General features: G+C 59.2%; 60 protein-coding genes (1 of these 60 cut by a window edge). 36 read left to right on the forward strand and 24 right to left on the reverse strand.

Features of this window, described 5'->3' with window-relative positions:
• Nucleotides 1-46: 46 nt before the first annotated feature.
• Nucleotides 47-607 carry a histidine phosphatase family protein gene (locus tag OSJ75_RS01875; RefSeq protein WP_250013490.1) on the reverse strand — a complete coding sequence of 187 codons (561 nt, stop codon included), beginning with the start codon at nt 605-607 and terminating at the stop codon, nt 47-49.
• Nucleotides 608-710: 103 nt separating this feature from the next.
• Here OSJ75_RS01875 and OSJ75_RS01880 point away from each other — a divergent pair, with 103 nt between their 5' ends.
• From OSJ75_RS01880 to OSJ75_RS01890, 3 genes are all read left to right on the forward strand, one after another.
• Nucleotides 711-1,667: an AEC family transporter gene (locus tag OSJ75_RS01880; protein WP_267226533.1), complete on the forward strand. Its 957-nt coding sequence runs from the start codon at nt 711-713 to the stop codon at nt 1,665-1,667.
• 142 nt (nt 1,668-1,809) lie between these two features.
• Nucleotides 1,810-3,267, forward strand: a complete 1,458-nt coding sequence (locus OSJ75_RS01885) for an NAD-dependent succinate-semialdehyde dehydrogenase (RefSeq protein WP_267226535.1) — start codon at nt 1,810-1,812, stop codon at nt 3,265-3,267.
• Between the two features lie 16 nt (nt 3,268-3,283).
• Nucleotides 3,284-4,303, forward strand: coding sequence for an aldose epimerase family protein (locus tag OSJ75_RS01890; RefSeq protein WP_267227026.1), 1,020 nt, complete (start codon nt 3,284-3,286; stop codon nt 4,301-4,303).
• Here the strand turns inward: OSJ75_RS01890 and OSJ75_RS01895 are convergent.
• Nucleotides 4,290-5,234 carry a sugar kinase gene (locus OSJ75_RS01895; protein WP_267226537.1) on the reverse strand — a complete coding sequence of 315 codons (945 nt, stop codon included), beginning with the start codon at nt 5,232-5,234 and terminating at the stop codon, nt 4,290-4,292. The two genes, OSJ75_RS01890 and OSJ75_RS01895, sit on opposite strands and share 14 nt — an antisense overlap.
• 135 nt (nt 5,235-5,369) lie before the next feature.
• Between OSJ75_RS01895 and OSJ75_RS01900 the strand changes: the two genes are divergently transcribed.
• Nucleotides 5,370-5,984, forward strand: coding sequence for a pyridoxamine 5'-phosphate oxidase family protein (locus OSJ75_RS01900; protein WP_267226539.1), 615 nt, complete (start codon nt 5,370-5,372; stop codon nt 5,982-5,984).
• A gap of 6 nt (nt 5,985-5,990) precedes the next feature.
• On the opposite strand, the gene phnF is transcribed toward OSJ75_RS01900, so the two are convergent.
• Nucleotides 5,991-6,743, reverse strand: coding sequence for a phosphonate metabolism transcriptional regulator PhnF (phnF, locus tag OSJ75_RS01905; RefSeq protein ID WP_267226542.1), 753 nt, complete (start codon nt 6,741-6,743; stop codon nt 5,991-5,993).
• 81 nt (nt 6,744-6,824) lie between these two features.
• Here phnF and phnG point away from each other — a divergent pair, with 81 nt between their 5' ends.
• From phnG to dusA, 15 genes are all read left to right on the forward strand, one after another.
• The gene (phnG, locus tag OSJ75_RS01910; protein WP_267226544.1) at nt 6,825-7,301 is read left to right on the forward strand and encodes a phosphonate C-P lyase system protein PhnG; all 477 of its coding nucleotides are present in this window, start codon (nt 6,825-6,827) and stop codon (nt 7,299-7,301) included.
• Entirely contained in the window at nt 7,302-7,913 is a 612-nt protein-coding gene (phnH, locus tag OSJ75_RS01915) for a phosphonate C-P lyase system protein PhnH (protein WP_267226546.1), read from the forward strand.
• Between the two features lie 3 nt (nt 7,914-7,916).
• Nucleotides 7,917-9,026, forward strand: coding sequence for a carbon-phosphorus lyase complex subunit PhnI (locus OSJ75_RS01920; protein WP_250013507.1), 1,110 nt, complete (start codon nt 7,917-7,919; stop codon nt 9,024-9,026).
• On the forward strand, nt 9,023-9,901 hold the full coding sequence (locus tag OSJ75_RS01925) for an alpha-D-ribose 1-methylphosphonate 5-phosphate C-P-lyase PhnJ (RefSeq protein ID WP_267226551.1): 879 nt from the start codon (nt 9,023-9,025) through the stop codon (nt 9,899-9,901). The genes OSJ75_RS01920 and OSJ75_RS01925 overlap by 4 nt, the downstream gene beginning before the upstream one ends.
• A complete protein-coding gene (gene phnK, locus OSJ75_RS01930) occupies nt 9,898-10,674 on the forward strand; it encodes a phosphonate C-P lyase system protein PhnK (protein ID WP_267226553.1) in 777 nt (258 codons plus the stop codon). Before OSJ75_RS01925 ends, phnK begins: the two co-directional genes overlap by 4 nt.
• 9 nt (nt 10,675-10,683) lie before the next feature.
• Complete coding sequence (gene phnL, locus OSJ75_RS01935) at nt 10,684-11,397, forward strand: phosphonate C-P lyase system protein PhnL (RefSeq protein WP_267226555.1); 714 nt, start codon at nt 10,684-10,686, stop codon at nt 11,395-11,397.
• Nucleotides 11,394-12,008, forward strand: coding sequence for a DapH/DapD/GlmU-related protein (locus OSJ75_RS01940; RefSeq protein WP_267226558.1), 615 nt, complete (start codon nt 11,394-11,396; stop codon nt 12,006-12,008). The genes phnL and OSJ75_RS01940 overlap by 4 nt, the downstream gene beginning before the upstream one ends.
• Before the next feature lie 97 nt (nt 12,009-12,105).
• Complete coding sequence (gene phnC / locus OSJ75_RS01945) at nt 12,106-12,939, forward strand: phosphonate ABC transporter ATP-binding protein (protein WP_267226560.1); 834 nt, start codon at nt 12,106-12,108, stop codon at nt 12,937-12,939.
• 69 nt (nt 12,940-13,008) lie between these two features.
• Nucleotides 13,009-13,920, forward strand: coding sequence for a phosphonate ABC transporter substrate-binding protein (gene phnD / locus OSJ75_RS01950; RefSeq protein WP_250014380.1), 912 nt, complete (start codon nt 13,009-13,011; stop codon nt 13,918-13,920).
• A gap of 69 nt (nt 13,921-13,989) precedes the next feature.
• Nucleotides 13,990-14,958: a phosphonate ABC transporter, permease protein PhnE gene (phnE, locus tag OSJ75_RS01955; RefSeq protein WP_267226562.1), complete on the forward strand. Its 969-nt coding sequence runs from the start codon at nt 13,990-13,992 to the stop codon at nt 14,956-14,958.
• Nucleotides 14,955-16,292 carry a phosphonate ABC transporter, permease protein PhnE gene (gene phnE / locus OSJ75_RS01960; RefSeq protein ID WP_267226564.1) on the forward strand — a complete coding sequence of 446 codons (1,338 nt, stop codon included), beginning with the start codon at nt 14,955-14,957 and terminating at the stop codon, nt 16,290-16,292. The genes phnE (OSJ75_RS01955) and phnE (OSJ75_RS01960) overlap by 4 nt, the downstream gene beginning before the upstream one ends.
• 57 nt (nt 16,293-16,349) lie before the next feature.
• Complete coding sequence (locus OSJ75_RS01965) at nt 16,350-17,057, forward strand: DUF1045 domain-containing protein (RefSeq protein WP_250013521.1); 708 nt, start codon at nt 16,350-16,352, stop codon at nt 17,055-17,057.
• 1 nt (nt 17,058) lies between these two features.
• A complete protein-coding gene (locus OSJ75_RS01970; protein WP_267226566.1) occupies nt 17,059-18,195 on the forward strand; it encodes an alpha-D-ribose 1-methylphosphonate 5-triphosphate diphosphatase in 1,137 nt (378 codons plus the stop codon).
• Nucleotides 18,195-18,812, forward strand: coding sequence for a phosphonate metabolism protein/1,5-bisphosphokinase (PRPP-forming) PhnN (gene phnN, locus OSJ75_RS01975; protein ID WP_267226569.1), 618 nt, complete (start codon nt 18,195-18,197; stop codon nt 18,810-18,812). The genes OSJ75_RS01970 and phnN overlap by 1 nt, the downstream gene beginning before the upstream one ends.
• 230 nt (nt 18,813-19,042) lie before the next feature.
• Entirely contained in the window at nt 19,043-20,059 is a 1,017-nt protein-coding gene (gene dusA / locus OSJ75_RS01980; protein ID WP_267226571.1) for a tRNA dihydrouridine(20/20a) synthase DusA, read from the forward strand.
• 13 nt (nt 20,060-20,072) lie between these two features.
• Here the strand turns inward: dusA and OSJ75_RS01985 are convergent, their stop codons facing one another.
• From OSJ75_RS01985 to cobS, 3 genes are read right to left on the reverse strand one after another with little or no spacing between them, the layout of a single operon-like run.
• Nucleotides 20,073-20,777, reverse strand: coding sequence for a TIGR02281 family clan AA aspartic protease (locus tag OSJ75_RS01985; protein ID WP_267226573.1), 705 nt, complete (start codon nt 20,775-20,777; stop codon nt 20,073-20,075).
• A 2-nt stretch (nt 20,778-20,779) separates the two neighbouring features.
• Entirely contained in the window at nt 20,780-21,010 is a 231-nt protein-coding gene (locus OSJ75_RS01990) for a DUF1289 domain-containing protein (protein ID WP_250013529.1), read from the reverse strand.
• Between the two features lie 18 nt (nt 21,011-21,028).
• A complete protein-coding gene (cobS, locus tag OSJ75_RS01995; protein WP_267226576.1) occupies nt 21,029-21,802 on the reverse strand; it encodes an adenosylcobinamide-GDP ribazoletransferase in 774 nt (257 codons plus the stop codon).
• Nucleotides 21,803-21,914: 112 nt separating this feature from the next.
• On the opposite strand from cobS, the gene cobT reads away from it, so the two are divergent.
• On the forward strand, nt 21,915-22,934 hold the full coding sequence (cobT, locus tag OSJ75_RS02000; RefSeq protein ID WP_267227027.1) for a nicotinate-nucleotide--dimethylbenzimidazole phosphoribosyltransferase: 1,020 nt from the start codon (nt 21,915-21,917) through the stop codon (nt 22,932-22,934).
• A gap of 39 nt (nt 22,935-22,973) precedes the next feature.
• Here cobT and OSJ75_RS02005 read toward each other — a convergent pair whose 3' ends face one another.
• Nucleotides 22,974-23,420, reverse strand: coding sequence for a DoxX family protein (locus OSJ75_RS02005; protein ID WP_267226579.1), 447 nt, complete (start codon nt 23,418-23,420; stop codon nt 22,974-22,976).
• 192 nt (nt 23,421-23,612) lie between these two features.
• On the opposite strand from OSJ75_RS02005, the gene OSJ75_RS02010 reads away from it, so the two are divergent.
• From OSJ75_RS02010 to OSJ75_RS02025, 4 genes are all read left to right on the forward strand, one after another.
• Nucleotides 23,613-24,302, forward strand: coding sequence for a thermonuclease family protein (locus OSJ75_RS02010; RefSeq protein ID WP_267226581.1), 690 nt, complete (start codon nt 23,613-23,615; stop codon nt 24,300-24,302).
• Nucleotides 24,299-24,910, forward strand: coding sequence for a glutathione S-transferase family protein (locus OSJ75_RS02015; protein ID WP_267226584.1), 612 nt, complete (start codon nt 24,299-24,301; stop codon nt 24,908-24,910). Before OSJ75_RS02010 ends, OSJ75_RS02015 begins: the two co-directional genes overlap by 4 nt.
• Nucleotides 24,873-25,541, forward strand: coding sequence for a uracil-DNA glycosylase family protein (locus OSJ75_RS02020; protein WP_267226586.1), 669 nt, complete (start codon nt 24,873-24,875; stop codon nt 25,539-25,541). The genes OSJ75_RS02015 and OSJ75_RS02020 overlap by 38 nt, the downstream gene beginning before the upstream one ends.
• A gap of 190 nt (nt 25,542-25,731) precedes the next feature.
• Nucleotides 25,732-26,211, forward strand: coding sequence for an Lrp/AsnC family transcriptional regulator (locus OSJ75_RS02025; RefSeq protein ID WP_250013537.1), 480 nt, complete (start codon nt 25,732-25,734; stop codon nt 26,209-26,211).
• Between the two features lie 63 nt (nt 26,212-26,274).
• On the opposite strand, the gene OSJ75_RS02030 is transcribed toward OSJ75_RS02025, so the two are convergent.
• Nucleotides 26,275-27,144, reverse strand: a complete 870-nt coding sequence (locus tag OSJ75_RS02030; RefSeq protein ID WP_267226589.1) for an NAD(P)-dependent oxidoreductase — start codon at nt 27,142-27,144, stop codon at nt 26,275-26,277.
• 60 nt (nt 27,145-27,204) lie between these two features.
• On the opposite strand from OSJ75_RS02030, the gene OSJ75_RS02035 reads away from it, so the two are divergent.
• Nucleotides 27,205-29,664, forward strand: coding sequence for a penicillin acylase family protein (locus OSJ75_RS02035; RefSeq protein WP_267226590.1), 2,460 nt, complete (start codon nt 27,205-27,207; stop codon nt 29,662-29,664).
• A 17-nt stretch (nt 29,665-29,681) separates the two neighbouring features.
• Here OSJ75_RS02035 and OSJ75_RS02040 read toward each other — a convergent pair whose 3' ends face one another.
• From OSJ75_RS02040 to moaA, 8 genes are all read right to left on the reverse strand, one after another.
• Nucleotides 29,682-30,302, reverse strand: a complete 621-nt coding sequence (locus OSJ75_RS02040; protein ID WP_267226593.1) for a glutathione S-transferase family protein — start codon at nt 30,300-30,302, stop codon at nt 29,682-29,684.
• 16 nt (nt 30,303-30,318) lie between these two features.
• Nucleotides 30,319-31,149 (reverse strand): ABC transporter permease, encoded by an 831-nt coding sequence (locus OSJ75_RS02045; RefSeq protein WP_250013542.1) that lies wholly within the window; start codon nt 31,147-31,149, stop codon nt 30,319-30,321.
• Nucleotides 31,146-31,865: an ABC transporter permease gene (locus OSJ75_RS02050; protein ID WP_267226595.1), complete on the reverse strand. Its 720-nt coding sequence runs from the start codon at nt 31,863-31,865 to the stop codon at nt 31,146-31,148. The genes OSJ75_RS02045 and OSJ75_RS02050 overlap by 4 nt, the downstream gene beginning before the upstream one ends.
• Nucleotides 31,866-31,991: 126 nt before the next feature.
• Nucleotides 31,992-32,783, reverse strand: coding sequence for an ABC transporter substrate-binding protein (locus tag OSJ75_RS02055; protein ID WP_250013544.1), 792 nt, complete (start codon nt 32,781-32,783; stop codon nt 31,992-31,994).
• Nucleotides 32,784-32,975: 192 nt separating this feature from the next.
• The gene (gene mobB / locus OSJ75_RS02060; protein WP_267226597.1) at nt 32,976-33,491 is read right to left on the reverse strand and encodes a molybdopterin-guanine dinucleotide biosynthesis protein B; all 516 of its coding nucleotides are present in this window, start codon (nt 33,489-33,491) and stop codon (nt 32,976-32,978) included.
• Complete coding sequence (mobA, locus tag OSJ75_RS02065) at nt 33,484-34,119, reverse strand: molybdenum cofactor guanylyltransferase MobA (RefSeq protein ID WP_250013547.1); 636 nt, start codon at nt 34,117-34,119, stop codon at nt 33,484-33,486. Before mobA ends, mobB begins: the two co-directional genes overlap by 8 nt.
• Nucleotides 34,120-34,141: 22 nt before the next feature.
• Complete coding sequence (locus OSJ75_RS02070) at nt 34,142-35,059, reverse strand: DMT family transporter (protein ID WP_267226600.1); 918 nt, start codon at nt 35,057-35,059, stop codon at nt 34,142-34,144.
• 91 nt (nt 35,060-35,150) lie between these two features.
• Entirely contained in the window at nt 35,151-36,140 is a 990-nt protein-coding gene (gene moaA / locus OSJ75_RS02075) for a GTP 3',8-cyclase MoaA (protein ID WP_267227028.1), read from the reverse strand.
• 183 nt (nt 36,141-36,323) lie between these two features.
• Between moaA and OSJ75_RS02080 the strand changes: the two genes are divergently transcribed.
• Entirely contained in the window at nt 36,324-36,695 is a 372-nt protein-coding gene (locus OSJ75_RS02080; RefSeq protein ID WP_250013549.1) for a gamma-butyrobetaine hydroxylase-like domain-containing protein, read from the forward strand.
• A 37-nt stretch (nt 36,696-36,732) separates the two neighbouring features.
• On the opposite strand, the gene OSJ75_RS02085 is transcribed toward OSJ75_RS02080, so the two are convergent.
• A complete protein-coding gene (locus OSJ75_RS02085; protein ID WP_267226603.1) occupies nt 36,733-37,341 on the reverse strand; it encodes a L,D-transpeptidase in 609 nt (202 codons plus the stop codon).
• A 282-nt stretch (nt 37,342-37,623) separates the two neighbouring features.
• On the opposite strand from OSJ75_RS02085, the gene OSJ75_RS02090 reads away from it, so the two are divergent.
• A complete protein-coding gene (locus OSJ75_RS02090; RefSeq protein WP_267226604.1) occupies nt 37,624-39,543 on the forward strand; it encodes a L,D-transpeptidase family protein in 1,920 nt (639 codons plus the stop codon).
• An 18-nt stretch (nt 39,544-39,561) separates the two neighbouring features.
• On the opposite strand, the gene OSJ75_RS02095 is transcribed toward OSJ75_RS02090, so the two are convergent.
• The 6 genes from OSJ75_RS02095 to OSJ75_RS02120 all read right to left on the reverse strand — a co-directional run bounded on the left by OSJ75_RS02095 (nt 39,562) and on the right by OSJ75_RS02120 (nt 45,042).
• Nucleotides 39,562-40,293: a proteasome-type protease gene (locus OSJ75_RS02095; RefSeq protein WP_250013558.1), complete on the reverse strand. Its 732-nt coding sequence runs from the start codon at nt 40,291-40,293 to the stop codon at nt 39,562-39,564.
• Nucleotides 40,294-40,323: 30 nt separating this feature from the next.
• On the reverse strand, nt 40,324-41,121 hold the full coding sequence (locus OSJ75_RS02100; protein ID WP_267226607.1) for a transglutaminase family protein: 798 nt from the start codon (nt 41,119-41,121) through the stop codon (nt 40,324-40,326).
• Nucleotides 41,122-41,126: 5 nt separating this feature from the next.
• Nucleotides 41,127-42,068: an alpha-E domain-containing protein gene (locus OSJ75_RS02105; RefSeq protein WP_250013562.1), complete on the reverse strand. Its 942-nt coding sequence runs from the start codon at nt 42,066-42,068 to the stop codon at nt 41,127-41,129.
• Between the two features lie 66 nt (nt 42,069-42,134).
• Nucleotides 42,135-43,529, reverse strand: coding sequence for a circularly permuted type 2 ATP-grasp protein (locus OSJ75_RS02110; RefSeq protein ID WP_416362512.1), 1,395 nt, complete (start codon nt 43,527-43,529; stop codon nt 42,135-42,137).
• Nucleotides 43,530-43,757: 228 nt separating this feature from the next.
• Complete coding sequence (locus OSJ75_RS02115; RefSeq protein WP_267226613.1) at nt 43,758-44,255, reverse strand: BA14K family protein; 498 nt, start codon at nt 44,253-44,255, stop codon at nt 43,758-43,760.
• 103 nt (nt 44,256-44,358) lie between these two features.
• Complete coding sequence (locus OSJ75_RS02120; protein WP_267226615.1) at nt 44,359-45,042, reverse strand: HAD family hydrolase; 684 nt, start codon at nt 45,040-45,042, stop codon at nt 44,359-44,361.
• 121 nt (nt 45,043-45,163) lie between these two features.
• Between OSJ75_RS02120 and rpiA the strand changes: the two genes are divergently transcribed.
• The 3 genes from rpiA to gor all read left to right on the forward strand — a co-directional run bounded on the left by rpiA (nt 45,164) and on the right by gor (nt 47,926).
• Nucleotides 45,164-45,871, forward strand: a complete 708-nt coding sequence (gene rpiA / locus OSJ75_RS02125) for a ribose-5-phosphate isomerase RpiA (protein WP_267226617.1) — start codon at nt 45,164-45,166, stop codon at nt 45,869-45,871.
• A 3-nt stretch (nt 45,872-45,874) separates the two neighbouring features.
• Nucleotides 45,875-46,423 carry a DUF2059 domain-containing protein gene (locus OSJ75_RS02130; protein WP_250013574.1) on the forward strand — a complete coding sequence of 183 codons (549 nt, stop codon included), beginning with the start codon at nt 45,875-45,877 and terminating at the stop codon, nt 46,421-46,423.
• A gap of 111 nt (nt 46,424-46,534) precedes the next feature.
• Complete coding sequence (gor, locus tag OSJ75_RS02135; protein WP_267226619.1) at nt 46,535-47,926, forward strand: glutathione-disulfide reductase; 1,392 nt, start codon at nt 46,535-46,537, stop codon at nt 47,924-47,926.
• Between the two features lie 4 nt (nt 47,927-47,930).
• On the opposite strand, the gene OSJ75_RS02140 is transcribed toward gor, so the two are convergent.
• Complete coding sequence (locus OSJ75_RS02140; RefSeq protein ID WP_267226621.1) at nt 47,931-48,809, reverse strand: alpha/beta fold hydrolase; 879 nt, start codon at nt 48,807-48,809, stop codon at nt 47,931-47,933.
• A gap of 218 nt (nt 48,810-49,027) precedes the next feature.
• On the opposite strand from OSJ75_RS02140, the gene OSJ75_RS02145 reads away from it, so the two are divergent.
• From OSJ75_RS02145 to OSJ75_RS02170, 6 genes are all read left to right on the forward strand, one after another.
• Entirely contained in the window at nt 49,028-50,407 is a 1,380-nt protein-coding gene (locus OSJ75_RS02145) for a class II 3-deoxy-7-phosphoheptulonate synthase (protein ID WP_250013581.1), read from the forward strand.
• Nucleotides 50,408-50,532: 125 nt separating this feature from the next.
• Complete coding sequence (gene nhaA, locus OSJ75_RS02150) at nt 50,533-51,711, forward strand: Na+/H+ antiporter NhaA (protein WP_267226623.1); 1,179 nt, start codon at nt 50,533-50,535, stop codon at nt 51,709-51,711.
• Nucleotides 51,712-51,741: 30 nt separating this feature from the next.
• Nucleotides 51,742-52,167 (forward strand): GFA family protein, encoded by a 426-nt coding sequence (locus OSJ75_RS02155; RefSeq protein ID WP_267226625.1) that lies wholly within the window; start codon nt 51,742-51,744, stop codon nt 52,165-52,167.
• Nucleotides 52,168-52,219: 52 nt separating this feature from the next.
• A complete protein-coding gene (locus tag OSJ75_RS02160; protein ID WP_250013586.1) occupies nt 52,220-52,570 on the forward strand; it encodes a diacylglycerol kinase in 351 nt (116 codons plus the stop codon).
• A gap of 51 nt (nt 52,571-52,621) precedes the next feature.
• Complete coding sequence (locus tag OSJ75_RS02165; RefSeq protein ID WP_267226627.1) at nt 52,622-54,292, forward strand: NAD+ synthase; 1,671 nt, start codon at nt 52,622-52,624, stop codon at nt 54,290-54,292.
• Nucleotides 54,293-54,659: 367 nt separating this feature from the next.
• Nucleotides 54,660-55,459, forward strand: partial view of an ABC transporter ATP-binding protein gene (locus tag OSJ75_RS02170; protein WP_267226629.1) — the start only. It continues 1,015 nt past the right edge of the window; 800 of the gene's 1,815 nt are visible here — the first part of the coding sequence; its start codon is at nt 54,660-54,662; its stop codon lies beyond the right edge, outside the window.

Below are 55,459 nucleotides of genomic sequence, written 5' to 3' on the forward strand. Positions count from 1 at the left end.
TAGCTTTTTTCACGGCGCAGGGAAAGACCCATGCGCCTCGTGCAATTCAATCGAATATAATTCGTCCAGCGACATTTATCGTCTGTCCATCTTTGGCGGGCGCCACGACAACTGCTTCGGAAGGGCGCGGTGTGATGCCGGTCAGGGCCGCAATATGGTTGCGATCGGTCATGATTACCAGATTTCCCTTGCCTTGAAATGTGTTGATGGCGGCGCGAAGCGCCTCGGTCTGCTGCTGGTCCGCCCCCGTGTCGAGCGATGGCAGGACTTCGGCGGCGACGGAACCGAACGAAAGACGTGCTGTTTCACGGGCAGCGCAGGAGGAACTCGTCAACAGCTTCTCGATGCGTATCGAGCGGGCGGCAAAACGCGCGCCAAGCTTTTGCGCCAATTGGTGGCCACGGTCGGAGAGGACCCTTCCGCTGCACTCGTCATCGCCCGGCTGGGCAGCGGCTCTCGGCGTTTCTCCGGCTTGCAGCAATATCGTATAGCCGCCGCTCTGGATGCGCGCCCAGGCTGCCTCCGTGGCCACGGCGCTTGGAACCATGGAGGCGAGCAGCAGACACAGCAAGGCTGCGGTCGCCAGATAAGGGAATCTTGCAGGCATTGGTCCTCCTTACCAGTCGAAATGGGGATTTGCTCGCAAAAAGTGAAGGAGAACGGCCGTTCACCCTTGCGACCCGCGCCCGGCGGGCTTATTGCGGATGGCGATGGGCCTCGTTCAGACAATTCTCGTTGTGTTCGGTGTGATTGCCATCGCTTACGCCGCTGCACACTTCAAGTTGCTGGATGAGCGCGTGGGCGATGGGCTGTCCGAATTCGTGTTCATGATCGCTGCGCCATTGCTGCTCTTCCGCACGATGGTCACTGCCGATTTCCATGGCACTGCGCCATGGGGGCTGTGGATCGCCTATTTCAGCGGCGTCACGATTGCATGGGCTGCCTCGGATATTGCGATCAAACTCCTGTTCGGGCGCGACAATCGAGCCGGGGTGGTCGCGGGTGTTTCCGGCTCGTTCTCCAATCTCGTCTTTCTGGGCATGCCGCTCGTACTCGGCGTGTTCGGACAGCCGGGATTTGCAGTCCTGTCCCTGATCGTCGCCGTTCACATGCCCATCATGATGGCCGCATCGATCTGCCTGCATGAAGTCGCGCTGCGCCGCGACAAGGTGTTCGATGGAGAACATAGTTTCACCGCGGTAGTGCGATCCTTTTTTACGAGCCTGCTGCGTAATCCCTTCGTGCTGGGGATATTGGGCGGCTGGATCTGGCGATTCGCAGGTTTGCCCATGCCGCAGACCGTCGATGCGCTGATCGGCACGCTGGCCAGCGTGGCCGGTCCGGTTGCGCTCTTCGCCATGGGAATGGGCCTGAAGAAATTCGGTGTTTCGGGCAATATCGCCGCGGGCCTCGCCATGTCCGTGATCAAGCTGATGATCATGCCGGCAGCGGTGCTCGGCGCCGTGCTGCTGCTGGGGTTACCGGCGTTTACCGCGAAAATTGCGGTGGTATCGGCGGGCCTGCCAGCCGGCGTCAACTCATATCTCATCGCGACGCGATTCGGCACCGGCCAGGCGCTCGCTTCCAATTCCATGGTGATGGCCACGGGTCTTTCCGCAGCAAGCCTCTTGTTCTGGATATTCGTCGTCACCCATATCTACGGCTAGGACGGTTTGCCCCGTTGCAGCTTTCGCGGAAAAAGAGCAGGGTACCGATGGCCCCGACCAGGCGGCTTTGCTGACAGCAATTAAGGTTCATCCAGTACGGACGCTACCAGGACCATAACCCTCAGAATTCAGGGAGACTATGATGTTGCAGAAATCCAGCCAGTTCATGAAGCAGGCCAATCTCATCGACGGAGCGTGGGTCGCGGCAGATTCAGGCAAGACGATCGACGTCATCAATCCCGCGACCGGGCTGAAGATCGGCACGATTCCGAATTCGGGCAAGGCCGAGACGCAACGGGCTATCGATGCCGCCGCCGAGGCCTTCAAGTCCTGGCGCAAGACTTCGGTGCTGGAGCGATCCAAGCTCATGCGCAAGCTGCACGATCTCATCCTTGAGAATCAGGACGCACTTGCCGAGCTCCTGACCATGGAGCAGGGAAAATCCCTGGCAGAGTCCAAGGGCGAAGTCGGCATGTCCGCCGCCTATATTCTCTGGTACGCAGAGGAAGCCCGCCGGATGTATGGCGACGTCATTCCTTCACCATGGGCCGACCGGCGGATCATGATCACGAAGGAACCGGTCGGCGTCGTTGGCGCGATCACGCCATGGAATTTCCCGTCATCCATGCTGGCGCGCAAGATCGGCCCCGCCTTGGCCTCCGGATGCACGGTTGTGGTGAAGCCCGCCACGCAGACGCCCTATTCGGGACTTGCCTGGGGCGCGCTGTGCGAGGAGGCCGGTATCCCGAAAGGTGTCGTCAACATATTGACAGGTTCGGCAACCGAGATCGGCGGCGAGCTCACCAGCAATCCCCTGGTGCGGAAGATCACCTTCACCGGCTCCACGGAAATCGGCAAGATTCTCATCAAGCAGGCAGCTGATACGGTCAAGAAGGTTTCGATGGAGCTTGGCGGCAACGCTCCATTCATCGTCTTCGACGACGCGGATATCGACCGCGCGGTCGAAGGTGCGATCATGGCCAAGTTCCGCAACTCCGGCCAAACCTGCGTATGCACCAACCGGTTCCTGGTGCAGGCCGGCATCTATGACCGCTTTGTCGAGAAGTTCGCGGCTGCCACCGACAAGCTCAAGGTCGGTGACGGACTGGAATCCGGCACGCAGCAAGGGCCGCTGATCGATGAAAAGGCCGTTCAGAAGGTAGAAGAATTCATCGATGACGCGAAGAAGAAGGGCGCGAAGATCGTCACGGGTGGAAAGCGCCATGCGCTCGGCGGCAGCTTCTTTGAACCCACCGTCATTGGCGACGCCAAGGTCGACATGCTGTTCACCTCGGAAGAGATATTCGGCCCCGTCGCTCCGGTCTACAAGTTCGAGACGGAACAGGAAGCAATCGACCTCGCAAACAACACGCAGTTCGGTCTCGCCAGCTATTTCTATACACAGGATCTCGGCAGGGCGTTCCGTGTCTCCGAGGGATTGAAATACGGAATGGTCGGCATCAATGAGGGCCTGATCACGACGGTCGAAGCTCCGTTCGGCGGCGTGAAGGAATCAGGACTCGGCAAGGAAGGCGGTCATCAGGGCATCGAGGATTATCTCGATACCAAATATGTCTGCCTTGGCGGTCTCGGGCTCTGATCAAGAGATCGGCATGATGGAAACCGAAATATTCGGCCATGCGCCGTCTGGCGAGCCTGTCCACCGCATCACTATTTCCGGTGGTGGACTGACCGCCAGGGTCCTCACCTGGGGCGCAGTCATCCAGGACCTGCGTCTGAAAGGGCATGAACATCCCCTGGTGCTGGGCTATCGGAATTTCGAGGATTACCCGGCATATTCGCCCTATCTTGGTGCGACGATCGGGCGCTCGATCAATCGGATACGCAATGGCGAACTTGTGCTCGACGGCGCAACCTTTGAACTCGAGAAGAACTTCAAAGGGTTGCACAATATTCATGGCGGCAGCACCGGCGCAGGCAAGCGCGTCTGGCAGGTGGTGGCGGTCGGGCCGGATTATGTCACGCTCACCATCACCCTTACCGATGGGGAGGGCGGGTTTCCGGGGAATCTCACCATTACCTGCACCTATATGCTGGAAGCCAAAGGCACATTGGTCGTGCGACTCGATTCCGTCACGGACAAGCCGACGATCTGCAATCTCGCCCATCACAGCTATTTCAATCTGGAAGATGGCGGAGCGACCGACGCGCTCGACCACGAGGTCATGATCGCGGCCGACGCCTTTCTGCCGGTCGACGCCGACCTTCTTCCGGATGGGCGTGTTGTGCCGGTTGCCGGAACCAGCCATGATTTCCGCGTGGCTCGGCCTGTCCGGATGGAGCAGGACGGCCGCCAGATCGTCTACGACAATAATTTCTGCCTCTCCAGCCAGAAGCAGCCCCTGCGGCAGGTCGCTTCGGTCCGGGGACCCCGCTCAGGCATTGAGATGTCTGTGCTGACGACCGAGCCGGGCGTGCAGTTCTACGCAGCCAACACGCTTGGCGGGCGCCCGCCGATCGGCCTGACCGGCCAGCCATATGAGAACTACGCCGGCCTCTGTTTCGAAGCCCAAAGCTGGCCGGACGCCACGCATTATCCGTATTTTCCACAAGCCGTACTGCGCCCGGACCAGGCTTACCGTCAAATGACGAAATATAGTTTCAGGCGGAATTAGTCTGATCCACCGGAATGACGCCGAACGCCTTCCGCGCCTCCTCCATGGGCGCAAGCGCGCCATGATATTCGACTACCCGCGCGGCTACACGATGCGCCGCCGCAGCTGAAGACACCGGATCCATTCCTGCGACGCGGGCCGAAATGTAGGCGCCGTTGAAACTGTCGCCAGCGCCGGTGGTGTCAACCGCCCGTGCGGCAATCGCAGGCACGCTCGTCTGCTGGCCGTTCTCGACGACCAGCGCCGGAGCGGTGCCGTCCTTGACGATGATTTCCTTGACGCCGTAGCTCGCGATCCTGGCTGCTGTCTCCTCGGGCGTCGGGTCGCCGAAAAGAGCATTTTCATCCGGAAAGGTCGGAAGCGCGATGTCCGAGACGTGGAAGGCATTGCTCAGTGCCTGCTTCGCCGTTTCGGCATTTTCCCACAGGCGCGGCCGATAATTGGCATCGAATATGACCGTTGCGCCAAGTCGGCGGGCGCCGCTGACGGCGCTTATAAGGTTCTGGCGCGCCCTTGGACTCAATATGCCCATTGTTATACCGGAGAAATAGATGATCCTCCGCCCCTCAAGGCTGCGCTGGAGCGCATCCATGTCATCCGCGAGCTGACGCGCCGCCGAATCGCTGCGCCAATAGGTGAAGGACCGTTCCGCTTCCGTGAGCGTGATCGCGTAGAGCCCGGGGCGCGCGCCGGTAATGGTGGGGCTGTGGGCTGTTTTGATGCCGTTCTCCGCCAGGAATGCGCGTTGTTTGTCCGAGAAGGGATCGTCGCCGAAGGCGGTGACATAATCGACCGGGAAATCTGCCGGGGCGAGGGCGCGTACATACCAGGTGGAGTTGAGCGTGTCTCCGGCAAAGCCCATGCGCCATTGGTCGCCATTTGCTCCGGAAAGCTCGATCATACATTCGCCGATTGCAGCAAAACCGCCCATGTGAACCTCTTTCTTCCGTACTGGGGCGAACTGATATACTAGCTGGTTGCCGCTGTCATGGGCTAAAACGGGCCGCGTGTCACAATCGGTTCGTGAAGGCGTGTTAGTCGGCGAAGGCAAGCAAGGGAGAAACGAATGTCACGGGTTACCACGATCGAGCAATTGGAAGCGATCTATGATGCCGGCGTCACCGAGGCATCGACAGCCAAGGTCGCCGCCCACATCACGCCGGAATATCGCCTGCTCATCGAGGCCTCGCCCTTTGTCGCCCTTGCTACCAGTGGACCGGAAGGCCTCGATTGTTCGCCGCGCGGCGACCTGGCGGGCTTTGTGCGTGTTCATGATGCGAATACGCTGATGATGCCGGACCGGCGCGGCAACAATCGAATCGATTCCCTGCGGAATATTGTCCGCGACCCGCGCGTCGGGCTGCTATTTCTCATTCCCGGCCTGACCACCACATTCCGCGTCAATGGCAAGGCCTATATCGAGACTGAACCGGCACTGCTCGAAAGCTTCAATGTCGATGGCAAGGCGCCGCGCTCCGTCACCGTGATTGATGTCGAAGAGGCGTATTTCCAGTGCGCGCGGGCGCTCATACGCTCGGAACTCTGGAATCCGGAACGACATCGCTCGCCAAGGGAGTTTCCGACACCTGGCCAAATTCTGGCGGCCCTAAGCGAAAATCGGGTCGGCGGCGAGAATTATGACCGTGAATGGCCGGAGCGCGCGGCGAAAACGATGTGGTGAGGCGCTTCACTGCGCAGGATGATCGATGGCGATCTCCATGCGATCGGCCGCAAAGCGTGTCTGACCATACTCTATAGGTTGTCCATTCATATCGACGTTGATGGCTGTGGAGACGAGGACGATCGCGCCCGGTGAAAGGCGCAGATGGCGCAGGTCCTCGGCATCGGCATGCCGCGCGGCGATGATGGTTGACTGACGAAGATAATCATCGACGCCTGCGGCTCTCAGCGCCGCGGTGATCGATCCAGATGCGCGATAATCATCGGCAATATTGGGAAACCGCTTCGCATCGAACCATGCCGTGGCGCAGGAGATGGGATTGCCATCGGCCGAATGCGTGGTGTCGATCCGGATGACCTCTCCATCGCTCACATTCAGCGCTTTTGCTATCTCGGCGCTTGGTGTTTCAAGCCGCTGCCCGAGCAGGGCGCCCCTGGTTTCCCGGACCTGCGCTGCCAGCGTCTGCGAAAAGCGCGTCCGCGAACCGATTCGGTAGAGCAGCTTGCGGTTGTTGGCGACGAAGGTGCCGCGCCCCTGTTCGGCTCTCAGCACGCCTTCATTGGTCAATGCAGCGATTGCCGCGCGGATCGTGTGCCTGTTGACGGAGAAGCGCCGCGACAATTCCATTTCCGGTGGCAGTTGCGCGCCGGTCTCCAGCTTGCCTTCGCTGATATCGCCGCGGATCTGGTCCGCGATCTGTCGCCAGATCGCGACCCCGCTATTGCGCGTTATGAGGTTGTTTGCCGGCACGACTGTCATGCTCCTGTCATTGACCACAGATATAAGGAAGTATATTGTCTAGTTGTATAGATAAGTAGACAAATTTACCGGAGGTGTCAAATGAAAAACCCCGACGTTCAAAAAGCGAAGGCCGCGCCCGACCTGGCGCGAAAATCCGCCATGGCTTTGCTTGCTCAGGCAACACGGATTGAGCTCGAGGAGCGATGGGACGCCTGGCCGGCAAAGCCCAGCATCGAGGAACTTCGTCGTCCGGAAACCGGACTTGTGATGTTGCGCGGCCGTATCGGGGGAGGCGGTGCGCCATTCAATCTGGGCGAGGCGACCGTGACGCGCGCAACGGTCAGGCTTGGCACTGGCATGGTGGGCCACGCCTACGCATTGGGGCGGGATCGCGAGAAAGTGCGTCTTGCGGCGGTTTTCGACGCACTCTGGCAAACGCCGGAGGCGCGCGACGCGGTGGAAGCCTCAGTTCTCCGGCCGATCGCCCGCCGGCTGGACGAGGATCAGTCACGGCGAACCTCTGAGGCTGCTGCCACCAAGGTCGATTTTTTCACGATGGTAAGAGGGGACGATTGAATGAAGCCGCAGACACAAATGTTCGAAGGCGGATTTCCGGACGCTGTCTTCGACGCGCAGTTTGTCTTTCGCGCCGTCATAGACGCCATGGCCAATCCGGGTCGTATCGTGCCGGTCGATCCGCGTGCAACGCCTCCTGCGCCGCTTTCGCCCTTGGCAGCGAGCATAGCTGCGACATTGTTCGACCAGGATACGATCGTCTGGTGCGACAAGCCGATCAGCAAGTCGGATGCCGCTGTCGGATGGTTGCGGTTCCAGACCGGCATGATGCTGTCGTCCGAGGCGGGGCAGGCCGATTTCGCCCTGGTAACGGATATCGACGCCATGCCGTCGTTCGAGGCATTCGCCAAGGGAACCGCCGAATATCCCGATCAATCGACAACGCTGATACTTCAGGTCGAAGGATTTGACGGCGCGGAGCAGTTTGAACTCAGGGGGCCGGGCATCGAAGAATCGACCCTATTTGCGCCGAGCCATCTGCCGCGGCTGTTCATCGAGCAGTGGGCGGCTAATCGTGCTGCTTTTCCGCGTGGCATCGATCTGATCTTTGCCGGCAAGGACAGGCTTGCTGCGCTCCCCCGCACCACGCGGGTCACGAGAAGGGAGTCCTGATCCATGTATGTGGCTGTAAAGGGTGGCGAAAAGGCCATCAATAACGCGCACCGGCTGCTTGCCGACCGTCGCCGAGGCGATCGGTCCGTGCCCGCGATCCGTCTCGACCAGATCGCCCAGCAACTGGCGCTCGGGGTCGATCGCGTCATGGCCGAAGGCTCGCTCTTCGATACGGAGCTGGCAGCGCTAGCGATCAAGCAGGCGCGGGGCGACATGATCGAGGCGATCTTCCTGCTGCGCGCCTACCGCACGACACTGCCGCGTTTTGGCTACTCCAATCCGCTCGAAACCGCGAAAATGCTGATCGAACGGCGCATTTCGGCGACTTTCAAGGATTTGCCGGGCGGGCAGTTGCTGGGAGCGACATTCGACTACACGCATCGTTTGCTGGATCCTGAACTTGCGGCGGACGAGCCCGTTCCCGCCGGCGAGAGGCGCGATGAGCCGGCCCGCCAATCGACGCCGCGCGTTACCGATATTCTTGGGCACGATGGAATGATCGAGCCCGATAGTTCCATGCCGGAAGAGCAGGAAATCGGTGATCTGACGCGCGAACCGCTGGCATTTCCGCTGGAGCGGGATCTTCGTCTGCAGGCGCTGGCGCGCGGTGACGAAGGCTTTCTGCTCGGTCTCGCCTATTCCACCCAGCGCGGTTATGCCCGCAGCCATCCATTTGCAGGCGAAATCAGAATCGGCGAGGTCGATGTCGAACTGGAAGTGGCCGAGCTCGATTTCCCGCTGACACTCGGGCGTATCCAGGTGACGGAGTGCCAGATGGTCAACCAGTTCAAGGGGTCCAGCAAGCAACCGCCGCAGTTCACGCGCGGCTATGGGCTCGTATTCGGGCAGAGCGAGCGCAAGGCGATGTCCATGGCGCTATGCGACCGGGCCCTGCGCGCTCGAGAACTCGGCGAAGACATTACCGCCGCGGCTCAGGATGAGGAGTTTGTGATTTCCCACAGCGACAATGTCCAGTCCACCGGCTTCGTCGAGCATTTGAAGCTCCCGCACTACGTCGATTTCCAGGCGGAGCTCGATCTGGTGCGCATGATGCGCGCCGAGCAGGGGCTGGAACGGACGACCGCCAATCAAGCGAGCGAGGCTGCAGAGTGACCGAATTTGCCACCTATAATTTCGCCTATCTGGACGAGCAGACCAAACGGATGATCCGGCGCGCGATCCTCAAGGCCATCGCCATCCCCGGCTACCAGGTTCCGTTCGCTTCCCGGGAAATGCCCATGCCCTATGGTTGGGGCACGGGCGGGGTCCAGGTGACGGCTGCCGTGCTTGGCCCCGATGATCGCCTGAAGGTCATCGATCAGGGTGCGGATGATACGACCAATGCAGTGTCGATACGGGCCTTTTTCCAGAAGACCGCAAACGTCGCCGTTACGACGAGGACGGCCGAAGCGACCATCATCCAGACGCGGCACCGGATTCCGGAAGTCGCGCTGCAGGCGGGCCAGATACTCGTCTACCAGGTGCCGATCCCCGAGCCCCTGCGCTTCCTGGAGCCGCGGGAGACCGAGACGCGCAAGATGCACGCACTCGAGGAGTACGGCCTGATGCACGTCAAGCTCTACGAGGATATTGCCCGTCACGGGCACATCGCCACGACCTATGCCTATCCGGTAAAGGTGGAGGGCCGCTATGTCATGGATCCATCGCCAACGCCGAAGTTCGATAATCCCAAGATGCACAATTCCCCGGCTCTGCAGCTTTTCGGCGCCGGGCGGGAAAAGCGGATCTACGCCATTCCCCCTTACACGGAAGTGGTGAGCCTGGATTTCGAAGACCATCCCTTCACCGTGCAGTCCTTCGCGCAGCCCTGCGCACTGTGCGGGGCGCAGGGCGCCTATCTGGACGAGGTGGTCCTCGATGACAAGGGCGGAAGCATGTTCGTCTGTTCGGACACGGATTTCTGTGAGGATCGCCAGGCACAGGGACATCGCGGGCATCTTTCCCCGCAAGCGGAGGCAGCGGAATGAGCGATATGCCACTTCTGAAAGTCAATGGGCTTTCCAAATTCTACGGGAGCCGCATCGGCTGCCAGAACATTTCCTTCGAGCTCTATCCCGGCGAGGTGCTGGCCGTCGTGGGTGAGTCCGGTTCAGGCAAGACGACCTTGCTGAACTGCCTCGCCACCCGGTTGGCACCATCGGCCGGTTCGGTGTCCTACCGCATGCGGGATGGTGAATTTCGCGATCTCTATCGCTTGAGCGAGGCGGAACGCCGTTTCCTTATGCGAACCGATTGGGGGTTCGTGCACCAGAATCCGGCCGATGGGCTGAGAATGACCGTTTCGGCCGGCGCGAATGTCGGCGAAAGGCTCATGGCCATCGGCAACAGGCATTACGGCAATATTCGCGCCACGGCAACGGACTGGCTCGGACGGGTCGAGATTGCTTCCGACCGCATCGACGACGAACCGAGAGCTTTTTCCGGCGGCATGCGGCAGAGATTGCAGATCGCCCGCAACCTCGTCACCGGGCCGCGGCTGGTATTCATGGACGAGCCGACCGGGGGGCTCGATGTATCGGTCCAGGCGCGGCTGCTCGACCTGCTTCGCGGGCTCGTGGGCGACCTCGGTCTGGCGGCAATCATCGTGACGCATGATCTTGCCGTCGCACGGCTGCTGTCGCACCGGATGATGGTGATGAAGGACGGCGTCGTGGTGGAGACCGGACTCACCGACCGGGTGCTGGACGATCCCCAGGCGCCTTATACGCAGCTTCTCGTCTCCTCCATCCTGCAAGTCTAGGACAGCCCAATGTCATCAACACCACTTGTCGTTTCCGATGTCGCCAAGAGCTTCACCATGCACCTGCAGGGCGGGCTTCTGTTGCCGGTCGTGGAAAACGTCTCCTTTTCGATCCGGGCAGGGGAATGCGCCGTGCTGGGCGGGCCCTCCGGCGCTGGAAAAAGCTCGATCCTGAAGATGATCTACGGCAACTACGCCGTGGACAAGGGGCAGATCATCGCGCCTTCTGGCGGGCGTCTCATCGATCTTGCCCAGGCCGATCCGCGGACGATGCTCAGCATCCGGCGTGATCTCATCGGCTATGTCAGCCAGTTTCTGCGGACCGTGCCGCGCGTCGCCGCGATCGACGTCGTCGCCGAACCGCTGGTGGGGCGCGGCATCGACCGGGCGGTGGCACGGGACAGGGCCGCCGGACTTCTCGGTCAGCTCAACCTGCCAGAACGGCTGTGGACCCTGGCACCTGCGACCTTCTCAGGTGGAGAACAGCAGCGCGTGAATATCGCGCGAGGGTTCATCACCGATCATCCCATTCTTCTCCTCGACGAACCGACAGCTTCGCTGGACGCCGCAAACCGCAGCGTGGTCATTTCCATGATCCGGAATAAAAAGCAGGACGGCGTGGCAATGCTCGGCATCTTCCACGACGAGGACGTGCGGGAAGCGGTGGCCGACCGGATTATCGACGTCACTGCCTTTTCCAGCCGCGGCGGAGTTGCAGCATGACGCGCCTGTCGGAAACACCGACCATCCACGAGACGGCGTCGGTCAGCGATTGCGAACTTGGCCGCTATACGGAGATTGCCGAACGCTGCCGGATGATCGACACCAGTCTTGGCGACTATTCCTACATCATGCAGGATGGGGCGGCATGGTGCGCTACGATTGGCAAATTTGCCAATATCGCGTCAAATGTGCGCATCAACGCTCCAAATCATCCGACATGGCGCGCCACCTTGCATCATTTCACCTATCGCTCATCGGATTATTGGGACGATGCGCAGGTGGACGAAGGCTTTTTCGACTGGCGCCGCGCCAATCAGGTCACAATCGGCCACGATGTCTGGATCGGGCATGGCGCGACGATCCTTCCGGGCGTGCGGGTGGGCAATGGGGCGGTCATCGGTGCAGGGGCCGTGGTGAGCCGCGACGTCGATCCCTACACGATTGTCGGCGGTGTGCCGGCACGCAAGATCCGGGATCGCTTCGATGACAAGACTGCGGCGCGACTTGAAGCACTCAGTTGGTGGGATTGGAGCCATGGCAAACTCAGGGCATGCCTCGATGATTTCCGTTCCTTGCCGATCGACGCGTTTCTGGACCGGCACGGCGTGTAAGAAAACTGTATCGCAATCGTCATCTCATTGAAACAAAAGTGACATCGCGTCTTCATGAAACACCTCTAGGACTCCCGAGTACAATAGAGGTAGAGCCATGCTGAGACTTCAGAACGTCACCTGCCGCTTCGGAAAATTCGTGGCTATCGACGACGTGAACCTAGAGATACCGCAGGGCCAGATGGTGGGTGTCATCGGTCGATCGGGCGCTGGAAAATCGACCTTGCTGCGCATGGTCAACCGGCTGGTCGATCCGTCCGAGGGTTCCATCGTGTTCGACGGCGTCGACGTGGCAAAGCTCCGCGGCGCGCGGCTCCGCCGCTGGCAGCGCGACTGCGCGATGATCTTTCAGCAGTTCAACCTCGTGCCGCGCCTGGATGTCCTCACGAACGTCCTGCTCGGAAGGCTCAACCATCGTTCCACGGTAACAAGCTTCCTCGGCATGTTCTCGCGCCAGGAGCGGGCGATGGCGATCGCCGCCCTCGAACGGCTTGATATAGCCAAGACCGCCTTGCAGCGGGCAGGAACGTTGTCCGGTGGTCAGCAGCAGCGCGTGGCGATTGCCCGGGCGCTGATGCAGGAGCCGAAAGTGGTTCTGGCCGATGAACCGATTGCTTCCCTCGATCCGCGCAATGCTCAAGTCGTGATGCAATCGCTGCGCGATATCAATGAGCAAGAGGGACTGACGGTCATCACCAACCTGCACACGCTCGATACGGCGCGCAATTTCTGCGAGCGGATCATTGGTATGCAGGCTGGACGTGTTGTGTTCGATGGATCGCCGGACGATCTGACGGAGGCGGCCGCCCGCCGCATCTATGGTGTCGATGGCGTCAAGGACGCTTATTCGGAGTCGATCACATCGACGAAAATCCGAGTGGAAGCGCCGAAACCAATTCCGGAACTAGAGGCGATTCTGGCGGCGCGATAGGCGTCGCCCGCTCGCTTCAAATAGCAAAAGTCACATCAAAAACACCGTTTGACAGGAGAGAAGATCATGTTGTTCAAGAAGGCACTGCTCAGCGCCATCGCGCTTGGCGCAATGTTCGCCGGTTCGATTGCGCGTGCGGAAAACCTCGAAACCTTCCGCGTAGGCATCATCGGCGGCGAGAACGAAGCCGACCGGCTGCGCAATTACCAGTGCATCGTCGACCAGCTCCCCAAGGCGATCGGCGTAAAGGAAGTCAAGCTCTTCCCGGCGACCGACTATGACGGCGTGATCCAGGGGCTTCTCGGCGGCACGCTCGATTATGCCGAACTCGGTGCATCCGGCTTTGCCAAGATCTACCTGACAGACCCGAAGGCGGTGGAACCGATCCTGACCACGATCCAGACCGATGGCGCCACCGGCTATTACTCGATCATGGTTGCCCGCAAGGATAGCGGGATCAAGACGCTCGCCGACGCCAAGGGCAAGAAGCTCGGATTTGCCGATCCGGATTCGACGTCCGGCTACCTGATCCCGGTCACGTCGCTGCCCAAGGATATCAAGGCGCCGGTCAAGGAATATTTCGGTGAAACCGGCTTCGGCGGTGGCCACGAGAATCTCGTCCTGGCCGTCAAGGACGGCAAGTTCGATGTCGGCACCACTTTCGGTTCGGGCGTCGGCGACTTCAGCGAAGGCTACACATCCGGCAATCTGCGCAAGATGGTCGACAAGGGCATCATCGACATGAAGGACTTCGTCGAAGTCTGGAAGTCGCCTCTGATCCCGAATGGCCCGATCGTCGTGCGTACGTCGCTCGACGCCGACATGAAGTCGAAGTTCAAGAAATTCATGCTTGATCTGCCGAAGACCGATCCGGCCTGCTTTGCCGCCACCATGGGTGGGGATTTCAAGGCCTATACCGAGGTCAACACCGAGTTCTATCAGCCCATCATCGACGCTCGCAAGGCGCAGATCGGCGGCTGATATTGCCACTTCATCGACGGCCGGCGCTCTCCATGGCGCCGGCCGTAACGTCGTGCATCAAGGTGTTTCATGACTGACCGGACCGTACCAGACCTTAGCCCGGAGGGCTTGCAGATCGAGCGCCATTGGCGCGAACTCTCGGGGCGCCGCCGCGCCTATTCCTGGCTCATCGGTCTCGGCCTGTTGCTCGCCGTGTCGGGGTCGCTATGGTTCGCCAACGAGTCCAATGCAGGCAAATTTCTCGACAGATTGCCGCATTTCTTCGATTTTGCCGGCGATCTCATCCCGCGCGACGGCTGGGAGGTGTGGCGGGCGCTTTTCGACCTGCCGTCGCCCTATTTCGATGGAAGCCTGAAATATGATTACCCTGAGGGGCGGGTATACCTGTTCGGACCGGTCTATCTCCCCGAATATTTCTACAAGATGCTCGAGACGCTGAACATCGCCATCGTATCGACGCTGGCTGGATTCGTGCTCGGCTTCCTCCTGTGTTTCCTGGCGGCCAAGAACCTCGTTCGCAACGGTTTTGTCCGTTTCGTCGTGCGCCGCTACATGGAAATATTGCGGGCGTTTCCCGAGATCGTGATTGCCGGTTTCTTCGCGGCGATTCTTTCGCTAGGCCCGATTCCGGCCATGCTGGCTGTCGGAATTCATACGATCGGCGCGCTGGGCAAGCTGTTCTTCGAGGTGGTCGAAAATGCCGATATGAGGCCTGATGAGGGGCTTCGTGCTGCCGGCGCCAATTGGTTCGAACGGGTCGGGTTCGGCATCATTCCGCAGGTCATGCCGAATTTCATCTCCTATGCCTTGCTGCGGCTGGAAATCAACGTGCGTGCATCGACGATCATCGGCGCCGTGGGTGGCGGCGGGATCGGCGAAGAATTGCGTCTGTCGATCGGCCGCGGTCACCAGGCAAAGACATTGGCCATCGTTCTCCTGCTTCTCGTGACAATCATCGTCGTCGATCAGTTTTCGGCCTGGCTGCGCCGCAAACTCGTCGGGGAGCAGGCCTTTGGCTTCGGAGGCAAACCAGCATGAGCGCTTCTGTTTCAATCGCGGAATATGAGAGCCGCTATCCGGAGGTGTTTCGGCCGTCGCTGTGGAAGCGTTTCGCGCCGCTGCTTATCCTGGCCGGGGTGATCGTCTATTTCATCTATTGCTGGTGGTTCTTCTCGGTCGGCTCGGTGCTGGCATCGGGACAGTGGCAGCGGGCTGAATATTATGCGCGCGATTGGGTCTCCTATGCGGTGAGGGCGACTATCCGCACCAATTCTGCCCGGCCGACCATCTCCTATCCGCGGTTCTCGGAGCTTGGCGACAATCCCGACCCAGCCTGGATCGCGCAGCGGGACGGGCAGGCCATCGTCGATTTCGGTTCGGATTCGAGCCTGGCGATCCAGCGGGGACGTGTCGTCGTGAACCATGATGGCGAGACGCTGGAAGTGTTGACCGAATCGGACAAAGTCGTGCCGCAAGGGAATTTGCCTTCCTGGGCTACCGCCGAGGAGGATGAAGTCAGCGTGAATTTCGGTTTCGCCGGTCAGGCGGACATACTGGCGGAGCGGGTGGTCATCAGCCGGCGCTTCTTCGGCTGGGCCAATTTCGTATTCGATACGGCGTCGCCATTCTGGAACAAGTCCCTCGGCGAGGTGGCGTCGCTCATCGTCAGCGGAGAGCGTATAAAGCCGGAAATGTCCAATCTTGCGCTCGCCTTCGACAATATCTGGTACAATTCATCCTGGCAGCACGGCGATGTGTGGACCAAGCTCCTGCAGACCATCGTCATGGCCTTTGTCGGCACGCTTCTGGCCACGCTGTTGTCATTTCCGCTGGCGTTCATTGCTGCGCGCAACATCACGTCGAGCAGGCTGGCAAACCAGCTGACCAAGCGGTTCTTCGATTTTCTGCGTTCGGTCGATATGCTGATCTGGGCATTGTTCTTCACGCGCGCTTTCGGGCCGGGTCCGCTGGCAGGTATCGCTGCCATTTTCTTCACCGATACGGGCACGCTGGGCAAGGTCTATTCCGAAACCCTGGAGAACATCGATGAGAAGCAGCGCGAAGGCGTAAGGTCCGTGGGTGCGTCTCCTGTCAACGTCCAGCGCTATGGTGTCGTGCCCCAGGTCATTCCGGTGTTCGCAAGCCAGGCGCTGTATTTCTGGGAATCGAATACACGATCCGCGACGATCATCGGTGCGGTCGGAGCCGGCGGAATCGGGCTGAAATTGTGGGAAGCGATGCGGACCAATACGAACTGGCACAATGTTGCCTATATGGTGCTGCTAATCTTGCTCGTAATCTTCATCTTCGACAATGTCTCGAATGCTTTGCGCTCCCGGCTGATGGGTGATTCGAGGACGCACCGCTCGTGATCACGCTGGTTGGCTGGTCTTGGGCAGCAGATGGCGAGGAGTTTTCAGAGGAACCAAATGCGCTACGCACTCTATTTCACGCCCCCCTCCAGCGATCCGCTGCTCAAGGTCGCGGCGAACTGGCTTGGACGCAATGCCTTCTCGGGCCAGCCCGTTCGCGCGCCGCTTATTCGTGACCTGGCGCATGAGGCTTTCGAGAGGCTGGTGGAGGCGCCGCGGCGCTACGGCTTTCATGCCACGCTCAAACCTCCGTTTCATCTTGCGGAGGGGCTCGAAGAGCGCGAGCTATTATCGGATCTCATGCATTTTGCATCGTCGATCGAACCATTCGAGATTCCGCGATTGGAGATTGGCTGTATCGACGGGTTCTTTGCGCTGGTACCCGACGCGCCCGTTCCGGAGCTCAACCAGCTGGCCAATGATCTGGTCGTGGCGTTCGACCGCTTCCGCGCGCCGCCAAGCGAGCAGGAGATTGCAAGACGCCGGCCGGAACGATTGAGCCAGGCCCAACGCGACAATCTCAAGCGGTGGGGTTATCCCTATGTGTTCGAGGATTTCCGCTTCCACATGACGCTGACCGGTCAGGTGCCGGAGCATGAGAGAGACAAGGTCGAGCGGCTCGTCCGGGATTTCATCGAGCCTGTACTGGAGGAGCCGGTGGAGGTTAACAATATTGCGCTTTTTACCGAGGCGGAGCCCGGTGCACCGTTCGAAGTACATTCCCTGCATCCGCTTGCAGGCACAAGAAAGAGAAAGTCCGCCTGAAATGCCCGAAACTGTTCTGAAAAATGCGAAAATCGTGCTGGAAAACGAGATCATCTCAGGCTCCTTGAGCATCAAGGACGGCCTTATCCACGATATATCGACCACGACCAGCGTATCCGGCGACGATTTCGAAGGCGATTTCCTCATTCCGGGATTGGTCGAATTGCACACGGATCATCTCGAAGGCCATTACATGCCACGGCCGCGGGTACGCTGGAACCCGATCGCCGCGGTGCTTGCCCATGATGCGCAGATCGCGAGTTCCGGCATAACCACCGTGTTCGACGCTTTGCGGGTCGGGCTCGACGAGGATGCGGACATGACCGCTGCCGAGATGCGCAAGCTGGCCGACGCCATCGAGGACAGCGTGCATCAGGGCCGCCTTCGCGCTGATCACTATTTCCATTTGCGTTGCGAGGTCTCAGCCGAGGATTGTCTCGAAGGCTTCGGCCTTTTCGAGAATGACGAGCGGGTCAAGCTTGCTTCGCTCATGGATCATGCTCCCGGGCAGCGGCAGTTCGTCGATCTCGAGACCTATGCCTATTACTACCAGCGCAAGCTGAAGCTCTCGGACCCCGATTTCAAGCTCTTCTGCGAGAAACGCATGGCGCAATCGGCGGCGAATTCCGATCCGCAACGCCGCGCCATCGCAGAGTTGTGCCGCAAACGCGGGATCGTGCTCGCCAGTCATGACGACGCCACGCAGGCGCATGTGGATGAGGCCATCGAACAGGGCATCCAGGTTGCCGAATTCCCGACGACGATCGAGGCTGCCGCCGCATCCAAGAATGCGGGCATGTCGGTCTTGATGGGCGCTCCGAATATCGTCAGGGGCGGCTCGCATTCGGGCAATGTGTCGGCGCGGGAACTGGTGGAGCACGGGCACCTCGATATTCTGTCGTCGGACTATGTGCCGTTCAGCCTGATCCAGTCGACATTCGTGCTGGGCGAGGCCAGCGGGAATATCGGATTGCCAGAGGCGATCAAGCTCGTGACGAAGAACCCTGCCGAGGCCGTCGGACTGAACGATCGCGGCACGGTGGCCGTGGGCAAGCGCGCCGATCTCGTGCGGGTGCGCGTGGATGAGCATATTCCGGTCGTGCGGACCGTTTGGCGAGAAGGGCGGCGGGTGGCCTGATGACTATCTCGATCTCTACGCAGGCGGGCGCGGCATCAGAAACGGTCCATGGCGGGGTATTCGTCGCTGTCGTCGGGCCGAGTGGCGCGGGCAAGGACACGATCATCGACTATGCACGCCGTTCGCTCGCGGAGGACCACCTTTTCCATTTCGTACGACGCGTCATCACGCGGCCATCGAATGCCGATGCTGAAGATCATGACACGATGAATGAGGCAGATTTCGCCAAGGCGAAGCTGGCGGGCGCATTTGCCCATCACTGGTCGGCCCATGGTCTGAGTTACGGCCTGCCGCAATCGGTCCAGGACGAAGTGGGGAAGGGATCAGTCGCCATCGCCAATGTCTCACGCGGTATCCTGCCGGAACTGAAGCGCAGTTATTCTCATTGCACGATCGTTCACATAACGGCTTCATTCGATGTTCTCGCCAGGCGTTTGGCGATGCGCGGCCGGGAAAATGCCGATGAAATCAAGCGCCGCTTGATGCGTGCAGCACCGACTGCCTGCGATCCGGATGATGCCATCATGATCGACAATTCGGCCAGTGTCGAAGAGGCAGGGGCACGTTTCGTCGCGATCCTGAAACAGAGCGCGAAGCAGCCGGCGGCTATGGTCTAGGCCGACAGGCTCAATCCCAGCGCCTGTCGGTTGTTCTAACGCCGCCGGCGCTTCAGCTTTCCTTTCCGATCGTGGTTCCAGCCTTGATATCCCGCCCAGAAGGATCCAGACGAGCGAAGCTGGCGCGAATGCGTGATAAAGTGTATCCCCCAAGGAGCCTGGTGTCCGGTCTTGATATCCTGTTCCAGGACCCGACATGTGGCAAAGGATACGAGCAGAAGTTTTGAGCAATGGCCGAGCGCGAGAAAAAAGTGAAGGATTACAAGGCGAACCGTTTCGCCGTGGCACCTATGATCGACTGGACTGACCGCCATTGCAGGGTGCTGCACCGGCAGTTCTCCCGCCATGCCCTGCTCTATACGGAGATGGTCGTAGCCGATGCCGCGATCCACGGCGATCGCAATCGGATATTGGGGTTTTCGGACGTGGAGCAGCCTGTTGCCCTGCAATTGGGCGGCTCGGACGCGACGAAACTGGCCGAGGCGGCCCGCATCGGCGAGGCAATGGGGTATGGCGAAATCAATCTGAATGTCGGTTGCCCTTCCGATAGGGTGCAGTCGGGAACGTTCGGCGCCTGCCTGATGAAGACGCCGGATATTGTCGCCGAATGCGTACGGGCCATGCGGCAGGCCGTCTCCCTGCCGGTAACCGTAAAGTGCAGGATCGGCGTTGATGATCAGGATGTGGAAAGTGCGCTCGACGATCTCGCCGGCATGGTCCACCGGGCGGGCGCCGACGCACTGTGGGTGCATGCCCGCAAGGCCTGGCTGAAAGGGCTGTCACCGAAGGAAAATCGCGAAATCCCGCCGCTGAACTATGACCGCGTCTACCGGTTGAAGCAAAACCACCCCGATTGGTTCATCGGTATCAATGGCGGCATCGAAACGCTCGAGCAGGCATCGCAGCACCTTGGCAAGGTCGATGGGGTAATGCTGGGCCGGGCGGCCTATCACAACCCGATGCTGCTCGCGGATGTGGATCGCACGATCTACGGAGATCCGCACCAGATTGGCTCCATGGATGACATAATCGAATATATGTGTGGCTATGCAGAGCGCCATATCGCGTCGGGAGGACGGCTTTCCCACGTTTCGCGCCATATGGTGGGCCTGTTTCACGGAGCGCCGGGAGCCAAGCGCTGGCGACAGCTACTGTCGACGGACGCGACTCGCCCGGGTGCCGGTAGCGATGTCATTCGCAGGGCATTCGAGTCTGTCCAGACTGCCTCGGTCGGCGAAGCTGCCTAGCCTGTCGACCGAGTCAATCGGACAGGATCAGACGATCGCCGCGAACCGAAAACCCGCTCAAGGAACTGAGGAAATTCATCCCGAGCAGGCTGCCGTCCATGAGGCCGTCGCGTACGACGACCGCCCTTAGCCTGCGCCGCTCGATGTCGCCGACCTTCACGCTGTCCAGCCTGATATTCGCAGCCTGGGCGAGGCCATTGGCCGTCATGACGGGGGTATTGTAGTCGAGCGCATCCGTATCGATGCCGGCCTGTCTGGCATCCTCGGCAGAAAGAACAATGGAGGAGGCTCCGGTATCGACCATGAATGGCACCGTCCGTCCATTCACCTCGCCGCGAACCTCGAAGTGACCATTGCCTGCCTTGGCCAAGGTGACCGTGACTGCCCCATCCGCGCTCGTCGTCGATAGCGGGCTGCCGGGGATCAGGCCTGCGGTCACGCGGTTGGCCACGTCCTGCAATTCGTAGCGATATTGGTAACCGGTGACCAGGACGAGGATGATCACCACCCAAGCGGCGAGGTTTCGTGCGATATGGCCAAGCGGGATGCCGGAGCCCAGAATTGCTGCGCCGAGCACGATTCCCCAGATGCCCATATAGGAGAGGCGGGCGAATTGATCATTGGCCAGTCCGAATGTCGAACCGGCATCATTATTGGCGACCAGCAGCAGGAGTACGCCGCCGATCAATGCGATCAATATCCAGAAGAGCCGCGGCATGATCAGTCCTCCAGCCTTTCCCGTGCAAGGCGGCGCCGTTTCGTTTCGCGCCGCGGAGGCCGTTCTACGTTTTCCAGCCGCGCCGGCAAGGCTGACATGATCTGCCTGCGGTTATCGGCGGACATGCTGATCCAATCCGAGATCTCCTGGCGCGTGCGGCCACAGCCAAAGCAGTAACCTGTCTTCGGATCAATGGCGCAAACCAGGATACAAGGGCTTTCAATCATGCTCATCGTTAAAGAGTGGGGCGCTCAAAGGCTGATGACAAGTCCAATTTGAAGTGCGATTGCGGAAACCTGCTGTATGGCGCCGAGCGTGTCGCCTGTCTGGCCGCCGATTTTCGCGCGGCAGATGGCTTGCAGTCCGAAATAGGCCAGCGCTGCGAGAATGCAGGCGGCAACAATGCCCGGGATGCCGCCGGCGACACCATATCCTACCACCAGGAAGGCGAACCCGATCAGAAGTGCGATATCAGCCTCGCGGCCGGTCGGAATGCCGGAACTGTCGGCAATGCCACCTGGCCGCACGGACGGCAAGGATTGCCAGAATTTTACCAGAACCGCGCGACTGGCGCTTTCTGTGGCGATGATGGCAAGCACAAGTTCAAAAAAGTCGAGTTCGTCGAGCAGTTCCGCGAGCAGGGCAATGCGCAATGACAGGCTGAGGATCAAGGCGATAACGCCGTAGGAGCCGACCGCGGAATCCTTCATGATCTCAAGACGGCGCTCGGTGGTTTGCCCGCCATAGAAGCCATCGGCCACGTCGGCCAATCCGTCCTCGTGCAGCGCACCGGTCGTGATGATCAGGGTGCCGACGACAAAGATCGCAACGACGAGTTCCGGCAGACCAAGGCTGCGCGTGCCTATCAATAGAACGAGGGCGGGGAGGGCAATCAGGGCACCGGCGAGGGGGAAGGCGCGGACGTTGGCTGAAAGAGCGCTCCCTTCATGCCCAAACCAGCCTGGTCCGACCGGAATGCGTGAAAGAAAGGCCAGTGCACGCATCGTCTGAGAAAGTAGGTCCATTTTGCCACCGCTCCTGCCCGCGACATTGCGGGTCGGTCACAAGTCTTTGCGTTTTCCGCCGCAGCGCTTATAGGACGGGAGCTTCCGATTTGCCATGAAGAGTTGAAGGATTATCATGACCACTGGCCTTCCATTTGACGATTTTCGCACATTGATCGAAACCTTGCCGGGGCCTGACGACGCGGCGGTCGCTGCGGTGCGCAAACGGGATGCCATGTTGACGAAGCCGCCAGGCTCTCTTGGGCGCATGGAAGAGATCGTAGAATGGCTGGCCGCGTGGAGTGGTCGGTCGCAGCCGCAGGTTACACGCCCGCTGGTCGCCGTATTCGCAGGCAATCACGGCGTAACCGCCAAGGGAGTTTCACCGTATCCTTCCTCGGTCACCATGCAGATGGTGGAAAATTTCGCTGCCGGCGGCGCCGCCATCAACCAGATCTGCATCGCCCATGATCTTGGCCTCAAGATATTCGATCTTGCGCTTGAATATCCAACCGCCGACATCACTGAAGAGGCGGCGATGGACGAGAAGACCTGCGCCGCAACCATGGCATTCGGCATGGAATCGATTGCAGGCGGCACGGATTTGCTGTGCATCGGCGAGATGGGAATCGGCAATACCACGATTGCGGCGGCGATCTGCCTTGCGCTCTATGGAGGCGCGGCGGAAGATTGGGTGGGACCGGGCACCGGCGCCGATGTGGACGGCATGAAGCGCAAGGTCAACGCGGTGAAAACCGCCGTTGAACTGCATTCTGCTCACCTCAAGGACCCACTCGAGGTGTTGCGCCGGCTTGGCGGGCGTGAAATCGCTGCAATCGTGGGTGCGATTTTGGCCTGCCGCGTGGAAAAAATCCCGGTCATCATTGATGGCTATGTCGCAACGGCGGCCGCCGCGATTCTGCATGCTGCCAATCCGGAAGCCATCGATCATTGCCTGTTTGGCCATCTCTCGGCGGAGCCCGCACATGGCCGACTTCTGCAGAAGCTGGGTAAGGCGCCGCTGCTTGCCCTCGGCATGCGGCTAGGCGAGGGCACGGGCGCAGCCCTTGCCGCCGGCATCGTCAAGGCTGCCGCGCTGAGCCATTCAGGCATGGCCACCTTCGAACAGGCGGGCGTCAGCAACCGCGCCTAGTCTAGGACGAGGGGCCTGCCAGGCAGGCCCATCTCCCGCTCAGAATTGTCTGCCGATCCTGGCGTCGACAGATTGGCTATTGGCACCGCGAATGAAAAAGAACAGCGTGATCGCCATCCACAGCATGGATTTCTCTGCTCCACTCATGCCTTCGCCGCGCACGACCCAGTGAAAATAGATCGTTACGGCGAGGACGATGGATGTTGCGAAGGCGGCGGGACGCGTCAACAGGCCAAGCGCCAGAAGGATGCCGCCAAAGAACTCCGTCGCTGCCAGAAGGGGTGACCAGAACACGCCCGGGTAGAAGCCCAGGCCTTCCACCATGCCGATCGCGCCGAACGGATTGGCGATTTTTCCGGATCCGTGCACGACCAGCAGGAGACCCGCAACCAGGCGGAGCAGCGTCTCCGCACTTTCGCTCAGCGGCGCATAGAAGCGCCCGAGCGCCGGTATGATCAGCGAATTGTTGGTTCTGGTTTCGGCCATGAAATACCCCTTGATGCGGAATTGGTTTCCGCAGCAATGGCAAAAGGTCGCGCCTGCGGCAAATAACGATGAATTGATGTCGCTCAGGCTGGCTTTGCCACCGCCTGCGCGATGCCGCCGAGCACGGCGTGAATTGCTGTTGTGTGACATCCTTGTTCATAAATGATCAAAACCACGCCGAATCGGTGTTGAATGCGGACGGCGTCCAGTCAGGCGGGGGGAAAAACGATGGGCCGCAGATATGGCAACGGCCGCAGGCGATATCACGCCCCGAGCCCTCGTCCCTCCATGGGGCGGAGACTCTGGGACATCTTGCTCGCAGTTGTGCTCTTGGTCCTGATCGCCGTCCTCGTGGTCAGGCTCGATCAATCGCCGAAAACCGTGACGCCAAGCGCGGCGCTTACCGGCAGGGCCTATGTGATCGACGGGGACACGATCTCGATAAACCGGATCCATATTCGATTGAAGGGCATTGACGCACCGGAACTGAAACAGACATGCGGCGCTGCAGCCCGGCCGTGCGGACAGGAGGCGAGGCAAAGCCTGATTCGCCTGATCGGCGGCAGGGATGTCCGTTGTTCGGAAGAAGGCCGGGATCGCTATGATCGGGTGCTTGCAATATGTCTTTCGGGCGAAACAGAACTCAATCGTTCGATGGTTGGCACCGGACAGGCTGTCTCCTATGGTGACTATGCTGGCGCCGAAATGGAGGCGCGTGCCAAATCGCTTGGACTTTGGAAAGGTGATTTTGAACGACCGAGCGACTGGCGCAGGCGCAACCAGGAGGTGGTTGACGATTTTGATCAGCCGGACGATGCGGCCACGACGTCGCTTGACCGACTGTGGAATTGGTTCGTTACGATGATGGGAGGAACAAGATGAAGCTCTATGACGGCGGCCGCGCGCCCAATCCCCGGCGGATACGCATGTTCCTGGCCGAAAAAGGCATCGAAGTGCCGTTGGTCCCTGTCGATATGTCGGGGATGCAGCACCGGTCGCCTGAGATTGGTGCGCTCAACCCATTCCAGCGGCTTCCCATTCTGGAACTGGATGATGGGACGATCATCACGGAGACAGTTGCAATCTCACGCTATTTCGAAGAACTGCATCCCGAGCCGCCGATGTTCGGCGTAGATGCGCTTGACCGGGCGCTGGTCGAGATGTGGCAGCGGCGCGTCGAACTGCACGTCTTCGTTCCGATTTCATCCGCGTTCCGCCACACTCATCCGGCAATGGTCGAGTGGGAAGTGCCGCAAATTCCCGCATGGGGCGAGGCTAATCGTGAGAGGGCCAAGGACGCGCTGCGGGTGATGAATGATCAATTGGCGACGCATGAATTCATCGCCGGGGACCGCTATACCATCGCCGACATTACCCTGCTCGCAAGCGTCGATTTCATGAAACCGGCAAAGATCGCGATGCCCGACGACCTCGCCAATCTGCGCCGCTGGTATGAAATGGCTTCGAACCGCCCGAGCGCGAAGGCTTGAATTGACTGAACGTGACCAGGATCTCGCCGCCTTGGCGGCTCGTATCAGGAGTTGCAGAATCTGCCGCGACGCACCGCGACACGCTCCGCCGCTCGCCTTCGAGCCAAATCCAGTCTGCGTGGCATCATCCAAAGCGCGAATTTTGATCAGCGGGCAGGCACCCGGCATTCGCGTCCACGATACCGGCATTCCATTCAACGATCCGTCCGGCGACAGGCTGCGCGACTGGCTGGGAGTGGACAGGTCGATCTTCTACGATTCGAACAATTTCGCCATCGTGCCCATGGGCTTCTGTTTCCCGGGATATGATGCCCTGGGGAGCGACCTGCCGCCAAGGCGCGAATGCCGCGAGACGTGGCATGATGCACTGTTTGCGCTAATGCCCCAGGTGGAACTCATTCTCGCCATAGGGCAATATGCGCAGGCCTACCATCTCGGCTCGAGACGGTTGTCCGGCATGACCCGGACGGTCTCGAACTGGCGCGAATATTTCTACCAGGGCGATCGACCGGCGATATTGCCATTGCCTCACCCCTCATGGCGCAACAGCGGATGGTTGAAGAAAAACCCCTGGTTCGCGCAAGACGTGCTGCCGGTTCTCAGGCAGACGGTGCAAAATCTAATATCCTAGCAAATGGTGCGAATTTTTTTCGCTTTGTGGAAACAATAGAATAATTTTCTTGTACGTCCGCAGTTTATCAGCTCATAAAGTATCCCATTCCACAGCTGGTGTTTGCATTCGCAAATACATGCGTATCGAAGAGCAGAGTTGAAAAGTTTTGCTGCATGGATTTCTTCTTGCAGTATGGGGATGACAGGGCATGGACAGACTTGACCGAAAAATTCTTCGCCTTCTGCAGGAGGATGCGACGCTTGCCGTCGCCGATGTTGCAAAAAAGGTAGGGCTTTCGACAACGCCATGCTGGCGGCGCATCCAGAAGCTGGAAGAGGATGGCGTGATCCAGCGCCGTGTGGCGATCCTCGATCCGGTGCGGGTGAATACGCGGGTGACGGTCTTCGTCTCGATCAGGACGGGTGCGCACAATAATGAGTGGCTGAAGCGCTTCTCGGAAGTCGTGCAGGAATTTCCCGAGGTGGTGGAGTTCTATCGCATGAGCGGCGATGTGGACTATCTGCTGCGGGTCGTGGTGCCGGACATTGCGGCCTACGATGCCGTCTACAAGCGGTTGATCAGCAAGATCGATATCCGCGACGTGTCTTCCGCCTTTGCCATGGAGCAGATCAAATATACGACGGAACTGCCGCTGGACTATATGAGCATCGAAAAGGAATCGTCCTGAGCTGAAACGCTGCAGGAACTGCCTTGCATGCGTGAAGGCAGTTCCTGGGACGACGCTGCGCGGTTATTTCTCCAGCCGTGCCAGGAGCGACGACGTATCCCAGCGATTGCCGCCCATCGTCTGAACCTCTTTGTAAAACTGGTCGATCAGCGCGGTCACCGGAAGCTTGGCGTTGTTGCGGTCGGCTTCCGCGAGGCAGATGCCGAGGTCCTTGCGCATCCAATCGACGGCGAAGCCAAATTCGTATTTGCCCTGGTTCATCGTCTTGTGGCGGTTTTCCATCTGCCAGGAGCCAGCGGCGCCCTTGGAGATCACTTCGACGACTTTCTCGATGTCCAGGCCTGCCTTCTTGCCGAAGTGGATACCTTCAGCGAGACCCTGAACGAGGCCCGCGATACAAATCTGGTTGATCATCTTGGTCAATTGCCCGGCGCCGGCATCACCCATGTGCCCCACCATCTTTGCGAAGGATTCAATGATCGGCTTCGCCCGGTCGAAGATTTCCGCTTCGCCGCCAACCATCACCGTCAGCGCGCCGTTCTCCGCACCGGCCTGGCCGCCTGAAACCGGCGCATCCAGAAAATGAAAGCCCCGCTTCTTCGCCTCGTCATTCAGTTCGCGTGCCACTTCCGCCGAGGCCGTGGTATTGTCGATGAAGATGGAGCCTGGTTTCATCGAATGGAAGGCGCCATTTTCGCCTATGGTGACCGAACGTAGATCATCATCATTGCCGACACAGCAGAAGACATAATCCTTGTCGCCGGCGGCGTCGCGGGGCGTTGCCGCGGCAAGGCCGGAAAATTCGCCAGCCCATTTCTTGGACTTTTCAGGAGTGCGGTTGAAGACGGTAACATCGTGACCGCCACGGGTCTTCAGATGACCCGCCATCGGGTATCCCATGACGCCAAGACCAATAAAAGCAACGCTTGCCATTCCGCAGTATCCTCTATCTTATGAGCTTTTCATGAAGTGCAGGTTTGGGAGGTTAGAATATTGCGGCGTCTCATCAAAGGGCTGTTGTGGATTGTTTTTTCCCTTGTACCTCTCATTCTGATCGCTTCCGTTCTCGCCTATATCTGGATCACCCGCTCCGTTACCCCATCCGAGGGCCAAGCGGCGATCGCTGGCCTCGCTGCACCGGTGACGATCACGCGAGACAAGAACGCCGTGCCGCACATTGTCGGGAATACGGTCGAGGATGTGTTCACAGCGCTTGGCTTTGTGCATGGCCAGGAACGGCTATGGCAGATGGAGGTGTCGCGGATGGCCGGGCAGGGCCGGCTTTCCGAACTCTTCGGGGAGACGACGATACCGACAGACCGTTTCATCAGGAGCCTTGGCGTCTACGAATCGGCGCAAAAATCGGCCGATGCGCTGGATCCCGCCGACAGGGCCAAGGTGGAAGCCTATGTGCGCGGGGTTAATGCCTTCATAGACGCGCCAGGCGCGTCCTTCGGGGCGAAATTTTCGCCTGAATTCGTCATTCTTGGCCATCGTCCGGAGAAATGGACGCCAGCGGATGTCATCGTCACCTTGAAACTCATGTCGATCACGCTCGCTGCCAATATCGATGACGAGATCCTGCGGCTGAAATTCGCGCGGCTGGGGATGAGCGATGCCGAGATGCTCGATCTCCTGCCACCCGTCGCCGCGGACACGCCCCCGCCATTGCCCGATCTGCGCGCCTTGCTTGGCTTGCCCAGTGGTGCGCTCAGGGGCGGAGCCCGCGATAGCGAGGCTCAATATGCCGCCTTGGACGACATCATGGCCAGCGGTGCTTCCAACAATTGGGTCGTCGGCGGCGCGCGCACGGAGAGCGGCAAGCCGATACTTGCGAACGATCCCCATCTTGGCCTGACCGCGCCGGCCGTCTGGTACCTCGCGCATCTGCAGGTCAAGAGTGGCGATGGCACCTCCAGAAATCTCGTCGGTGTAACGTTGCCGGGTGCACCGCTGGTCCTGCTCGGACGCAATGACCGTCTTGCCTGGGGTTTCACCAATACGGGCTCAGATGTGCAGGATATCTTCATAGAGCGGGTAAATCCGGCAAATTCGGATGAATACCAGACGCCTGAGGGGTTTGCTGCGTTCGGCAGGACGGCGCAACGCATCAGAGTGAAGGGAGGGGAGCCGGTCACCTTCCACCGGCAGACGACCCGACACGGCCCGGTTCTGCCGGCAGACTATCGCGGACTCGATAGCTACCTGCCTGAGGGCACAGTGGCTGCTCTGTCGTGGACTGCTCTGGCCGAAGACGACAAGACGATTGCCGCTGGCTTCAGGCTGTGGGATTTCGCAAGCGTCACGGAGTTCCAGGAGGGGATGCGCGATTTCGTGACGCCCATGCAATCCATCGTCATCGCCGATATCGATGGAAATATTGGCATGATCGCGCCAGGAAGGGTGCCGATGCGCGATCCGGCGAACGCAATAATGGGACGGGCGCCATCGCCCGGTTGGGACGCGACCTATGACTGGAAAGGTTTTATCCCCTACGAAGCCCTGCCGCGCGCATTCAATCCCGCCGAGAATATATTGGCCACGGCGAACACCAAGATCGTCGGCCCTGACTACCCGCACTTCCTGACGTTCGACTGGGACGAGCCCTGGCGGCTGGAGCGCATAAAATCGCTTCTCTACGGTGCCAGCGGCCAGACACTGGAGACCAGCCGGAAGGCACAGGGAGACGTGCGGTCGGAGGCCTATGCCGCGCTCATGCCGGTATTCTTGAGCGTCAGAGGGCGGAGCGATGTCGACGTCGACGTCCTCGATAGGCTTTCGAAGTGGAACTTCGAGGAAGACAGAGGCCAAACTGAGCCACTCATTTTCAATGCCTGGTTGCGCGCCGCCACCAAGCGGATATTGGAGGACGATCTGGGACAGGCATTTCCTTCGTTCTGGCAGGCCCGCGCTGGAGCGATGCTGCGCTGGCTCGGCACCGCTCCTTCGCGCGATTGGTGTGATGACGGCCGGACGGCAGTGAAGGAAAGCTGCGGGGATATTCTGGCCTTGTCGCTGGCGGATGCAATCAAGGACCTCCAGACGAGGCTGGGTTCCGACCGGTCGAAGTGGACATGGGGCGCATTGCATTATGCCTATGGAGCGCACAGGCCGTTCGCGCAGGTCAGCCCGCTGGATCGCTTCTTCGATGTCACAGTTCCGGCCTCAGGTGGCGCCTATACGCTTGACCGCGGCAAATCCGCTTTCAGCGACGAGAACAACCCTTATCGGGCGACTCATGCCAGCAGCTATCGCGGGCTGTTCGATCTGGCCGATCTGGAACGCTCCACCTACATCCAGACGACGGGGCAGTCCGGGAATGTATTCTCGCAGAATTACCGTGATTATGCTGAACGCTGGTCCAGTCTTGCAGCGATCACCATCCCGACGCGGGAGTCCGGATACGAGGATGGCCGTATCGGTGTATGGCAACTCAGCCCCGGCAACAGGTAGAATATATCGATGACGCCTCAGCTGAGAGGCGTCATGACCGTCTTCTGATAGGCCGGGCGCAATTTGAGGCGCTCGTACCAGGCTGCAAGGTGAGGCAGATCAGGACGTTCTATCGGCATTTCGAACCAGCCATAGGCGAAGCAGCCCGCCGGCACATCGCCGATGCCGAACTCGTCTCCTGATAGATAGGGCTGGGAGGCAAGAGCCTCGTCGGCGATGGCAAGGATCTTGCCGCAGCTATCGAGACCCCGCTCAAGCGCAGCCTGATCCCTCTGATCCGGCCCATATCTTACGACATTCCAGAACACGTCACGGAACGGTGCAGCGACTGTGGAGGTCGTCCAATCCATCCATCGCTCGGCCTTGGCCCGTTCGGCCGGATCATTGATGAACAATGTCGAAGGCGCATAGCGTGCGGCGAGATAGCGGACGATCGTGTTGCTTTCCCAAAGAGTTAAGTCGCCATCTTCCAGCGTGGGAACGAGGCCGTTGGGGTTCTTGGCGCGGTATTCGTGGTCGGAGACGATGCCGAAGGTACCTCCCGCCGGAATGTTCTCATAGTCCAGCCCTGCCTCTTCAGCAGTCCACAGCACCTTCTTGACGTTGGTCGAGTTGGTCCGACCCCATATCTTCAGCATTCGGTTCTCCGATGTTTTAGCGTACGAGATGTCTCGTGATCTGCCTTTCCATCCAGTCCCAGAGATGGCGGAGCAGTTCCACCAGGATGAGATAGATGATGGCGGTCCAGAGATAGGTCTGGAAATCGAACGTGCGGGAATAGGCGAGCTTGGTGTAACCCATGAGGTCGTAGACCGAGATCAAGGCAACGATCGCCGACCCCTTGATCATGAGAATGACCTCATTGCCATAGGGCCGCAGTGCGACGACCAGCGCCTGGGGCAGAATGATCTTGCGGAACGTGACCGATTTCGGCACGCCGAGCGAAGCTGCACCCTCCCATTGCCCGAGCGGCACGCTGCGGATCGCTCCACGCAGGATTTCCGCCTGGTAGGCAGCCGTATTCAACGCAAACGAAAGCAGGGCGCAGAACCAGGCCTCGCGGAAGAACACCCATAGCCCGATCGCCTGAAGCTCCTTGTTGAACGAGCCGACGCCGTAATAGATCAGGAAAACCTGCGCCAGGAGCGGTGTGCCGCGAAAGAAGTAGACGTAGAAATAGGCGAGGGTGGCGAGAATGCGGTTGCTGCTCATCCGTCCCATCGCGATCGGTATGGACAGGATGGCACCTATGAAGACCGACGAGAGAACCAGAATGACCGTCGTTATCAGGCCATCCAGATAATCGGGTCCGTAGCGCGCTACAAGATCGAAGTTCCAGGCGCTGTAGAGGTAGTAGGCCAGCCCAAGCGCGATAGCAGCCCAGAATCCCACCAAGATATGACCGAGGATGCGCGTGCGCGTCCAGCGGCGCACTGGCGGTGGCGGACGCATGGCTGCGCTGGAGACAATTGCGCTGTCGCTCATCGTTTTGTCGCTCCGCTGTTTCGCCCCGCCCAATTGTCGATCCCGCTGATGACGATGGACGACAGTATCGCGAGCGCGAGATAGATGAGACATGCGGTGCCGTAGAAGAGGAAGGCATGCTTGGTGACACGCGCTGCCACTGCCGTCTGGCGCAGGATGTCCGCGAGTCCTATGGCCGAAACCAGAGCGGTATCCTTCAATAACACCATCCACAGATTGCCAAGGCCGGGCAGGGCGATGCGGATCAATTGCGGAAGGATGATCTTGCGCATCGTCTGCCAATTCGACAGGCCGATTGCGTAACCACCCTCGTATTGTCCCCTGGGAATGGCCCGGAAGGCCGAAAGGAACACCTCGCTCGCGTAGGAGGAGAACACCGTGCCCATGGCGAACATGCCGGCGATGAAGGAATTGATTTCGATGGCACCGCCGTAGCCGAGCAATTGTCCCAGCTTCTGGATGCCGATCTGGGCGCCATAATAAACGAGGAAGAGGGTGAGGAGTTCGGGCAGCCCGCGGAATATCGTCGTGTACAGATTTGCAGCCAGTTTGAGCGATGGCTCTTCCGACTGCTTGCCCAGGGCGACGAAGAACCCGATGGCCAGCCCAACGGGCAGGGTCGCTACGGCCAGGGAGATGGTGACGAATATACCCTGGACTATGCTTGGGCCCCATCCGCCTTCGCCAAAACCCAGTAGCGCTATTGAGCCTTCCATAGGCAACTTTCGTAGTTTTTGCGGAACGCCCCATCGACACCCGTTCTTGGTGTCCGTCCCGTCATTTGCATAGGATCAGCAGATGGCGACAGCGCGCCACCCGCCAGGTCGAGCCGCAAAAGCGGCTTAATTATCAGCGCCGTAGACGTCGAACTTGAAGTACTTGTCGTTGATTTCCTTGTACTTTCCGCTCGCGCGGATAGCGGCAATGGCAGTGGAGAACTTGTCTGCCAGCTCCGTATTGCCTTTCTTCACGGTGACACCGGCGCCCGGGCCATGGATCGCGACATCAGGCGTGATCAGGCCGAGCAGCTTGCAGCAAGCACCTGCTTCGCTGTCGAGCCACTGGGTAAGCACGACGGAATCGTCCATCACGGCGTCGATGCGGCCGTTGGAGACATCGAGCTTATATTCGTCGGCAGTCGGATACATCTTGATTTCCGACTCGCCATACTTCGCCTCGGCAAAGTTGGAATGGCTCGTCGAACCCTGTACGCCCAGCGTTTTTCCCTTCAGGGATTCCGGCGTAATGTCCTTTATCTCGGAGTCCTTGGGTACGGCGATTGCCGGTGGCGTGTTGTAATATTTCTTGGAGAAATCGACCTTTTCCAGCCGCTCGGGCGTAATGGACATCGACGCGATCACGGCATCGAACTTTCCTGCCTGCAGTGCGGGGATCATACCGTCCCAATCCTGGGTGACAAAGGTACAATCGGCCTTCATTTCCTCGCAAAGCGCCTTGCCGATATCGATGTCGAAACCTTCGAGCTTTCCGTCCGGCGTCAAATTGTTGAAGGGAGGGTAGGCGCCCTCGGATGCAATCGTCAGTTTCAAGGCGTCCTGTGCCTGCGCTGCTCCCATTGTCAACGCCAATGCGGCGGCCGAAATTGCCAGTGTTAGACGCTTATTGATACGCATGTCTGAACCTCTCTTTTATGACCCGACTGTTCCCCTGTTCTTTTGGACAGTTTCCGGGCTGGTCGCAGGTGTTACTGCTACTGGCGGAATATTCCCACTAGTTTTTGCGTAAATGCAACGGGAATCGTTTCCGCTCTAAACAATTCTGATGAGAATATCGTGCCCGGATGCGTCACCTGCGCAGAACATGTGTCACTGCCGTCGATGCAGGCCCGTCTCGCGTTCGACGAGGTCCGCCAGCCCGCCAATGTCGTTGAGCGAATAGACCGGCAGTCCGGTATCGAGCGGCCTGTGATCGGCCGCGATGGCAACAATGGCCGGATCATTGGCGGCAAGGCTGTCGGTCGATCTCGCTTCGGTCCGCCTTACTTCTATCTTCTTGTGCCGCTCCCTCTTGTAGCCTTCCACCAGGACTATGTCGCAAGGGGCGAGGCGGGCGATCAGTTCAGACAATTGAGGTTCCGCCTCGTCCTGCAGCTCATGCATCAGTGCCCAGCGCCTGTCGGATATGATGGCAACCTCCTTCGCGCCGGCACGCCGGTGGCGGTGGGAGTCGGTGCCTTCATGATCGATGTCGAAATCATGATGAGCATGCTTGACCGTCGAAACGATCCAGCCCCGGCGCACGAGTTCATCGACCAGCCTCTCGGTCAAAGTCGTCTTGCCGGAGTTTTTCCAGCCGGTAATGCCGAATATTCGCTTATCCATGCCTTTCAGACCACTCCTGTTCGGCTCTCCTGAGGTCATCCGGATTGTTCACGTTGAAAAACGGATCCAGCATAGTCTCATTGTCGCCCGACATCTCGAAATTCACGACCTGGTAGGGTTGCGAACCTATCCAATCCATCACGCGACGGTTGCTCGGCTCCGTCAACCACAGTTGCAACGTCTCGCGCTGTGCGGCGGGCCAGATCGAGAAAGTGGGATGAACGCGGCCGCCTGACGCTGCGACGACAATTTGTTCGGGCGCCTGCAAGGCTGCCGCCGAAAGTCGGGCCGCCAGATCGCGCGGGAAAAACGGCGTATCGACGGCAACGGTCAGGATATGGGAGAAAGGGGGTGTCTGCTCATGGGCCCATTTCATTCCCGCAAGAACACCGGCGAGCGGGCCGGGATATCCACCGAGACCGTCCGGTACGATCGGAATTCCAAGGGCTGATAGCGCCTGCCGGTCCATGTTTGCATTGATGATGACGGGTTCTGTCTGGGCGGCGATGCGGCGATAGACGTGCTCCGCCAGAGGCACGCCACCGAGCCGGGCCAAGGCCTTGCTTGCCCCCATCCTGCTTGACCGCCCACCCGCCAATATGACACCCGCAAGACGTATGCTTTGCATCGTTGCTCCCTGGATCGGCAGTTTACGCCCCCTCCGGCGACGTGCTTGCCGTGACCGTCGCGGCCGGTTTCAGTCGGCTCGAAACGCGCTCTCGGTAAAGCGTGTAAAGTCCGCTGCCGATGACAATAAGCGAGCCGACCACCATCGGAAGATCAGGTAGATCGCCGGAGATGAGGAAGCCCAGCAATATCGCCCATAACAGGCTCATATAGCGGAAAGGCGCCACGAACGAGATTTCGCCCTCGCGCATGGCGACGATGAGGAACTGATAGGCCGCCATCACGCAGCATGCGGCCAGCGTCAGAAGACCAAGGTTTCTCAGCGAGAGAGGCGACCAGCCGCCGAGTGGCACGATCATCGCTGCTCCGGCAATACCGACGCCGACCGATGTCAGCGCCGAGATCATGAGAACCGGTATTGCCCTTGGCACTTTGCGCGTCGCAAGATCGCGCAGGGCGGCAAAGATCACCGTTACCACGATCATCAATACGTAAGGGCTGAGGGCCCCGTCGGCAGGCCGGACGATGATCAGGACGCCAGCCAGCCCTATGGTGATCGCGAGCCAGCGGCGCCAGCCGACGGGTTCGCCGAAAAGGAGTGCCGCGCCAAGTGTTACGACAAGCGGCAGTGCCTGCAATATGGCCGAGGCGAGCGGCAATGGGACATGGACCAGGGCGACGAGAAAGGTGACCGTGCCGACGACTTCGCCGATGACACGCAGAATGGTCATCTTGTGAAGAGCACGTCGCAACGGAATGAGCATGCCACGCTGCCAGGCAACGGCAAGGATGAGGATCGTGGCGATGACGCTGCGGATCAGCATGACCTGCCCCATGTTCATTTCCTCGCCGACATATTTCACGGTGGCGTCGTTGAACGTAAAGCACGCCATGCCTGCAGCCATTGCAAGGCCGCCGCGCACATTTGGGGATAGGGCCACGATTCGTTCCACCGTTTGCGGCAATCCTCCTCCAGAATCGCCTAACCCCGTATATCAAAATTTGGAAGGGAAACGCTATCGATAGCTGGCGTCAGCCGCCGGTGACGCTCATATGCCGCGATACAGCCGGGCGGTTATGGCGCCGGTCTATGATGAAGTCATGGCCCTTGGGCTTGCGGCCAATTGCGCGGTCGATCGCCTCCGACAACAATTCATTGCCTTCGGAAGCACGCAGCGGCGCGCGCAGATCCGCCGCGTCCTCCTGGCCGAGGCACATATAGAGCGTACCGGTACAGGTGAGCCGAACCCGGTTGCAACTCTCGCAGAAATTATGGGTCATCGGGGTGATGAAGCCGATGCGGCCGCCCGTTTCGGCTACCTTCACATAGCGGGCCGGGCCGCCGGTCTTGTAGGCGATCTCCTCCAGGGAGAACTCGCGTTGCAACTGCGTACGCAAGAGCGAGAGCGGCAGATATTGATCCGTCCGGTCCAGTTCGATTTCGCCCATCGGCATCGTCTCGATCAGCGTGATATCCATGCCTCGCCCATGGGCCCACCGGATCATCTGCGGAATTTCGAGATCGTTGAAATTCTTGAGGGCAACTGCATTGAGCTTGACCTTGATACCGGCTTCCTGTGCTGCGTCTATTCCAGCCATGACGCGGCTGAAATCGCCCCAGCGGGTGATCGCGCGGAATTTGTCCGGATCGAGCGTGTCCAGGGAAACGTTGATGCGCTTCACGCCGAGATCGGAGAGTTCGGCGGCATAGCGCGACAGCTGGGAGCCATTCGTCGTCAGCGTCAGCTCATCGAGCGCGCCGGTCTGCAGATGCCGCGACAACTGGCCGATGAGGTGCATGATGTTTTTTCGCACCAGCGGCTCGCCGCCCGTAAGCCGAAGGCGCCGAACGCCTTTCTCGATGAAGAGGCTGCAAAGCCGATCCAGTTCCTCGAGGGAAAGCAGTTCCTTCCTCGGCAGGAAGGTCATGTTCTCGGACATGCAATAGGTGCAGCGGAAGTCGCAGCGATCCGTGACGGACACCCGCAAATAGTCGATCGTCCGACCGAAGGGGTCTATCATGTTCGAATGCCCATTGGCGCTATCGGATTGAAGCAAGCTGTTCACCATATCCTCCTGTGACACAGATAGGATTTGCGCGAAGCCTTGTCCAGCCTTGTGCCTTGTCGCTTGCGAAGCTTGATGGCAAGGCCTACAGCAGTTCGGCGCCGCGAACCGGCGCGAGACGACGGAAAGGTGCGCCCAATGACCGATGTATGGCCCAAGGAACTTCGTGTCAGCAAGGATCGGAAGCTGCTGATCGTGGAATTCGACAATGGCGAAAAACATGAATTGCCGGCCGAATATCTCCGCGTCGCTTCGCCTTCAGCGGAAGTGCAGGGACATTCGCCAGAGCAGCGTGTCACGGTTCCTGGCAAGATAGATGTTGCCATCGCCAAGCTGGAACCCATCGGCAATTATGCGGTGCGGATCACCTTCGACGACATGCATGACACCGGCCTGTTCAGTTGGGCTTATCTGATGGAACTCGGGCGCAACAAGGAGCAGCGCTGGCAATCCTATCTGGACGAGTTATCGGAAAAAGGCCTCAGCCGCGAGCCTCGCCGCTCCCGCTGAGCCCGAAACTGGATATTCGAGGGCGAGGCTGCGACATTCAGCGTGTTACGACTACCCTCGTGCCGACCGCGACATTGTCATAGAGATGCCTGACATCGTCGTTGGCCATGCGAATGCAGCCCGACGACATGGCCCTGCCGATGGTCCATGGCTGGTTCGTTCCGTGGATCCTGTAGAGCGTCGAGCCGATATACATGGCTCTTGCGCCCAGGGGATTGTCCGGTCCACCCGGCATATAGGCGGGCAGAATACGCCCCTTGGCCGCTTCCCGGGCCCGCATTCGCGCCGGTGGCGTCCAACCTGGCCATTCGGCCTTGCGCGATATCCTGTTGCTGCCGCTCCATGTGAAGCCTTCCTTGCCGACGCCGATGCCATAGGCGATAGCGCGACCGGGAGAGGTGACGTGGTATAGCCGTCTTTCTCCGGTCCTGATGACGATCGTCCCGGGCTGGTATTTTTCCGATATCGACACACGCTTGCGTGGAATCGGTGAATAATCCGAGCGATATTTGAGAGTTTGTCCCGGTTGTCTGCCTGCCAGAAATATCTTCTTGACCATGCGATCTTGAGATATCGCAGCAGCCTGCAAGCAACCCAGGCAAAAAACGACAAACGTCAGAAAGAAAATCCGTAAAATTTGAACCATCTGTCTCCCCCAAGGCGGATGCAACGAATCCACTGTACTGTGGCATTATTGCACGTTCGCGAAAAGAACAGGGGTGATCAACTCGTTGTGTAGTGAATCGAAATGAAATGACTGTTGAATCACGTTACGTTTGCCGCTCGGGCCGGTGAAAATCATCTGGGGGAAACGTCGGAGCGTGGGGGCATTGTTAAAACAATCTAAACAGGATGTGCTGAAACTGGAGCGACACAGATTCGATGGCCCGCGCACGATCGCGGGCGAGATTCCAGTTGGACGGGCATCATGAACACCAGACTATCCAAACGAGCCGTTTTCATCGCCGCGCTCATGTCGGCCACGGCATTTTCCGCGCAGCCCAGCCTTGCGGCCAGCAATCTGATGGAGCTGTTGTTCCCGTCGCGCCGGATCGAAGCCCAGCCCGTCATGCCCGCCAATCCGCCAAGCAAGCGCACGGCGGCGCCAGCCCGAAGCCAGCCGGTGCGGGCACCGATCAAGCGCGTCACGGTCACCGCTCCCACGAATTATGACTATAAGCCGGAAACGCTTGTTGCCGTCGATTTCAGCAAGGTGGATCCGCAGCTCACTGCATCGGCACATCCTGTCTCCATGGCGCCGACGATGGAGGCTGACAGGTTCGGTCTCAAGATCGATCACCTGAAGGAAGCACAGGTGCAAGCCGAGAAACGCGTCGCGGACGCCTTGTTGTCGTTCTATGCAACAAATCAGAAGCCGATATGGACCAGTTCATATGATGTCACGCCTCAGGCCAAGGCCGTTGTCGCCCAACTGACGAGAGCGGGTGAAGCCGGCCTTGATCCGCTGGATTATTCGGTGAAACTGCCCGGCGATGCGTATGACAGATCCGATATTCCCGGACGGCTCAAGTTGCTGGCGGAGTTTGAGCTGCAATTGTCGGCTCGCGCGCTCAGATACGCCCTTGATCAGAGCGAGGGGAGAATCAATCCGAACCGTCTGAGCGGCTTCCACGATCTGGCGACAGAAAAGGTTGAACCACGCGCAATTCTGGAACAGCTTGCCGAGGCAAAGGATCCGACTGCCGTTCTCGCCAGCTTCGAGCCCAGGAACAAGTGGTATGCCGAGTTGAAGCAGCGTCTGCACGAGATTGCAGACACCGGTCAACCAAGCGTGACCATTGCACCCGGCACTTTGATCCGGCCCGGTCAAAGCAGCCCCGAACTGCCGAAACTTATGGCGCTTTTGCGGGAAAAGGCACCAAAAGCCTATCTGGAACAGCATGATCTGGTGCTGCAGCAGCATCAATCGAGCGAGATCTACGATGAAAGCCTGGTCCAGGCCATCAAGGATTATCAGCTGTCGCAGGGTCGGCGCGCCGATGGAATCATCGGTAGCGCCACGATCAAGGCGCTGGTTGGCGAATCCAGCCAATCCAAGCGCGACCGCATTCTGTACTCGATGGAGCGGCTCCGGTGGATGCCGCATGAATTCGGCGAGCGCTATGTCTTCATCAACCAGCCAGCCTATCGCGCCCAGTATTTCAGCGGCGGTACAGAGAAACTGGCGATGAATGTCGTGATCGGATCGCCGAGAAATCAGACCTATTTCTTCAATGACACGATCGAGACGGTGGTTTTCAATCCATCCTGGGGCGTCCCGCGCTCCATCATCCTCAACGAGATGATGCCGAAAATCCTGAGCAATCCGTCCTATCTCGAACGAAGCGGATACGAAGTCTATGATCGCTCGGGCCGCGTTGTGCCGTCGAGTTCGGTGAATTGGTCGAAGGTGGCTGCCAGTGGTGGCGGCGTCGGCATCCGGCAGAAGCCGAGTCTCGACAATGCGCTGGGCGAGTTGAAGATTCTCTTCCCCAACAGCCATGATATCTACATGCACGACACGCCGGCGAAATCATACTTCAAACGGGATATGCGCGCCCTCAGCCATGGCTGCATCAGGCTCGAAAATCCACGGGGGATGGCGGCGGCCGTGCTGGAACTGTCAGTCGACGAGTTGAAGCCCTATTTCGGCAAGAACGAGCGCAATGTGAAGGTCAAGTCGCAGTTGCCGGTCTACGTCTCCTACTTCACGGCATGGCCGGATGCCACGACGGGCGAAATCAATTATTACGACGATGTCTATGAGCGGGACGCCTATCTGCAAAAGGCCATCGCCAAGACCACCGCGCTTCGGCAGGCGGACATGTTGCAGACCGCCAACCTCTAGGTTTCCAGGAATGCCCTGTTACTTGATCTGAAACGGCGGCAGGCTCTGAAATGCGAGTTTCAGCGCCTGCGACCAGCCCTCGGAGATGATCTCGTAATAGGGGTCGTTCCGCTCGATGCGTTTTTCGAATCCGACCCTGAAACTGTCCGTTTCGTAAAATTGCAGGTCGAGCGGCAAGCCCACCGAGAGGTTGGATTTCAGCGTCGAATCGAACGATACGAGCAACAGTTTCGCTGCTTCTTCGAAGGTGAGGGCGGGATCATAGGATCGCACGATGATCGGCTTGCCATATTTATGCTCGCCGATCTGGAAGAACGGCGTATCCGGAGTGGCTTCGATGAAGTTGCCCTCGGGATAGATCAGGAAGAGGCGCGGGTCTCCGCCCTTGATCTGTCCGCCGAGAATAATGGAAGCCCCGAAGGAGTCGGCGCGTTGTCCCTCGGTATCGACTTCGTGGATCACGTCGCGGATCGTGTCGCCGATCAGGCGCGCGGTCTGGAACATCGAAGGCATGTCGTAAATGGATGGTGAACGCTCGGAGGGCGCCTTGGTCCTCTCGTTCAATATGCTGATGACAGCCTGCGTCGTGGCCAGATTTCCAGCGGAAAGAAGGGTGATTACACGGTCACCGGCCTTGGCCCAGGTATACATTTTCTTGAACGTCGAAATATTGTCGACACCAGCGTTGGTCCTGGTATCGGACATAAACACCAGACCTCGGTCCAGTTTCAGTCCTATGCAATAGGTCATAACGAATCCCGTATTCGATCATCCGAGCGATTACTGCTCTACATTGACCTCGACGGCAAGTGATTCAATGGCGGGTCCGAAGCGGACACCGGATACCGGTGCGGCGTCGCGGTAATCAAGGCCGCAGGCCAGGCGGACATAGGTTTCGTTCGGGCAGATATTGTTCGCGGCATCGAATCCCACCCAGCCGAGGCCGTCGATATGGGCTTCGGCCCAGGCATGGCTCGCCGTCTGTTCGATCGTATCCAGCATCATCAGATAGCCGGATACATAGCGGGCAGGGATCCCGAGGAGCCGCGCCGAAGCGAGGAAGGCGTGGGTGTGGTCCTGGCAGACGCCCTGGCCACTAACCAGCGCCTCTTCACCGGTGGTGTTGACATTGGTCGAGCCGGGCACATAGGCGATGCGCTGGTTTATGGTTTCCATCAGGCGATGCAATATTGACAGCCGATCGCTGTCCTTCGGCATGGTGGCTGCCAGTTCCCGCAACGCTTCACCAGGTTCCGTCAGCGGCGTTTCGCGTTCGTAAAGCCAGGTCGGCATGAAATTATAGACCTTGCCAAGCACACCGGCATGATCTTCCGTTTCCACCTTTCCTTCGGCCCGGATGGTGAGTTCCTGCGCGCCGCGGTCGATATTGATCAGTTGGGTGCGATTGCCATATCCATCCCGATAATTTGCTTCCTCTGTGGCGCCTTCCAGCGTCACGCTCCATTCCAGCACCTTTTGCCCGGGCGAATTATGCGGATGAAGCCGCAACCGCTGGATCGCGTAATGCACGGGCGTATCATAGCGGTAGTGCGAATTATGCTGGATTGTAAGAAGCATGGTCCTCAATCGAAATTGTAGGCTCGGGCAATTTCATTGCTCAAGCTGGTTGTCTCGCAGATTATGTCGCTCAGAAACTCGTGCAGGCCATTGTCGAATATGTGGCGGATCTCGTTGTTTTCCAGCCGCGTCATGATCGCTTCCGACATGGTGTGGCATTCGTGCCTTGCGCCGTAGTCGATCGCGAGATGTTGGAGATTGTCGACGATATTCGAATAGCAGAAATTCAATGAACGCGGCATGCGGGAATTGAGTATCAGATAATCCGCTATGTTCACTGGATTGTATTCGACATCGTAGACCCACCGATACGAGCGATGGGCCGAGACGGAGCGCAGAATCGATTCCCACTGAAAATTGTCCAGCGTCGTGCCGACATAGGAAATCGACGGCAGAAGGACGTAATATTTCACGTCGAGGATGCGGGCCGTGCTGTCCGCACGTTCCACGAATGTGCCGAGCCTGGCAAAGTTGAAAATCTCGTTGCGCAACATGGTGCCGTGAAACGCACCGCGGATGATCGCGGTTTCACGCTTGATCTGGTCGAGAACCCGCGGCAGGTCGGTTTCGGCGATCGCCGAGGCGAGGGTGGCCTTGAGCACCATCCAAGTCTCGTTGACGCTCTCCCAGGCCTCCCGCGTCAGTGCCGTGCGCACCATGCGGGCATTGGATCTGGCTGTTTCGATGCAGGAGATCACGCTGGAGGGATTGCCGGTATCGCGCAGCAGGTAGTCCGATACGAGGCTTGCATTATACTCGTTGTATTTCGCATCGTAGCCGATTTTGACGCCTGCGCTCATGAGTACCGAGGACCATTCTTCGGGAGCGTCGGATGTCTTGGTCAGCGCCATTCTCAATCCGGCATCGATGAGCCGCGCCATATTTTCGGCCCGCTCGATGTAGCGGAACATCCAGTAGAGACCATTCGCAGTACGCCCAAGCAACATATTCTATGAGTATCCCTCTACAGCGTTCGGCCTTGGCCCGGCCCTTTGTCACGTTCGTTCACATCGCTAGTCGTCCAGGACCCACGTATCCTTGGTACCGCCGCCCTGGCTGGAATTGACCACCAGGGAGCCCTCTTTCAGGGCTACCCGCGTCAAGCCGCCGGGGGTGATGCGGATGCGATCGGAGACGAGCACGAAAGGCCTCAGATCGACATGCCTTGGCGCAAGTCCCTTTTCTGTCATGATCGGCGTCGTCGATAGAGCCAGCGTCGGCTGGGCTATGTAGTTCTTTGGATTTGCCTTGAGCTTGAGCGCGAAGGCTTCGCACTCCTTCTTCGATGCTGCAGGCCCGACCAGCATTCCATATCCGCCCGAGCCATGTACCTCCTTCACGACCAGGCTCGAGAGATTCTCAAGCACATATTTCAGCGTGTCAGGTTCCGAACAGCGATGTGTCGGCACGTTTTCAAGTATCGCCTTGCGCCCCGTATAGAACTCGACGATCTCGGGCATGTACGAATAGAGCGCCTTGTCGTCGGCTATGCCAGTGCCTGGTGCATTGGCAATGGTTATGTTGCCGGAACGATAGACATCCATGATACCGGGAACGCCGAGGGCGGAATCCGGGCGGAAAGTCAGCGGGTCGAGGAATCCGTCATCCACCCGCCTGTAGAGAACGTCGATGGCACGGTTGCCCTCCGTCGTCCGCATGACGACTTTGCCATTCTCGACGCGAAGGTCGCCGCCTTCGACGAGTTCGACACCCATCTGATCGGCCAGGAACGCATGTTCGAAATAGGCCGAATTGTAGATGCCCGGGGTCAATACCGCGATCGTCGGGGTTCCCTTGCAGCCCGGTGGCGCTACTGCGGCGAGCGACTGGCGCAACTGCTTCGGATAGGTTTCGACGGGACGGACCTTGATCTGCTGAAACAGCTCCGGAAAGAGCTGCATCATCGTTTCGCGGTTCTCCAGCATATACGAAACACCGGAGGGCGTCCGGGCATTATCTTCCAGAACATAGAACTGATTTTCTTCGGTTCGGACGATATCGACGCCTATAATGTGGGTATAGACGTTGCCGGGAGGGCGAAAGCCGACCATTTCTGGCAGATAGGCATCATTGTGCATGAAAAGTTCGCGCGGGATACGCCCGGCGCGAATGATCTCCTGGCGGTGATATATGTCGTCGAGGAATGCGTTGAGCGCCATGACACGCTGTTCGATGCCCTGCGAGAGGCGGCGCCATTCGTTTCCGGTGATGATGCGCGGAATGATATCGAAGGGTATCAAGCGCTCGGCGGCTTCCTCGTCGCCATACACGGCAAAGGTGATCCCGGTTTTCCGGAAGACGTTCTCGGCGTCGATCGCCTTCTGGGCCAGGCGGCCCGAATTTTGCGTGTCGAGCCAATTCTTCAATTGTTGGTAAGGCGGACGAACAAGGCCGCCGGACTGAATCATTTCATCAAATGGCTTCACTCAAATCCCCCTTTATCGGGTTTATTCAAGCGCGTTCGGCAGAAAAAGCAAGCATATTCCAACGCGTCGCGATTATGGCGCGTGCAATGCCTAAAAATTGGGCGACAAGCGTGACGCTGGGGCAGCAAAGCCAACTGTTTCAGCGAGACATACGGGAGCTGAGCGGTGGAAGGGCCCGACAGTCAGGCGGGCCCCAAATCGTTCACCTGCTCAATAGGGCGAGACACACTGCCTGCGTGGGCCATTATAGGGCTGGTAAGTGTTGTCATAGGCCCGATACGAGCGGTAGCGGTTATAGCACCATTGCGTATGGGAACGTGCGCCGCGGTAAACCGGGCGGTTTATGGTGCTGCCGATTACGACGCCCGTGCCGAAGGCTGCGAGCGGGAACCATGCACCATCATAATATCTGTAGCCCGGACGGTGGTAACGGTATCCGCGGTAGCCGCCATAACGGTGGCCGCGCCAATGCCGATTGCGATGCCAGCGCCGCTCGCCGCGCCAATGACGGCCACCGCGCCAGTGCCGATCGCCCCGCCAGCCCCGGTCGCCTCGCCAGTGCCGGCGGTGCTGCACATTGAGGAGCGGCGTGTTCCCCGTCTCGATGGCAGGTGGCGTGATCGGCGCCGCATAGGCCGGCAGCGCACCGGTCGAAAACGTGCCAAACGTCATGACTGCCGCCGCAATGAATGATGTAAGCTTTTTCATGGGTCCTCCGGTTTCCCGAGGTCTAGGCCTCGTTCCATGCCGGTGGATCAGTGATGCCGGCATTGTCCGATGCCTTCAACGCGCCAGGGTCGTGTTGGTTCCGTCAGGCGTTGACAGCCGCCAGGAGGCTGTCGGCCATTTCCACCTTGAGCTCGCGGAAATGCGAAATGATGCGGCTCGGGCCATAGGCTGAAACATGCTGGTCGGAGTAACCGAAATCAACGGCAATGACCGGAATTCCAGCCGCCTTGGCCGTGTCGATATCCGTTCGGCTATCGCCCACCATCACGGCGCGGGCGCTGTCGCCATTCGCCTTGCTGATCGTTTCGAACAGATGCCGCGGATCCGGTTTGCGGAAGGCGAAGCTATCGCCGCCGCAAATGGCGCCGAAGCGGTCGGCCTGTTTCAGGCCACGGAGCAGCTTCGTCGCCAGGCCCTCGAACTTGTTCGTGCAGACGGCGAGAGCGTAACCGGCGGCAGCGAGTTCGTCCATCGCCTCGGCAGCGCCCTCGTAGAGGGCCGAATGCCCAGGCATGTTGGCGCCATAGTGGTCGATGAAGATCGAGACGAGCCAATCGAGCTGTTCCGGGCTCAGGAGCTTCTGCTGTGCCTCGAATGCCCGTTCGATCATGACCCGGCCGCCATGGCCGACATATTGGCGCAGCGCGACCGGATCGACCTTTTGCAGCCCTGCTTCGGCCAGGCAATGGTTGAGGCTGTCGAGAAGATCGGGAGCCGTATCGACAAGCGTCCCATCGAGATCGAAAACAATGATCGGTTTAGACATTCTGATCCTGCAAATTCGGAGGGAAATGATAGATCTGCAATCGATCTTGAGCTTGACCCAATTGTCTGACGTGCTAGGGAGCCCGGTGTCAAGTCAAAGCTGGAACGGGAGGGCGAGACCAATGGACGCGAGGGCGCTGAAGATCGAAGCCGCCGTGACGGCTATCGCCTATGTTCAGGACGGCATGCGGCTTGGGATAGGCACGGGATCGACCGCAGAGGAATTCGTGCGCGTACTGGCGGACAAGGTGCGCGACGGGATGAGCGTGATCGGCGTGCCCACCTCCGAGAGGACGGCCGCTTTGTGCAGGGAACTCGGAGTGCCGCTGACGACGCTCGAGGAAACCCCGGCACTCGATCTGACTATAGATGGCGCCGACGAGGTCGATTCCGAACTGTCGCTGATCAAAGGCGGTGGCGGTGCTCTTCTTCGCGAGAAGATCGTGGCGGCGGCGTCCGAACGCATGATCGTCATCGCGGATGCATCCAAGCGGGTCGACGTGTTGGGAGCGTTTCCCCTGCCGATCGAAGTCAATCGTTTCGGCCTTTCCGCCACCCGGCGCGCCATCGAAAGCGCTGCGAGCAATCTCGAATTGTCCGGTCCGATCACATTGAGGATGACGGGCGATCAACCATTTGTTACAGACGGTGGGCATTTGATCCTGGATGCATCTTTTGGCCGCATTCCGGATACAAGAGCTTTATCGAGAGCTCTGCACGCCATACCCGGCGTCGTGGAGCATGGGCTATTTCTGGATCTGGCGCGCATAGCCATATTGGCCGGTGCTGACGGTATCCAGATACTGACAACGAAGAAAACGGAGCGATAATTCATGACCCGAGCAACTGGCCTTCGCCGCTTGATTGCACCTTTGTCCATCGCAATCATGCTGGGCGGCGGATTGTCTGCCTATGCGCAAGACGTCACGCCATCTCACTTGGCTGCTGCACGTGCTGCCGTTACCGCCATCCGCACGACCGACCAGTTCGATGCAATATTGCCCCAGGTGGCGCAGCAGCTGAAAGCCGAGCTTATCCAGAAGGATCCCAATCTGGAGTCCATCATCAGTTCCACCGTTGACGAGCAGGCGCTGGCCTTGGCCGCGCGCCGCGGCGACCTGGAGAACGAGGCTGCACGCGCCTACGCCGTATCGTTCACTGAAGAAGAGCTCAACGCGATCACCGGCTTCTACACATCGCCTGCCGGCAAGAAGCTTCTTTCGGAAGGCCCGATCGTGACGCGCGAAGTGCTCAAGGCAGCTGGCATCTGGGAGCGCGGCATTGCACGCGACCTGGCGCAGGCTGTCGCCGAGAAGGTCGTTGCCGCTGCTGCCGCGACCGCTCCCGCCGCGCCGGAAGCCCCGGCAGCGCCAAAACCCTGATCTGTTGAAATTAATGGTTTAGAGAAGGCCCGGTGAAAGCCGGGCCTTCTCTTTTAAATTCGACCGTTAAGCCTCATATATTGGCTCTGCGCAGATTCGGAGTGTCTTCACATGGCAAGTTATGACTACGACCTTTTCGTCATCGGGGGAGGGTCGGGCGGTGTTCGCGCCGGTCGCCTGGTTGGGGCCATGGGCAAGCGCGTCGGGCTTGCCGAAGAGTACCGGATGGGCGGAACATGCGTCATCCGCGGCTGCGTCCCCAAAAAGCTGTTTGTCTATGCTTCACAGTTTCCCGAACATTTCGAGGCCGCCAAGGGCTTCGGATGGAGCGTCGGCGAAACGAAGTTCGATTGGCCGACGCTGGTTGCGAACAAGGACAAGGAGATCGCCCGGCTGGAAGGCCTTTACCGGCAGGGGCTCGACAACGCCCAGGTAGAGATCTTCGACAGCCGGGCCAGACTGGTCGATGACCACACGATCGAGATCTTGAACTCGGGACAAAGGATCACCAGCGACCAGATACTGGTCGCTGTAGGTGGCCACCCCAATCCGCATGTCGCCTTGCCTGGCCATGAATTGTGCATCAGTTCCAATGAGGCATTTCATCTGAAGGAACTGCCGAAGGCGATCGTCATCGCGGGCGGCGGCTATATAGCAGTCGAATTTGCCAATATTTTCCACGGGCTTGGGGTCGATGTGACACTGGTCTACCGTGGCAAGGAGATATTGTCGCGTTTCGACCATGACCTGCGCCAATTGCTGCACGAGGCAATGACGGCGAAGGGGATCAAGATCCGTTGCGGCGAGATATTCAAGGAAGTGAAGCGCGACGATTCCGGCCGGCTGCAGGTGGCCTTGCTGTCGGGCGGGACCATCGTCGCCGATCAGGTGATGCTGGCATTGGGCCGCGTGCCGAACACGCAATCGCTGGGGCTCGAGAATGCGCAGGTGAAAACCGACGAACTCGGAGCTGTCGTCGTCGATGAATATTCGCGCACCAATGTCGCCAATATCTGGGCCGTCGGCGATGTCACGAACCGCGTGCAGCTCACGCCTGTCGCCATTCATGAGGCCATGTGTTTCCTCGAAACCGCTTTCAAGGGTAATCCGACGAAGCCGGACCACCGGACGATTGCCACGGCGGTATTCTCGCAACCTGAGATAGGCACCGTGGGCCTTTCGGAGGAAGAGGCAGCCAAGGAATTCGATAATGTCGAAATCTACAGGGCGCTGTTCCGGCCGATGCGCAATACGCTCTCGGGCGCGAAAGACCGCATGCTGACCAAGCTCGTCGTCGATGGTGCGAGCCGCAAGGTGCTCGGCGCGCATATTCTGGGGCCGGATGCGGGCGAAATGGCGCAATTGCTCGCCATTCCGATCAAGGCGGGCTGCACAAAGGATGATTTCGACAGGACGATGGCAGTGCATCCGACTGCCGCGGAAGAACTGGTGACGATGTACAATCCGACCTATCGCATCGTCAAAGGCGAGCGCGTGGGGTGAATTTCTAGGCGGCCTCTGGCCTGTGCAAGGCGCACGACCCCGCCGGCAGGTCACCCTGCAACAGCCAGTTTGCGACGGGCGCCCATAGTGCGTCGGCGCGATGCTTGCGGAAGAAGCCAATATGGCCGATCTTGTCGCCTGCCTCGGGGGAGAGCCAGATTTCATGGATCGTCGAATTCTCGAAGCGCTCCATCAACGCACCGATAGCGCGCGGCGTCCCCCAAGGGTCGTCATTTATGCCGACACTGAGAATAGGCGTCCTGACGGTGGGAAAAAAGCGCGCCTCGGGGACTTTGGCGTCCTCGAAGAGAAAGTTGCGGTTTCTGCACCAGCGGGCCCAATCGCGGAATATGCTTCCGGGCAAGGCTTCGCCGATGCCGCTCCATTTGGGAAGGCGGCCGAGGGGGAAGGTAAGAGGGACACCGACGAGATTCATTCGGGCGAATACCGCCAAAGGTTCGGCTGTGTTGCGATAATATCCCGAAAGGGACGCGACGGTGGCATATCGGTCGAAGCGGGCCGAGTGGTCGTTCAATCCGAGTGCGACGCCGCCGAATGAATGGCCGATACCGACGATCCTATTGCCGTTCGCGTGGGCGCTGAGCTCTTGAAGCGCAGCCGGTAAATCCAGCGCGCCCCAATCCTTCATGTTCAGCCGCGATCTCCATTTCTTGTCCGCAGACGACTTCGCCACGCCGCGATAATCATAGGTCAGCACGTGGGATGCGCCGTTCTCGACCAGGAACGCCGCGAAATGGCGATAGAACGTTTCAGGTACGGCCGCAGCTGACGACAGGAGTACTGCCGGCTTGTGGCCTGTTCCCTTGAACAAGCTGCCACGCAACTCGAAGCCGTCCGCAGCGCGGAAGCTGATCTCCTCCATCGAAGCCTCCATGTTACCTTGACGTAAAGGTAATATTATTCGGCGGCCAGGGCAATGGTTTCGTCATATGCCGAAGCGTCGTTGTCGAAGCGCTGTGATCAGGACTGGTGCGTGTCACATAATTAGACTATATGAGCGCCTTCTGAGACATTTTCGGAAACTTCAACCCATAAGTTCTGACCTAATCAACATGTAGAAAGCAAGCAACAGGTGCAATAATGACGAAGAACTGGACACCGACATCCTGGAGAGGCAAACCGATCAAGCAGGTGCCTTTTTACCCGGACGCTCAGGCATTGAGCGATGTCGAGGCTCGTCTTCGTACCTATCCGCCGCTTGTATTTGCAGGTGAGGCACGCAAGCTGAAAAGACAGCTTGCCGCAGTTGCCCATGGCGAAGGATTCCTGTTGCAGGGCGGCGATTGCGCCGAGAGCTTTGCCGAGCATGGCGCTGACAATATTCGCGACTTCTTCCGCGTGTTCCTGCAGATGGCAGTCGTGCTCACGTTCGGCGCATCGCAGCCGGTGGTGAAGATCGGGCGCATCGCAGGCCAGTTCGCCAAACCGCGGTCCTCGGACACCGAAACCAAGAACGGCATCGAGCTCCCGGCCTATCGCGGCGACATCATCAATGGAACCGAGTTCAGCGAACAGGCTCGCATCCCTGATCCTGCCCGGCAGGAAATGGCCTACCGCCAGTCGGCGGCGACGCTCAACCTGCTTCGTGCGTTCGCGCAGGGCGGTTACGCCAATCTTGAGAACGTCAACCAGTGGATGCTCGGCTTTGTCGCCGACAGCCCGCAGGGCGAGCGCTATGGCATGTTGGCCCGGCGCATCTCGGACACGATCGATTTCATGCGGGCAGTGGGCATCACCGCCGAGACGAACGCGCAATTGCGCGAGACGGATTTCTACACGAGCCATGAAGCTCTGCTGCTTGGCTATGAAGAAGCCCTGACCCGCGTGGATTCGACCTCGGGCGACTGGTACGCCACGTCCGGGCACATGATCTGGGTGGGTGACCGCACCCGGCAGGCCGACCACGCGCATATCGAATATTGCCGCGGCATCAAGAATCCGCTTGGCCTGAAGTGCGGACCGTCGCTCGAGCCGGACGATCTTCTGCGCCTGATCGATTTGCTGAACCCCGCCAACGAGGCTGGGCGGCTCACGCTGATCGCCCGCTTCGGCCATGACAAGGTTGGCGATCATCTGCCCAAGCTCATTCGGGCCGTGCAAAAGGAAGGCCGCAATGTCGTATGGTCATGCGATCCGATGCACGGCAACACGATCACCGCGAATGGCTACAAGACACGGCCGTTCGACCGCATCCTGAAAGAGGTCGAAGCGTTTTTTGCAGTTCATCATGCCGAGGGCACCTATGCAGGTGGCATTCACATCGAGATGACGGGCAATAACGTCACCGAGTGCACCGGTGGCGCCCGCGCTATCTCCGCCGATGATCTGCAGGATCGGTACCACACGCATTGCGATCCGCGACTCAATGCCGACCAGGCACTGGAACTTGCGTTTCTCGTTGCCGAACTGCTGAAGAAGGAACGCGACAGTCAGCCACAGAAGCTGGCGGTCAACGCCTGAAGCAGCGACGAATACCCATGTGAAAAGGGCGGCCTTTGGGTCGCCCTTTTACTTTGGCAGTTCATAATCACGTTATGAATGACTTTCGACTGGTGTTTTTTGCTTCCGGATTCTATCAAGTCGGCATGCAAAAAGAACCTCGCCGCGTCCGCCTTTCCAAAGCCTTCCGTTCCTTCATCGAGAGTGAAGCTTCTGGCGGCATCATCCTGATGATCGTTGCAGCGCTTGCTCTGGTGGTGGCGAACTCGCCCTGGAGCGAGCTTTATTTCGGCCTTCTGCATGTCGAGGTCGGCGGATTGAGCATACTCCATTGGGTGAATGATGCCCTGATGGCGATCTTCTTCCTGCTCGTCGGACTGGAAATCAAGCGCGAGATGATCAGCGGGCAATTGTCGAGCTGGCCGCGCCGCGCATTGCCGGGTTTTGCGGCAGTGGGCGGCATGCTGGTGCCTGCGCTGATCTTCATTGCGTTTAACAGGGGCAATACGATCCACGGCTGGGCGATTCCATCGGCGACCGATATCGCATTTTCGCTTGGTGTACTTTCGCTCCTCGGCTCGCGCGTGCCAATGTCGCTGAAGGTGTTCCTGACGGCCTTGGCGATCATCGACGACCTCGGCGCCGTCATCATCATCGCGCTTTTCTATTCAAGCGGAATTCACGTGCCGGCGCTCATAGGCGTGGCCGTGGTGTTCCTGATCCTCATCGCGATGAACCGCATGGGCATGATGCAGCTCTGGGCCTATGTCATCCTCGGCGTCATCCTCTGGATACTGGTGTTCAAGTCCGGCATCCACGCAACCATAGCCGGGGTGCTGCTGGCGCTGGCGATACCAATGCGCGGCAGCGGAAAAGCCGCGTCGGAATCGCCGTTGCATACGCTCGAACATGCGATCCAGCCATGGGTCGGTTTCGCGGTGGTGCCGATCTTCGGCTTCGCCAATGCCGGCGTCTCGTTCAGTGGTGTCGCTCTCTCCAATCTGGCGGATCCGGTGCCGCTCGGCGTCGCGGCAGGGCTCTTCATCGGCAAACAGCTTGGCGTCTTCTCCTTTGCCTGGCTCGCCATCAAGCTGCGCCTTTCGGAGCGGCCTGCAGGAACGACATGGACGCAGCTCTACGGCGTAGCCATCCTGTGCGGCATCGGCTTCACGATGAGCCTGTTCATTGGGCTGCTGGCCTATTCGGACTCGACCATATTGCAGGACGAAACAAAGCTCGGCGTCCTGATGGGCTCGCTGCTGTCAGCGCTTTTCGGCGCGGCTTTGTTGGCCGTGGCGGCCAGACGCCCTGCCAGGCAGGGCTAGATGCGGCAACAAACCTCCGAAGGGGCAGGGATGGCGGATATACATACGGGGTCATGTCTTTGCGGCGAAGTCAGCTTCAAGACCAGCGGTCCGTTGCGTGGCGTCGTCTATTGCCATTGTACGCAATGCCGCAAACAGTCCGGACATCATTATGCGGCGACCAACGTTCTTGACGATAATATCGAGATTTCCGGTACCGACCATCTGAGCTGGTATCGCGCAAGCAAGCAGGCAAGGCGCGGCTTCTGCCGTGATTGCGGTTCGGCACTGTTCTGGAAGCATGACGATCTGGATTATATCTCCGTGATGGCCGGTGCGTTCGAGGCTCCGTCCGGATTGAAGGGGGAGTGCCATATTTTCGTTGCCGACAAGGGCGACTATTACGAGATTGACGATGATCTGCCGCAATTTGCCGCGAGCGGCAGTATCGTCGTTGCCAATCATGATCATGATTGACGGTTCATATTCGGCCAGTGACCGCTAGGTTCAAGGGATTGGAGGCGCAGCCATGCAACGATTGATCGCCGCCTTCATCAACTCGATGAGGGCATTGCGGCATCTCGCCAGGAACGAGAAGGCCGTCCAACAGGAACTGGCGATCTTCCTGCTTTCCATTCCCGTTGCAGCGGCAATCGCGCCCTCGGCGCTCATATTCCTGCTCCTGACCGGCTCACTGCTATTCCTCATCATGATCGAGGTGCTGAATACCGGAATCGAGGCCGCCTGCGACGCAGTCTCAAAGGACTTTCACAAGGAAATCCAGATCGCCAAGGATTGCGGCTCGCTTGCGGTTCTCATTTCGGTTGTTCTCGTTGCGGGTATCTGGCTCTATATATTGTGGAGTCTCTATCTGGCCTGAAGCGGCCCGGCATCTATTGTCCATCCCATAGCAAAGCGATATATGTTCACTATGAGCAAAAATCCCGACGTCCTCCGCATAGCCATCGCCCAACTCAATCCGACGCTGGGAGATATCAAGGGAAATCTCGCGAAAGCGCGCGAAGCCCGTTCCGATGCGGCACGACAGGGCGCCGACCTCATCCTCTATACCGAACTGTTCATTTCCGGTTACCCGCCGGAAGATCTCGTTTTGAAACAGGCGTTCATCGAGGCATGCGAAGCGGCGGTCAACGAATTCGCACTGGATACCGCCGATGGGGGCCCGGGCGTCATCATCGGAACGCCGTTGCGGCGTCCGACCGGGCTGCACAATTCCGTGGTCGTCCTTGATGGCGGCAAGGTGATCGCCGAGCGCTACAAGGTCGATCTTCCGAATTATGGCGAGTTCGACGAGAAACGCGTCTTCCAGGCAGGGCCGATGCCGGGGCCGGTGAACTTCCGCGGCACGCGCATCGGCATACCGATCTGCGAGGACATCTGGGGCGACCTCGGCGTCTGCGAGACGTTAGCGGAGAGCGGCGCCGAGATCCTCTGCGTGCCGAACGGTTCGCCCTATTATCAGGGCAAGGTGGATGTGCGTCATCAGGTGGCATTGCGGCAGGTCATCGAGACCGGGCTTCCGCTCATCTTCGCAAACCAGCTCGGCGGGCAGGATGATCTGATCTTCGACGGCGCTTCATTCGCCTTCAATGGCGACAAGAGCCTTGCATTCCAGATGTCGCAATTCGAAGAGCAAAGCATCGTCGTGACCTGGCGGCGCACGGAAGGCGGCTGGGTCTGCAGCGAAGGGCCGGCGTCGCGCATTCCGGAAGGTGAGGAGGCCAATTACCGCGCCTGCATGCTCGGCCTGCGAGACTACGTCAACAAGAACGGCTTCAAGGATGTCGTTCTGGGACTGTCCGGCGGCATCGATTCTGCCATTTGTGCGGCGCTGGCTGTGGATGCCCTCGGCGAAGAACGGCTGCGGGCGGTAATGATGCCATATCGCTATACATCGAAAGATTCGCTGAAGGATGCCGAGGACTGCGCACGCCTCCTTGGCTGCCGCTACGATATCGTGCCGATCTTCGAGCCCGTCGAGGGGTTCCTCAAGACGCTCGCGCCGACTTTTGCGGGAACTGAACCGGGCATCACCGAGGAAAACCTGCAAAGCCGTGCTCGTGGCACGATCCTGATGGCGATTTCCAACAAATTCGGTTCGATGGTGGTCACGACAGGCAATAAATCCGAGATGTCAGTTGGCTATGCCACGCTCTATGGCGATATGAATGGCGGGTACAATCCGATCAAGGACATCTACAAGATGCAGGTCTACGCCATGTCGGAATGGCGCAATCGCAATGTGCCGGCAGGAGGGCTGGGGCCGTCGGGGGAGGTGATCCCCAACAATATCATCAGCAAGGCGCCGTCGGCCGAACTGCGGGAAAACCAGACCGACCAGGATTCACTGCCGCCATATCCCGTCCTCGACGATATTCTCCAGAGTCTGGTGGAAAACGAGATGGGTGTCGATGAAATCGTCCAACGCGGCCATGACCGGGCGACAGTCGAACGTATCGAGCATCTGCTTTACATCGCCGAATATAAGCGGCGGCAATCGGCGCCGGGGGTGAAGGTAACCCGCAAGAATTTCGGCAGGGACCGGCGCTATCCGATCACCAATCGTTTCCGCGACCGCTAAGGCGCCAAGCGAGCAACTGTTGCAAAGAGGCCGCACCAGCGGCCTGGCCGCTTCCCGAGTTCCATTTTGGTGCTTGGCGCTTGATCACGATTCACATATAGAACATATTCCGGCACTCCAGACCGGGAGGTTCATGAATGAGACCATTTCATATGTCCCGACAGGGCGGCGTCCATTCCTGACTTGTGGTGAGCGAAGGTCATTCGACCTTCTATTGGCTTCATGAGTCAAGAATAGCTATCGCCAATTTGGCCTTTCCCGTATTCGGGCGAGACGCCAACCAGTTTGCCGCAACAAGTCGTCATAACCAGCGGCATCTCCATCTTTGTGAAGCTATTGAGGCCGGTGCTTGCACCGGGCAATCGTCATGACATTCTTACGACTCGAGATCCGAGGCGGAGCTTTCCGCAGCGTGTTCGGATTCACCTGGAAATATTGGCAGAAGCAACCCGTTCGCCTGGTTGTGATCCTGGCGGCCATATTGCTGGCCACGCTGGCGGACATCCTGACCCCGCTCTATTCCGGCCGGCTGGTTGATGCCGTCGTGGGCGGTCAGCCGAGTGACCAGGTCGCATGGGATGCAGCCATAGCCGCATTCATGATGCTTCTGGCGCTTTCGGTCAGCGCGGTCGTGTTCCGCTACATCACGTTCATGCAGGTGGTGGTTCTCACCCTGAACATGATGTCCGGCATAGCCTCCGCCGCCTTTTATCGCATCCAGAGGTTTTCGACCGACTGGCACGCCAATAGCTTCGCGGGCTCGACCGTCCGCAAGGTTACGCGTGGCATGTGGGCGCTCGACCTGTTGAACGACACCTTGCTCGTCGCGTTGTTTCCGTCAGTCGTCATGCTGGTGGGATCGACCTTGCTGATGACCTGGCACTGGCCGCTGATGGGCCTGATCTTCGGCGCCGGGTCGCTGCTCTTCATCGTGGTCACGGTGCTGATGTCGCTCGGCTATGTCGCCCCGATGGCGAGCCTTGCAAACAGCTGGGATACGAGGCTTGGTGGCGCCCTGGCCGATGCCATCAGTTGCAATGCGGTGGTCAAGGGCTTCGGTGCCGAGGCCCGCGAGGATGCTCGTCTCGCAAAGGTCATCGCCAAATGGCGAGACCGCACCGACAAGACGTGGCGGAGGGCGACCTACAACGGAACGACGCAGGGCAT

The organism is Phyllobacterium sp. 0TCS1.6A (assembly GCF_026420825.1).
Classification (GTDB): Bacteria; Pseudomonadota; Alphaproteobacteria; order Rhizobiales; family Rhizobiaceae; genus Phyllobacterium.

Excerpts from the sequence above, each read along its gene's own strand:
- OSJ75_RS02025 (WP_250013537.1), top strand. The coding sequence starts at position 25,732 with ATGGACAGACTTGACCGAAAAATTCTTCGCCTTCTGCAGGAGGATGCG.
- phnG (WP_267226544.1), top strand. The coding sequence starts at position 6,825 with ATGAAAAACCCCGACGTTCAAAAAGCGAAGGCCGCGCCCGACCTGGCG.
- phnE (WP_267226564.1), top strand. The coding sequence starts at position 14,955 with ATGAGCGCTTCTGTTTCAATCGCGGAATATGAGAGCCGCTATCCGGAG.
- OSJ75_RS02155 (WP_267226625.1), top strand. The coding sequence starts at position 51,742 with ATGGCGGATATACATACGGGGTCATGTCTTTGCGGCGAAGTCAGCTTC.
- OSJ75_RS02085 (WP_267226603.1), bottom strand. The coding sequence starts at position 37,341 with ATGGTTCAAATTTTACGGATTTTCTTTCTGACGTTTGTCGTTTTTTGC.
- OSJ75_RS01900 (WP_267226539.1), top strand. The coding sequence starts at position 5,370 with ATGTCACGGGTTACCACGATCGAGCAATTGGAAGCGATCTATGATGCC.
- OSJ75_RS02105 (WP_250013562.1), bottom strand. The coding sequence starts at position 42,068 with ATGTTGCTTGGGCGTACTGCGAATGGTCTCTACTGGATGTTCCGCTAC.
- OSJ75_RS01985 (WP_267226573.1), bottom strand. The coding sequence starts at position 20,777 with ATGCCGCGGCTCTTCTGGATATTGATCGCATTGATCGGCGGCGTACTC.
- OSJ75_RS02100 (WP_267226607.1), bottom strand. The coding sequence starts at position 41,121 with ATGCTTCTTACAATCCAGCATAATTCGCACTACCGCTATGATACGCCC.
- OSJ75_RS02080 (WP_250013549.1), top strand. The coding sequence starts at position 36,324 with ATGACCGATGTATGGCCCAAGGAACTTCGTGTCAGCAAGGATCGGAAG.
- dusA (WP_267226571.1), top strand. The coding sequence starts at position 19,043 with ATGGCCGAGCGCGAGAAAAAAGTGAAGGATTACAAGGCGAACCGTTTC.
- OSJ75_RS01880 (WP_267226533.1), top strand. The coding sequence starts at position 711 with ATGGGCCTCGTTCAGACAATTCTCGTTGTGTTCGGTGTGATTGCCATC.
- OSJ75_RS02130 (WP_250013574.1), top strand. The coding sequence starts at position 45,875 with ATGACCCGAGCAACTGGCCTTCGCCGCTTGATTGCACCTTTGTCCATC.
- OSJ75_RS01970 (WP_267226566.1), top strand. The coding sequence starts at position 17,059 with ATGCCCGAAACTGTTCTGAAAAATGCGAAAATCGTGCTGGAAAACGAG.
- OSJ75_RS01895 (WP_267226537.1), bottom strand. The coding sequence starts at position 5,234 with ATGGGCGGTTTTGCTGCAATCGGCGAATGTATGATCGAGCTTTCCGGA.
- moaA (WP_267227028.1), bottom strand. The coding sequence starts at position 36,140 with ATGATAGACCCCTTCGGTCGGACGATCGACTATTTGCGGGTGTCCGTC.
- nhaA (WP_267226623.1), top strand. The coding sequence starts at position 50,533 with ATGCAAAAAGAACCTCGCCGCGTCCGCCTTTCCAAAGCCTTCCGTTCC.
- OSJ75_RS02165 (WP_267226627.1), top strand. The coding sequence starts at position 52,622 with ATGAGCAAAAATCCCGACGTCCTCCGCATAGCCATCGCCCAACTCAAT.
- OSJ75_RS02030 (WP_267226589.1), bottom strand. The coding sequence starts at position 27,144 with ATGGCAAGCGTTGCTTTTATTGGTCTTGGCGTCATGGGATACCCGATG.
- cobS (WP_267226576.1), bottom strand. The coding sequence starts at position 21,802 with ATGGACCTACTTTCTCAGACGATGCGTGCACTGGCCTTTCTTTCACGC.
- OSJ75_RS02005 (WP_267226579.1), bottom strand. The coding sequence starts at position 23,420 with ATGGCCGAAACCAGAACCAACAATTCGCTGATCATACCGGCGCTCGGG.
- OSJ75_RS02055 (WP_250013544.1), bottom strand. The coding sequence starts at position 32,783 with ATGCGTATCAATAAGCGTCTAACACTGGCAATTTCGGCCGCCGCATTG.
- OSJ75_RS02020 (WP_267226586.1), top strand. The coding sequence starts at position 24,873 with ATGAAATGGCTTCGAACCGCCCGAGCGCGAAGGCTTGAATTGACTGAA.
- phnL (WP_267226555.1), top strand. The coding sequence starts at position 10,684 with ATGTCATCAACACCACTTGTCGTTTCCGATGTCGCCAAGAGCTTCACC.
- OSJ75_RS01885 (WP_267226535.1), top strand. The coding sequence starts at position 1,810 with ATGTTGCAGAAATCCAGCCAGTTCATGAAGCAGGCCAATCTCATCGAC.
- phnH (WP_267226546.1), top strand. The coding sequence starts at position 7,302 with ATGAAGCCGCAGACACAAATGTTCGAAGGCGGATTTCCGGACGCTGTC.
- phnC (WP_267226560.1), top strand. The coding sequence starts at position 12,106 with ATGCTGAGACTTCAGAACGTCACCTGCCGCTTCGGAAAATTCGTGGCT.
- OSJ75_RS02120 (WP_267226615.1), bottom strand. The coding sequence starts at position 45,042 with ATGTCTAAACCGATCATTGTTTTCGATCTCGATGGGACGCTTGTCGAT.
- OSJ75_RS02040 (WP_267226593.1), bottom strand. The coding sequence starts at position 30,302 with ATGCTGAAGATATGGGGTCGGACCAACTCGACCAACGTCAAGAAGGTG.
- OSJ75_RS01990 (WP_250013529.1), bottom strand. The coding sequence starts at position 21,010 with ATGAGCATGATTGAAAGCCCTTGTATCCTGGTTTGCGCCATTGATCCG.
- OSJ75_RS02015 (WP_267226584.1), top strand. The coding sequence starts at position 24,299 with ATGAAGCTCTATGACGGCGGCCGCGCGCCCAATCCCCGGCGGATACGC.
- OSJ75_RS01920 (WP_250013507.1), top strand. The coding sequence starts at position 7,917 with ATGTATGTGGCTGTAAAGGGTGGCGAAAAGGCCATCAATAACGCGCAC.
- phnK (WP_267226553.1), top strand. The coding sequence starts at position 9,898 with ATGAGCGATATGCCACTTCTGAAAGTCAATGGGCTTTCCAAATTCTAC.
- OSJ75_RS02115 (WP_267226613.1), bottom strand. The coding sequence starts at position 44,255 with ATGAAAAAGCTTACATCATTCATTGCGGCGGCAGTCATGACGTTTGGC.
- mobA (WP_250013547.1), bottom strand. The coding sequence starts at position 34,119 with ATGCAAAGCATACGTCTTGCGGGTGTCATATTGGCGGGTGGGCGGTCA.
- OSJ75_RS02045 (WP_250013542.1), bottom strand. The coding sequence starts at position 31,149 with ATGAGCGACAGCGCAATTGTCTCCAGCGCAGCCATGCGTCCGCCACCG.
- OSJ75_RS02140 (WP_267226621.1), bottom strand. The coding sequence starts at position 48,809 with ATGGAGGAGATCAGCTTCCGCGCTGCGGACGGCTTCGAGTTGCGTGGC.
- OSJ75_RS01965 (WP_250013521.1), top strand. The coding sequence starts at position 16,350 with ATGCGCTACGCACTCTATTTCACGCCCCCCTCCAGCGATCCGCTGCTC.
- OSJ75_RS02160 (WP_250013586.1), top strand. The coding sequence starts at position 52,220 with ATGCAACGATTGATCGCCGCCTTCATCAACTCGATGAGGGCATTGCGG.
- OSJ75_RS01940 (WP_267226558.1), top strand. The coding sequence starts at position 11,394 with ATGACGCGCCTGTCGGAAACACCGACCATCCACGAGACGGCGTCGGTC.
- rpiA (WP_267226617.1), top strand. The coding sequence starts at position 45,164 with ATGGACGCGAGGGCGCTGAAGATCGAAGCCGCCGTGACGGCTATCGCC.
- OSJ75_RS02145 (WP_250013581.1), top strand. The coding sequence starts at position 49,028 with ATGACGAAGAACTGGACACCGACATCCTGGAGAGGCAAACCGATCAAG.
- phnE (WP_267226562.1), top strand. The coding sequence starts at position 13,990 with ATGACTGACCGGACCGTACCAGACCTTAGCCCGGAGGGCTTGCAGATC.
- OSJ75_RS02110 (WP_416362512.1), bottom strand. The coding sequence starts at position 43,529 with ATGATTCAGTCCGGCGGCCTTGTTCGTCCGCCTTACCAACAATTGAAG.
- OSJ75_RS02050 (WP_267226595.1), bottom strand. The coding sequence starts at position 31,865 with ATGGAAGGCTCAATAGCGCTACTGGGTTTTGGCGAAGGCGGATGGGGC.
- OSJ75_RS02090 (WP_267226604.1), top strand. The coding sequence starts at position 37,624 with ATGAACACCAGACTATCCAAACGAGCCGTTTTCATCGCCGCGCTCATG.
- OSJ75_RS01875 (WP_250013490.1), bottom strand. The coding sequence starts at position 607 with ATGCCTGCAAGATTCCCTTATCTGGCGACCGCAGCCTTGCTGTGTCTG.
- OSJ75_RS01890 (WP_267227026.1), top strand. The coding sequence starts at position 3,284 with ATGGAAACCGAAATATTCGGCCATGCGCCGTCTGGCGAGCCTGTCCAC.
- gor (WP_267226619.1), top strand. The coding sequence starts at position 46,535 with ATGGCAAGTTATGACTACGACCTTTTCGTCATCGGGGGAGGGTCGGGC.
- OSJ75_RS02095 (WP_250013558.1), bottom strand. The coding sequence starts at position 40,293 with ATGACCTATTGCATAGGACTGAAACTGGACCGAGGTCTGGTGTTTATG.
- phnF (WP_267226542.1), bottom strand. The coding sequence starts at position 6,743 with ATGACAGTCGTGCCGGCAAACAACCTCATAACGCGCAATAGCGGGGTC.
- mobB (WP_267226597.1), bottom strand. The coding sequence starts at position 33,491 with ATGGATAAGCGAATATTCGGCATTACCGGCTGGAAAAACTCCGGCAAG.
- OSJ75_RS02010 (WP_267226581.1), top strand. The coding sequence starts at position 23,613 with ATGCGGACGGCGTCCAGTCAGGCGGGGGGAAAAACGATGGGCCGCAGA.
- phnN (WP_267226569.1), top strand. The coding sequence starts at position 18,195 with ATGACTATCTCGATCTCTACGCAGGCGGGCGCGGCATCAGAAACGGTC.